Consider the following 57,671-nt stretch of genomic DNA (forward strand, 5'->3'; position numbering starts at 1 on the left):
AAAGCATACGTGCTTGAAGTAAACGACAACCCAAGTATTGATCACAAAGTAGAAGACGGCTATTTAGGCGACGAGCTATACATGATCATTATGGATGAGTTTAAACAACGCTTAGAAGCACGAGGCCGTGGGTAATAACATGAGCAACCTTGTTATTCGAAAGGCGCTTGGCAGTGATTTAACTGCACTGATTGACGTTGAAAACGCTTGCTTTAATAACGACAAACTTAGCCCGCGCAGTTTAAAGCGCTGGCTTAGTGCAAAACACGGTATTTTACTCGTTGCAGAAAGTGGCGAGCAAATATGCGGCTATGGGCTAGTATGGTGCCATAAAGGGACTCGCTTAGCGCGTTTATATTCGCTTGCTGTAAAACCCACAATGCAAGGTAAAGGCATTGCAAAAGCACTGCTTACTAGTCTAGAAAAAGAAACGTGTGAGCGGGCTCGTATTTACCTTCGTTTAGAAGTGGCTGTAAATAACGAAGGTGCGATTGGGCTTTACAAAAGCTTAGGCTACAGAGTGTTTGGTCAATATAGCGATTATTACGACGACCACAGTGACGCACTACGAATGCAAAAAAACATTCGACAAACGAGTGAGTTAAAAGTGGCGCGTTTAACGCCGTGGTATCAGCAAACTACCGAGTTTACGTGCGGACCTGCTGCGCTATTAATGGCAATGGGGGCACTTGAGCCAACTACTGAGCTTAGCCAATCACATGAGTTAGCACTTTGGCGTGAAGGTACCACCATTTTTATGACATCGGGTCATGGTGGTTGCCATCCGTTTGGTTTGGCACTTGCCGCTCATAAGCGTGGTTTTAAAAGCGAGGTAATGGTTAATACCACCGAGCCTTTGTTTTTAGATGGCGTACGCAACGAAAACAAAAAAGTGGTACTTGCCACCGTGCATCAACAATTTGTAGATGGTATTGCACAGGCAAAAATACCGCTTACGCATAAAGATGTAGAGCTTGAGCATATTGAGCAGTGGTTAAGTAAAGGCTTTAGTGTGCTGTTATTAATTAGTACATACAGTTTTGATGGTAAAAAATCACCACATTGGGTGTGTGTTACGCACCTTGATGAGCACTGCGTGTATGTTCACGACCCGTTTTGTGAGCCCGGTAACGATAAACAGCTCGCAATAGATTGCCAATATGTACCTATTGCACGAAGTGATTTTAGTAAAATGTCAGCGTTTGGTAGCCAACGTTTAAGAACGGCGGTGGCTATAGCTAATAAAATATAAGGTTAACAGTGACTTTTTTAGATTTAATTGATGTAGCCCCGTATTCGTGGGCAGCTATTGGTACTGCGGCTTTTTGCGGTGCCATTATTGGTATAGAGCGCCAGTTGCGCGGCAAACCTGTAGGTATTCGTACCTCTGCGTTAATAACTTTGGGTACGTATTTGTTTTTATCCACTGCGTTTAATTTACAAGGGGATGTAATAGATCATTCTCGTGTAGTGGGGCAAATAATTACAGGTATTGGCTTTTTAGGGGCTGGCGTTATGCTCGCTAAAGATGGTGCGGTAGTTGGCGTAACCTCTGCTGCAACCATTTGGGTGCTTGCATCAATAGGCGTTATGATAGCGACCGAAAACCTTGGCGCTGCAATAAAACTTTCGGTGCTAGTGGTCGGTATTTTATACGGTGTAGACGTACTCGAAGCTAAATTTAAAAGCTTAAGCAAAGGCGTACACACTAAAGTAAAAAACTATCAAAAGCGCTATTATCGAAAAGAATTTAACGACACAGAACGCCACTAAAAGTGGCGTTTTTTAATTAGAGCGTAATTGTTTGATATTGGATGGCATCTTCAATAGGAGCTGGGCGCCCAATAAAATAGCCTTGTACGTTATCAACGCCTAGTTTTCTGAGTGTGTTTAATTCATCTTGATTTTCTATACCCTCAGCTACAATTGAGCAATTAATAGCTTTAACAAATCCGCATAGTGCCTTAGCTAATAAAAACTTTCTACGGTCTGTGTTTATATTTTGAGTGAGGCTTATGTCTAACTTAATGATATCTGCCTCTAATTCTAAAATATGCTGAAAAGATGAAAATCCAGCACCTACATCATCGATAGCTAGCTTTACACCCCGGTTCCTTAATGGTCGAAGTGCGGTTCTCATAGCTTGGTAGTCTAAAATAGGTGAATGTTCAGTCACTTCTAAAATTATTCTATTACAATCGATGCTTTGTAATACTTTGTCTATTGAGCCTGATAAAATATGCTGAGGTGAAGTATTTATAGTGATATAAGCTTTTTCATCAAATTGATCTAAGTAACGTAATGTATTTTGTATAGCAAGTATTTCTAATGCTTCTCCTAAACCCAGTTTTTCAGCATCTTTAAACCAAATGTCAGGTGTTTTATAGGGTTCAATAAAAAAGCGTGACAGAGACTCATAACCCGAAAGTTGATTGGTTGATAAATTAAATATGGGCTGAAAATAAATCGTAATATCGTTTGTTTTTATAATATTTTCAATAAGCGACTTTGACTCATTATTTAAAATGTCAGATTGAACCTTTTTTCGATTAACTCAGTAGCTATTTCAGAAATCAGCCTAAGAAATGACAAATCTCTGTCGTTCAAGGTATTGTCTAATACGGTTTTATAACAGCAAAAAGTTCCATAAATTTTTCCGGTGGATAAAATAATGGGTACACCAATATAAGAGCCAATATTTAGCTTTTCTGTGACTGGCATGTTGCGGGTTATTGGATGCTCAAGAGTATTAGGGATTATTTGTTCTAGCTCGTTATCGGATATTTTTTTACAGTAAGTTTCGCAAATTGGATCTGAATTACCTTCTGATACGCAGGTATTTGTAGTTTGGTTATCTACCACTTTAAAAACGCGATCAGTATTGGTGAATTCTGAAATAAACGCGACTTCCATACTCAAATGTTTTCGTACAAGTGAAAGTAACTTTAATAACTTTGATTCAATAGAAGCATCGCTTTGTGGATCAAAAAGGTGCTTACTAAGTTTATCTCTCATGCAGTTACCTTGGTATGGCGTAAATTATATTATTGATAAGAGTATAATTTATGTATAAAAAAATGCCAATTTAGAGTGCCGTCGCTGGTTATCCAAATAACTTTCGTCTAACTACTTTTCTATAACCACTGGGTGTTTGGCTTAATACTTTTTTAAACACGCGTGTTAAATGCCCTTGGTCGTTATATCCCACTTCTAAAGCCACTTCTTGAATTGATAAATTTGATGATGCTAATAACTCCTTCGCACCTTCTACGCGTAATTGTTGCCAATACTCAATAGGGCTTTGATTAGTGGCGGCTCTAAAACGGCGGGTAAAAGTACGGTAGCTCAAGCTAAATTGGGCAGCGACTTCTTGCAAGTTTAGCTCGGTGGCTAAATTTGTTTTTAGCCAAAACTGAATTTGCGCAATTAGCTCGTCGGGGTGACGGTCAACTGCACCTTCTAAGTAGCGTTGATCTTCGTAGGGTTTACGTATTTCGTGCGAAAAGTTTCGCTCTACATGTTGAGCGGCGGCTTTTCCATAGTACTGACTAATAATATGTACGATCACATCTGCAAGGGCATTAAGGCTTGCTACGGTGTACATGCGTTCTGACTGGGTTATAAAAAAGTCGGGTTTTAAACGCACTAACGGGTAGTCGTGGCTAAATTGATTGGCGTAGTGCCAATGGGTTGTAGCAGGGTGCCCATCAAGTAAGCCAGCCTCAGCTACTAAGCAGTTGCCAGTGCCTACACCAATTATATGGCTGCCTGCGCTAAAGCTCTCGCTTAGCCAATCAACTACGCCTTGATTTGTACGTACCACAGGACGTGGGTTTCGCCAAATTCCGGGCACTATAATTAAATCGCTGTAGGGCGCATTAGTTGTTATGCAATCAGGAATTATCGCAAGGCCTGCGCGAGTAGCTATAGATTCTGCACTTTTAGCCACTAAATTTATAGCAAGCGGTCTAAAATTTTGCTTATCAAGATGGCCTTTAGCAAAGGCCTCGCCGGCTCTTAGCATTTCTATAGGCAGCGTTAAACTAGTCACTAATAAATGCGGATATACCGCTATAGCAATGTTTAGTGGTGGATTAGTGTGTTTATCAGTCATATAAATGCTCCGACCAGTACATTTTGGCCTTTTGTGCTGAATATTTGGCTATTAAAGCACAATGTACAGTGCATAATCCATTTAAACTGCCTCTTCTTCTAATAACACGCTTTTTAAAGGTAAATTATGACTGCATTACCCGTTATAGTAGGCATGGGTGGCATTAACGCCGCTGGCCGTACTTCTTTTCATCAAGGTTATCGCCGTATCGTGTTAGATAGTTTAAATGCTCAAGATCGCAGTGAAACATTTTTAGGCCTCGCCACACTGATGAATCTAGTAAGTGTTGTAAACGGCCAATTACAAGATACACAAGGTAATAATGTTGAGCAAAGCGACATAGAAGCACGCTTTGGTGAGCAAATTATTGCTGGTACTCTTATTCGTAAAATTGAAAAAGAACACTTTGATGCCGATGCCACACCGTGGCAGCAAAAAATGACGCTAAACGCATCAAGCGATAACGCAATTGTGTTTGAAACGCGCGCTCGCGACTTACCTACACCTGTTCCAGCTAGCTGGCAAGTTGAAGAACTTGAAGGCAAAAAAGTAAAAGTAACTATTGCAGCCGACTTAGATGTTAAGCATGACTCAACACGTGATAATCCAATTAAATCTGCAGGGCAATTCCCGACTGGGTTTGATCCGTCTGTTATGTATAACAGCCGCTATCAGCCTCGTGGTTTGCAAGCTACTATTTTTGCAGCTACCGATGCTATTAAATCAACAGGGCTTGATTGGCAGCATATTATGAATAGCGTAGAGCCAGATAAAATTGGTACCTATTCAGCATCGGTAATTGGCCAAATGGACGACAAAGGCCTAGGCGGTTTAGTAAAGGCGCGCCAACAAGGCGACCGTGTTAGTACTAAGCAGTTAGCACTGGGTTTAAATACAATGTCGACCGACTTTATTAACGCGTATGTTACGGGCAATGTAGGGACTACGTTTTCGACCTCGGGGGCCTGTGCTACGTTTTTATACAACTTACGTGCAGCGGTTAACGACATACAGGCAGGGCGTACACGCGTTGCGGTTGTCGCAAGTGTTGAGTGTGCTATTACACCAGAGGTGATTGAAGGCTTTGGTAACATGAGCGCACTTGCAAATGTTGAAGGTTTGCGCCGTTTAGATAACTTATCAAGTGATGAAGAACCAGATTATCGTAAAAGTAGCCGACCATTTGGCGATAACTGCGGCTTTACATTAGGTGAAGGCGCACAAGTTGCTATTTTAATGGATGATGCCTTAGCCCTTGAATTAGGTGCTGACATAATGGGCTGCGTACCGGATGTATTTGTAAATGCAGATGGCATAAAAAAATCAATTACGTCACCTGGCCCTGGTAACTATATTACCATGGCTAAATCGGCTGCTTTAGCAACGAGCCTTTTAGGCAAAGAAGCCTTGCAAGAACGTAGCTTTATTTTAGCGCATGGCTCAAGTACACCGTTAAACCGCGTAACAGAGTCGTTGATATATCACAAAGTGGCACAAACGTTCGCTATTGATAATTGGAAAGTGACAGCGCCAAAAGCCTATGTTGGTCATACTATAGCTCCTGCAAGTGGCGACCAATTAGCGATAGCTTTAGGTGTATTTAGCCATAATATTATGCCGGGTATTACCACAATTGATAAAGTGGCTGATGATGTTTACACCGATCATCTTGATATTCGTAATAGCCATTACGAATGCGCCGATATGGATATTGCTTTTATAAATTCAAAAGGCTTTGGCGGTAACAATGCAACAGCTACCGTACTTTCACCAAAAGTAACAATGCAAATGCTCGCTAAGCGCTATGGCGATGAAGTTATGAGTAGTTACGCGCAGAAAAACATGGCAATTAAAGCCGCGCAACAAACGTATCAAGCTCAAGCCGATTTAGGCCAGTACGAACTTATTTACCGCTTTGGCGACGGACTTATTGACGACAACGACATTGTAATAGACGAGCAAAGTATTCAGTTACCTGGCTTTGAAAAAGCAATTACGTTTAGCACAACAAATTCCTATCAAGATATGTTTTAAGCACACATACTTGTTAGCAAGGCGCTTTTTAAGCGCCTTTTTTAATGTCTCAAATATATTTACCTATTAAGTTTTTTCTAGGTAAAGCTCATTAAGTGTACTATTTTTTTGTATTTACACTTGCTTTTATCTTGATCGTTTGTTTCTATTATATAAACACTATCTAGGATGGATAAAATCGATGAAAAAACTCATATTAGCGCTTTCTTTAACTTGTACTTTTACTCAACTCTCTGTTTTTGCTGACGACTTTGTTCCTGCAGAAGTAATTAATAAAAACTACGATCAGCTCACTAATACTTCTTCGCGCGCTTCGAGGTTAGAGGGGATTAATTTGAGCAGTTACGTGGTTGATAAAAGCGGGCAGGTTAGTGATATAGAAATTGTAGCTACGGTTGGGCAAAAAAAGTACCAAAGAGAAGTAATGGATTACGTGTCTAAGCTCAACTACAAAAGTGCAAAATTAAATGGTGAGACTATACCTGTAGCAAAAACCATTACTGTGAGTTCGCAAAATTTGCATATTAATTTTTCAAACGATAAAGCGTCTCGCGGCTTTTTTAATGATTATGAGCAAGCTAGTAAATTACTCGATGAAAAGAAATACGATGAAGCTAAAAGCCGTATCGATGAATTAGAAAATGAACATACAAAAAATACGGTTGAGATTGTTTTGCTTGCATGGCTTAAAAGCCAGCACAGTTATTTTGTGCAAGATTGGAAGAGCTTTGATCAGCATATCTACGAAGCGTTTTTATTTAGAGATAATCTACCGGATCAAATTCAAAAACGTGTGATTAAAAACGCTTTACAGTGGTTTATATCAAAACAAGATTATGTACGTGCTTATGATGCAATAGATGCACTAGGCAATATTGAATCCATAACCTTTACAGAGCAAAACAAGGAACAGTTGTTAACTCAAGTGAACGATATTTATAAAAACTCGGGAGATATTAAACAACAATTTAGTTTAGCTTCAGAACAAGCTGTAATGCCTATGATGTCGAAGTCTGAAGTTAAATTAGAATCAGAATTACCACTGAGCAAAGTGCAACTTAGATGCGAAAACAAAGTCGTTGACTATGACACTAATACAATTGATAAAATTGTTATTTCGAAAAATGATTTGCGTTGTGGATTATTAATAAAAAGCGCTCAAGCACAAACAATTACACTTAAGCAAAGCGGTGAAAGCTTTTTATAAAAATTGTAACTCCCCACATATAAATTATGGGGAGTTATTGCATTAATAAGTCTTGGCTATTCAAACAATGCATTGGAATTTTGCTGCAATACTTATTAAAAAAACTGTTACTTAAACTTTTTTACATACCTAAGCGTTATAAAATTAATAATGGCAAGTAATATGGCTATTTCGTATCGGCTATAGGCTACAGCTATACCAATTAAGCCCATATTCCAAATACTGGCTGCGGTTGCTGTGCCGGAGGTTGATTTGTTATTTTTCAAAATTGCGCCACCGCCAATAAAACCAATACCAGTAATGATGCCTTGCAACATTTTTGATTGAGCTTCTGCGCCATCTAAAACCGACATAGCAATTAATGCATACCCACACGATGCAACAGCAACAAGAGGAAAGGTACGAAGGCCTGCGCCATCATTACTACGCTCTCTGTCGTATGCCATGGGTAGTGCAAGTAGGTATGCAATACCTAAGTGTATTAAGTTATCGATGATTTCATTCCACTGTAAATCAATTTCCATTATTAAGCCTGTGCTGGTTAACTTTGTTAATAATAAGCAAACAGCAAGCCATGGCATAAGTGACTATTAATCAATGAGTTATTGTTAATACCTGTATTTAACAAGAATTATTGAGGAAACTTTTACATGTTTTTATTACTATTTTACGCAATAGTTAATTTGATCTGAGTTTTAAAGCCCCGTATTCTTTTATCCAGACTAAAAGACACCTATGTGAATCTCTTGCCTTTAAATAAAACATTAAGCACACCCACTAAGCTTGAAAAAACAGCCTTACTATTTTGCGTTGGGTTATCTGTTATTGCTTTTTTATTTCCTGAATTACTCACAGAGCACTTACAACCCGCTATTAATAAAATTTTAGGTTATTTAGGGTCGCCATTTTTTATATTGGTAAACTTGTTACTTTTTTCCGTGATAGCTATCGCTATAAGCCCATTAGGGCAACGAAAAATAGGAGGAGCGCAAGCACTTGTTGAGTTTAGTACCTTTGGTTGGCTTTCTATGTTGTTTGCAGCAGGAATGGGCTCAGGACTTATATTTTGGGGAGTAGCAGAGCCTGCACTACACACGGTTAATTCGCCTTTAAAGCAAAGCTTGTATCCTAACAATCAAACAAGTGGTTTGGCACTTACACTAGTTAATTGGGGCGCGCATGCATGGGCACTCTATGCAGTATTTGGTTTGGTATTAGGTGGGCTTACTCGCAATAGTGGTAAAGCGGGCGATATTAGTGCTCCTGTGATCAGTGCAACCAAAGGCGTTATTAATCGGGCTTGGCAGTTACAGCTGAGCTTTAGCATTAAATTAATTGCCATACTTGCAATATTTTTTGGTGTCGTGGGCACAATTGCTAATTCAACTTTATTACTGCGTAAAGGGCTCGAGCTTGAGCTAGGGGTTGAATCGGCTTTATTTTCGGGGTTTATTATAATTTTTTTAATTGCGCTGCTTTATACCATTTCTGCAAAGTTGGGGCTTAAAAAAGGAATTCAAACTCTTAGTAAGTTTAATGTGTTTTTAGCATTTGCACTTATAGCATGGCTATTAATTTTTGTGCCTATAAAGCCAATTATAGACATAGCTGTAGGAGGAACATGGGATTACATTCAGCTCATAACCACAGGTACATGGCAGTTTGAAAGCGTACTTAATGACCCCGCATGGGCAACAGGTTGGACATACAATTACTATTTTTGGTGGTTAGCTTGGGGCCCGTTTGTTGGTGTGTTTTTGGCAAAAATTAGCCAAGGACGGCCGGTTTGGCAATACATTTTAGGTGTCGTATTTGTACCAACCTTTGTGACTATTATATGGTTTAGTGTGTTTTCGGGCTCTGCAATTGCGTGGGATCAAACTCACAATGCAGGCATTTTAGAGGCTATTAAAGCCGATTATACGCAAGGGCTGTTTGTATTTTTCGAGCAATTAGGCTGGCAAGGCGGTCTATTAATTTGGTCAAGTTTATTGCTTCTACTCATTTTTGTAGCCACATCAGCAGACTCTGCTGTTTTGGTTATTCGCCAATTAAGTGGTGCAAGTGAAGCTCAAACATGGAGCTTGTATGCTTGGTCGTTTGCATTAGGTTTATGCGCTTTTGTTTTGCTAGTACAAAATAATGAACCGTTAAACAGAAGTGTTGCGATTATTGGAGCGCTTCCTTTTTTAATTATATTTATATTGCAATTAATTGGTTTTATTAAAGAGTTCATACGTGAATTTAAGCACTAAGGCTTACATTTTTTTACAATGCTATTTTTAAAATTGTATATAATTTAGGTAATTATATTGGTGGGGTTAATAATGCGTACTTTATTGATTATTCTATTTTCAAATGTATTAATTGGTTGCGCTGCTGCGGGTATAGTTTTAGATGGGGCAGCGCGCTCTCAACCTGGCCCAGTAAATGCGGGGCCTGTTGTAAAAGATAAAGAGGGCTTTAGCTTTACTAAACTCGGTGTTGAAGCCGATATGGCTATAGTTGAATTTATTAAAGGTAAGGGCAATAACAATACGGTACAAGTATGCAGGCAAGTGAGTAAAGTATTGAAAGAGTGTGTAGAGTTAGAAAAGCCATCCCTACACACTAATGAGCCTATGCAGTTAAAAACTGATGATGAAATAATAAGTGTTGGTCAATAAAGCTGCTTATAAAAAAGTAGCTATGATCGTAGCCCGCTTGCATTTCAAGTGTAAGCGGGTAGCCTTTTTTATCTGCAATAGCGACTAGGTTTTCAGGCTTAAGTTGCTCTTGTAAAAAACCATCGGCATCACCTTGACTCACTAACATAGGTAAGTAATGAGCTTGCTCTGCGTTTTTCATCAACTCGCAGCTATCATATTGTGCCCAAAGCGCCTTATCATTTCCTAAATAGCCAGAAAATGCTTTTACACCCCAAGGGCATTCAATCGGATTTACAATAGGGCTAAAAGCCGAGGCACTTACAAACGAAGTCGGGTTTTTAAGTGCAACCATTAATGCACCGTGCCCGCCCATAGAGTGACCACTAATTGCTTTTGTGCTTGTTATCGGAAAATGTTGTTCAATAAGTGCTGGTAACTCACTAACAACATAATCGTACATATTAAAATGAGTGTTGTAAGGAGCTTGCGTGGCATTTACGTAAAAGCCTGCGCCTTGTGCAAAGTCGTAGCTGTCTTCATTGGGGACGTTTTCGCCGCGCGGGCTAGTGTCAGGCGCTACAATAGCAATACCCAGCTCAGCTGCTTTTTTAAATGCGCCGGCTTTTTGCATAAAGTTTTCGTCGGTACAGGTTAAACCTGATAACCAATAAAGTACCGGTACTTTATTTGCTTCACTTGCGCCAGGTGGTAAAAATACGGCAAAGCGCATAGTGCAATGTGTACTTTGCGAGCTGTGAGTATATTGTTTATGCCAACCGCCAGACACTTTTACACTTGAGATATTTTCTAACATACTTAATCCTTAAAAGCCGTAAACTTAAAAGTATTACGGCTTATTAATAAGCTATTTTACGAATGCAGTTTATTAGTAATGAATGACTGTACGAATACTTTTGCCTTCGTGCATTAAATCAAACGCTTCATTAATATCTTCAAGGCCCATTGTATGAGTAATAAAGTCGCTAAGAGCAAATTCACCTGCCATGTAACGCTCAACAATTTCAGGAAGTTGTGAACGGCCTTTAACACCACCAAATGCGCTACCACGCCATACACGCCCTGTTACCAGTTGAAATGGACGGGTTGATATTTCTTGGCCTGCACCCGCCACACCAATAATTACCGACTCACCCCAACCTTTATGGCAACACTCAAGTGCTGAGCGCATAACGTCAACATTACCGATACATTCAAACGAGTAGTCAACGCCGCCGTCTGTCATTTCAACAATAACTTCTTGAATTGGCTTGTCGAAATCTTTTGGATTAATTAAATCAGTTGCACCTAGTTTTGTAGCTAAATCGAATTTAGTGGTGTTTATATCAACACCAATAATACGACCCGCACCAGCCATCTTTGCGCCAATAATCGCAGATAAACCAATACCGCCTAAGCCAAATATAGCAACAGTGTCGCCAGGCTTTACTTTAGCTGTGTTGGTAACTGCGCCCATGCCTGTTGTTACACCACAGCCTAGTAAGCAAATCTCCTCTAGTGATGCTTCTTTATTTACTTTAGCGAGTGAAATTTCTGGCAATACAGTGTACTCAGAGAACGTTGATGTACCCATGTAGTGATAAATTGGTTGGCCATCTTTAAAAAAGCGTGTAGTGCCGTCTGGCATTAGGCCTTTACCTTGTGTTTCGCGCACGGCTGAACACAGGTTAGTTTTACCTGAAGTACACATTTTACACACGCCACATTCTGCAGTATATAAAGGAATAACATGATCCCCAACTTCAACACTCGTTACGCCTTCGCCAACTGCATAAACAACACCAGCGCCTTCGTGACCTAAAATAGCAGGAAATATGCCTTCAGGATCTTGGCCTGATAATGTAAATGCATCGGTATGACACACACCTGTAGCGGTAATTTTTACCATTACTTCGCCTTTTTTAGGCATCATCACATCAACTTCTTCAACACTAAGTGGTTGATTAGGACCCCAAGCAATGGCAGCTTTTGATTTAATAAATTCAGACATGTGTTTTATTTCCTTTAACTGGCTATTAAAAAATAATTGTAGACCCAATTTGCTTGGGTGATGTGCTTATTGTATTTGTTTCTCAAATAATGATAATCTCAATTTTATTAAAACACTTTTACAGTATGGTAATAATGGCGCGTTGGGATGGAATAGATGAGTTTATAGCTGTAGGGGAGGAGGGCAGCTTTACTGCGGCTGCAAAAACGCTTGGGCTTTCGGTTGCGCATATTAGCCGCCATGTAACAGCGCTTGAGCAACGTTTAAATACCCAGCTTTTAACCCGTACTACTCGTAAAGTGGTTTTAACCAAAGAAGGCGAAGTGTATTTACATCAAATAAAACACTTACAACACGCTATGGACGAGGCAACTCAAGGTCTTGCCACGCACCAAACTACACCAAAGGGTAAAATAAAGCTCACAGCACCAGTTATGTATGGGGAAACGTTTATTATGCCCATAGTGCATAACTTTATGAAGGATCATTCTGAGGTCGAAGTTGTTGCCACATTAAGTAATGAGCAAGAAAACTTATTAGAGGGCGGATTTGATTTAGCAATAAGGCTTGGGCACTTAAAAGATTCGAGCTTAAAAGCGCGTAGATTAAGTGCGCGGCGTTTTATTATGTGCGCGGCGCCACAGTATTTAACGCGATTTGGTGAGCCGCATACTTTAGGCGAGCTAAACAGCCATGAATGTTTAATTGGTAATAGCAGCTACTGGCGCGTAAACGAAAATGGGCGCGATAAACACATTAAAATAGCGGGGCGATTACAGTGTAATAGTGGTTGGGCGCTGGTGGATGGCGCAAAAAAGGGGCTCGGTATTGTACAGCTCCCAGACTACTACATTGAAAACGAAATTAACTCAGGGCAATTGGTGCCTATTTTAACACCCTATCAACCACAGCAAGAAGGGGTATGGGGCGTATATCCACCAAGGCAGTTTGTGGCCACTAATGTACGGGTATTGCTCGATTATTTAGTCAGCGGGCTTAAAGCTTAACCGCGAATTAATGGTTAAATACATATTGCTGTAAATATAGCCAAGTATCAGATTTTTAAATTATTTCTTACATTTTACGCCATACCCAAAGGCACTTTTTTCGTGCTACTATTGCTCAATACTTTTACTATAAGTGTTAAAAATAATATGTTTCAACCGGTTAGCTTATTTATAGGGCTTAGGTATAGTCGCTCCTCTAAAGGAAATGCGTTTATATCGTTTATTTCGTTTTTTTCTATTGCCGGTATCGCTATTGGTTTAATGGCATTATTTACGGTAAGCAGTGTAATGAACGGGTTTGAAAATAGCCTAAAAACCAATATGCTTGGACTTATTCCGCATGTTGAAGTTAGCGCAGGTAAACACACTGCCACCCAAATGAACACCCTAAAAACCGACCTCGAACAATCTCCTTATGTTGATCATGTAAGCTTATATCGCCACGGTGAAGCTATTTTGCAAACTAATAAAGACTTGCACGGCGTTTTATTACAAGGCCTTTATAACGATAGTGGTTCTTTGTATAGAATTACCGATAAAATAGTGCAAGGCGATTGGAAAACTGTATTAAACAAAAATTACAACATTGCTATAAGCCGTTATTTGAGTCGTAAATTAGGCGTTAGCGTGGGTGATAAGCTTCGCGTTATTATGCCTAATGCTTCAACGTATACACCACTTGGGCGAGTACCCAGCCAGCGTTTATTTAAAGTTGCCGCAATATACGAAACCGGATCTGAGATAGATATGGCACTTGCGTTTACGAGTGGCGCTTCACTACAACGGGTGTTAAAGCTGGATAAAAACACTGCCCCAAATTTAAGTGTTTCATTGCACGAACCTTTCGAACTAGATGAGTTTATTGAAGCAAGCCAGCGTATTTTACAAGATCATAATTATAGTGATTGGCGCAGTACCCAAGGTACTCTATTTGCAGCCGTTGCTATGGAAAAGCGCATTATGTCTATGTTGCTTGCCCTCATTGTATTGGTGGCTGTATTTAATATTGTATCGGCATTAACCATGATGGTAAGCGAAAAACAAGGTGAAGTAGCCATACTACAAACGTTAGGTTTAACACCTTCGCAAGTGCAAAAAGTGTTTATGGTGCAAGGCCTATATAATGGCGTAATTGGTACCGCAATAGGCGCATTTTTAGGTGTAATATTTAGTTTATATATAAATGAGCTACTTGCATTAGTGGGCTTAAACTTACTGGCGGGTATAGAGCTTCCGGTAAAATTTGATATTTTGAGTTTAGTAATAATAGCGTTTGCCAGTATTGCTATGAGCTTTTTAGCTACCTTATATCCTGCGCGTAAAGCCGCAAAAGTAAAACCAGCAGAGGTATTACGTTATGAATGATTTAGTAATTAGTTGTGAAAATTTAAGTAAGGTTTATCAAGATGGCAGCAACCAAGTTGAAGTATTAAAAGGCGTTGATTTAGCGCTTCAGCAAGGTGAAATGCTGGCTATTGTGGGGAGTTCTGGCTCTGGTAAAAGTACGCTTTTACACATACTTGGCACATTAGATACCGCAAGCTCAGGTAGCGCTAAAATTAAAAACCAAGAAGTTGCAAAACTTTCGCGAACAGAGCAAGCCGCATTTAGAAACCAAAATTTGGGCTTCATCTATCAATTTCATCACTTATTAATGGAGTTTAGCGCAGTTGAAAACGTGGCTATGCCATTATTAATTAAAGGCTTGAGTGCAAAAGAAGCCAAAGCTCAAGCGCTCGATATGCTCGAAAAAGTAGGCCTTGCACATCGCAGCTCGCATAAACCGTCTGCGCTTTCTGGTGGAGAGCGCCAACGCGTGGCTATTGCCCGCGCGCTGGTTACTAAACCTGCGCTTGTGCTTGCTGATGAACCAACCGGTAATTTAGATAAACAAAATGCGATTAAAATTTACGATTTAATAAATGAGCTTAACCAAAGCTTAAACACCAGTTTTGTGGTAGTTACACACGATTTAGAACTTGCCGATAAGCTAGGCAAAATAGCTTATTTAGACGATGGAAAACTAGCTATTAAAGAGTCGCAGCATGTTGCTTAGTGCATTTTTAAGTAAACGTTTTAGAGCCTATTCAGGCCACAAAGATGAAAAAAACGGCTTTGTTAGTTTTATCGCTAAAGCGTCGACTATTGGTATTTTATTAGGTGTCGCGGTTTTAATTGTGGCGCTGTCGGTAATTAATGGTTTTGAGCAACAACTAGTACATAGATTACTAAGCGTTGTGCCGCAGGTGGAATATGTAGCACCAAGTAGACCCATCGCGAATTGGTCGCAAAAAGTTGAGGATTTACAAACACAACCGCATGTAACAGGGGCTGCGCCATTTATTGCAGTGAATGGGATGGCGCAATATAAAAGCCAGCTAAAAGCGATAGAAATTCGAGGTGTTGAGCCATCGCTAGAGAGTAATGTATCGGCGGTAAACCAGTTTACCAGTGGTAAATTGGTCAGCCAGTTAGGCCTTGACGATGTAATTTTAGGTAAGCAAATAGTAAAACAGTTAGATGCAAAAGTAGGCGACAACATTACGTTACTTATTCCGCAAATAGGCCAAAAAGGTCAGTCATTATTAGCGCCTAAACGCGTAACACTTAACCTTGCAGGTGTTATAGAAATGGGAGGCCCCATTGATAGTACAGCTGCGTTTATACATCTTAATAAAGCGCAGCAAACATTGGGTTACGATGAAACTCAAGTAACAGGGCTGCGGTTAAGTGTTGATGATGTGTTTTCGGCGCACCAAATAGCGCTAAAAGTGGGCCAAACTATTGACGACTACGTGTATGTTTCCAGTTGGTTCAGAACCCAAGGCAGCCTTTATCAAGATATTCAAATGGTACGTACCATTGTTTATATTGTGGTGTTTTTAATTATAGCGGTAGCCAGTTTTAATATTGTGTCCTCCTTGGTGATGGAAGTACGCGAAAAACAAGGCAATATCGCAATTTTAAAAACCATGGGCGCGAAAGACAGTACTATTTTAGCCACCTTTGTGATGCAGGGCTTAATGCAAGCATTTGTAGGCGTGGCACTAGGAACACTAATTGGCGTGGTATTAGCGCTTAATATAAGTGAGCTTTTTACGTGGATAAGCCAATCATTTGGAGCCAATCCACTTGAGGGCGTTTATTTTATAGAGTTTTTACCAAGTAAATTAGTACTTGAAGACATTGGTATTACAGTGATTGTTACGTTTGTGCTTGCGATACTTGCCACTATTTATCCTGCATGGCAAGCAACGCGCGTAGATCCTGCCAAGGTGCTTGGTAACTAGGTATAAGAAGCTCAGATAAAAATTAATAGGGTGGTATTAGTAAACCTGTTAAACTAGGTGCTTATTTAAAATTAAGCAATAACTGCTTGGTTGCTATACCTCACTTTGGGATTTACTTTGACTAATAACGATATTTTACGCCGCATTCGCTACACTTTTAACTTAACTGATACTGCTATGGTCAATGTTTTTGCATCAGCAGAGCATACGGTCACCAAAGAGCAAGTAATTGCATGGTTAACTAAAGAAGGTGAAGAGGCTTTTACCCCAATAAGTGATACTGAGTTTGCTAGCTTTTTAAATGGGTTTATTAATACCCAACGTGGCAAACGCGAAGGTGAGCAACCAGAGCCTGAGAAAAAGCTGAACAACAATATTATTTTTATGAAGCTACGTATTGCTTTAAATATGAAAGCAGAAGATGTTATAGCAACACTTGCACTTGTTGATTTTGATTTAAGTAAACATGAGTTAAGCGCATTTTCTCGAAAAGTAGATAACAAACATTACCGTGTTTGTAACGATCAAATATTACGTTTGTTTTTAACTGGCGTACAAAAGCAGCACCGTCCAGAAGAGTCTGCTGAGTAACTGATTTTAGCTAATTAGTTTTTAGTTAGTGGGTTTTTTGCGAGCGCAATGCAGTATAAAACCCATTAATTGTTATATTTTTAAACAAACCCACACCTAACCTAATACTTCTAAAATTCCCTTTTGAAAATATAAAAACTCACTTGGCACTGTTCTAATTTTAAATCTGTGAATTTAAATTCATCTTTAATAAATAAAAATCAAACTTCCAATCAAAAATAATTCACGTAGCTCGCGTTAAATATCTCAATTTTCATGCTAAGGTAATAGTTAATTATATTAAATTAAGACCTTAAAGCATGAATCATAAACTTGATCACGTTTACTTTAACATCTGATAAATACTTTTATTATTAACACGGAAGAATAATTATGAATTATATCCATAGCACAATCGCACAATTAAAAAATAGTAGTCCTGCACAATGCGAGTTTTATCAAGCTGTTGAAGAAGTACTTGAATCACTCGAACCTATCTTAGAAAACTCAGAAAAATACAAAAAAAATGCCATTATACAACGCTTAGTTGAGCCCGAACGCCAAATTATGTTTAGAGTTCCCTGGGTTGATGACGAAGGCAATATTCAGGTAAATAAAGGCTACAGAATTGAGTTTAACTCTGCACTTGGCCCCTATAAAGGTGGCTTACGTTTTCACCCAAGTGTGAATGCCAGCATAATTAAATTTTTAGGGTTTGAGCAAATATTTAAAAATGCTTTAACAGGTTTACCGATCGGTGGTGGTAAAGGCGGGGCAAACTTTGATCCCAAAGGGCGCTCAGATGCTGAAATAATGCGTTTTTGCCAATCATTTATGAGCGAGCTCTATCGCCATATTGGCCCTACAACCGACGTACCCGCTGGAGACATTGGAGTAGGGGCAAGAGAAATAGGTTACTTGTTTGGTCAATATAAGCGTTTGACTGGGCGCTATGAAGGTGTTTTAACAGGTAAAAGCTTATTGTGGGGTGGATCGCTTGTACGAAAAGAAGCCACTGGATACGGCGCTGTTTATTTTGCTGACTACATGCTGCAAGCGCGCGGCGATAGCCTACAAGGTAAGCGCTGCTTGGTCTCGGGCGCAGGTAATGTTGCTATTTATGCTATGGAAAAGCTTTATCAAATGGGGGCAACACCAGTAAGTTGCAGCGACTCTCGTGGCACTGTGTATCATGAATCGGGTATAGATCTAAATCTTATTAAATGTTTGAAAGAGCAATCGCGTGATTGCTTGAGCGTATATAAACAAACTCACCCCGATGCTATTTATATTCCTGTAAATGACTACCCTAAAGATGGGCACGCTGTTTGGCGCTTTAATGCTGCCGCTGCTTTTCCGTGCGCCACACAAAATGAATTAACACAGGCAGACGCTAAGGCATTATTATCCGGCGGTTGTTTATTAGTAAGTGAAGGCGCAAACATGCCTTCAACAAAAGAGGCTATTGATTGCTTTATTGCTGCAAAAATTGCGTATGGACCAGGTAAAGCGGCCAATGCCGGCGGCGTTGCGACAAGCCAATTAGAAATGGCACAAAATGCGAGTATGCAAAGTTGGACCTTTGAAGAGGTGGATGAAAAGCTAAAACAAATTATGAAAAATATATTTGTTATCGCTAACGACACCGCTACAGAATTTGGTGAGCCTGGAAACCTTTTATTAGGCGCTAACATTGCAGGCTTTAGGCGCGTTGCAGATGCAATGATTGAACAGGGCGTCGTTTAATATTAAAGCTGAACAATAAGGCTTTAATATAATGTGATTTTAAAACTAGCCATAAAATTGAGTATATTATGGTTAGTTTTAAATATTAACGCCATTAGTGAACTATAACCCTATAAAGCTGGGCTATAACAGCGTAGGATCAAGTTACTTTCGAATGAAAATTAGGTTTGCACTTTAGGTGCATTAAGACAAAAAATTATGCAACTAACTGCAAAACCATCACTTCCTAATGCGTTACTTATTTCTATTAGTACACCACAATTTAAAGGTGACGAAGCAACAGAGTCGCTTGCAGAGCTTGCTCGTTTGGTGACCACGTTAGGATTTAAAGTAGTAGGTACGCAATCGCAAAAGCAAAGCTCAACTCAAAAAGTTAATGTACTGGGCTCAGGTAAATTAGCTGAAATAGCTCATCTTACCGGCAATAAAGGGATGGTTGAAGACGAGCAAGAAGATGATTTACTTGATGAAGACCCTTTAACCGAAATATCGTCAGAAATTCCATCAGGCGAACTTGATTTTGCATGTGCCGATGTAGTGGTATTTAACTGTGATTTAACGCCTTCTCAACTACGTAATGTTGAGAACCAGCTGGGTGTGGAAGTATTTGATCGCACCGGTATTATCATTGAAATATTTAGCCGTCATGCGCGTACTAAAACAGCAAAATTACAAGTTGAAATTGCTCGCCTTAATTATGTAGCGCCACGGCTTCGTGAAACATCAACAGGTGATAAAGAACGCCAAATGGGTAAAGGTGCGGGTGAAACCACACTTGAGCTAAATCGCCGTAAGGTGCGCGATCAGTTAGCAGAATTAAAGCGTGAGCTTGTTAGTGTTCAAGATGTAATGATGGACAGACGTACGCAGCGCTCTGAGCTATTCTCAGTGGCTTTAATTGGTTATACCAATGCGGGCAAGTCATCAATGATGCGCGCAATTACAGGTAGTGATGTAGAAGGCGAAAACAAACTCTTTGCAACGCTAGATACCACTGTTCGCGCGCTGTATCCGATTACGCAGCCACGTATATTGGTTTCAGATACGGTTGGTTTTATTAAAAAATTACCTCATGATTTGGTTGCTTCATTTCATTCAACGCTCGCTGAGGCACATGATGCATCGTTATTGTTGTATGTTGTAGATGCTTCAGATCCTTCTTTTCGCTCACAACTTGAAGTAGTACATAAAGTACTGGCAGAAGTTGGGGTGGAAGGCAGCAAAAAATTATTAGTACTGAATAAGTCAGACCAATTAAGTACTGAGCAGCAGCAGTCGCTAATGGATGAATTTCCTGATGCGATGATGACCTCTACGCATAATCCAGATGATATTAGTAAATTGCACAAATACATTATTGGCATTGCTCAAGAGGACATGATTGAAGAAGAGATTGTTATACCGTACACAGCCAAAGGTATCGTGGGCGAAATCCGATCGAGTATGAGTGTTGTTAAAGAAGAATATGAATACAGCCATATTAAATTAACAGTGCGCTCGAGTGCGATTGATTTAGAACGTTTAAAAAAGAGAATGCTGAATTTATAATAAATTCAGTACAATTCAGTACATAAAAAGCACAGCCAATTGGCTGTGCTTTTTAGTATTAGTCCTAATATACGTAAATTTAACGCTGCTAGCTCTGAACATAGCTCTGAGATAAATTCCCTATCCAGAGCCTCAGTTACTTAGAGACGAAACTAGGAAAAAGCGTTGTCGCTTAGCTCTTCTTGCATTTGCTCTCGCATTTTAAATTTTTGCAGTTTACCTGTTACCGTCATTGGGTAGTTTTCTACAAAACGGATATGTCGTGGCATTTTAAAGTAGGCTAGTTTGTCTTTTAAAAACTCACGAATTGCTTGCTCATCAAGCACAGCGTCTTCTTTTGGTTGGATCCAAGCGCATACTTCCTCGCCATACCTTTCATCTGTTATACCAAATATGGCAGCATCTTGAATGCCCGGGTAGGTGTAAAGTACTTCTTCTATTTCTCGAGGGTAAATGTTTTCGCCGCCGCGAATAATCATATCTTTAATGCGGCCAACAATAGTGACAAACCCTTCTGTATCCATGACACCTAAATCGCCAGAGTGTAGCCAACCACTTTCATCTATTGTGGCTTTTGTTTTAACATCGTCATTCCAATAGCAGCGCATTATGCCTGCACCTTTACTACACACTTCGCCAGGTTGACCAATTTTTTGAATGTTACCCAGCTCGTCAATTATTTTAACCTCGGTATGGGCAAGTGCGCGGCCAACCGTTGTTACTTGCCGCTCTATTGAAGAGTCTGTTTCGGTAATGTTGTTTATGGGGCTGCACTCCGTTTGCCCGTAAGCAATCAGTACTTGATGCATGTTCATTTGTGTTTGTACTTTGCGCATTACTTGCTCTGGGCATGTAGAGCCTGCCATTACACCCGTGCGTAAAGTACTTAAGTCATAATCGTTAAAATTACTTAGCTCAAGCTCACTAATAAACATAGTAGGTACACCGTGCAGCGCTGTACATCCTTCTTGTTGAACTACATCTAGTGTGGTTTTTGCGTCGAACGAATCACCTGGGTAAATGGCTGCTGCACCTTTACTAACACACAATAAGCTACCCAATACCATTGCAAAGCAATGATATAACGGGATAGGGATACATAACTTGTCATCGCTCGTAAAGTGCATAGATTCGGCGACGAATAGCGCATTATTTAAAATGTTTTTATGAGTGAGCGTTGCGCCTTTTGGGTTGCCTGTTGTGCCTGATGTAAATTGTATATTGATGTCTTGCTCAGCATTTAAGTTTGCACCTATTGCTTTTAATTCAAGCTCATGTGCTGATGTTGGCAAGTTAATAACATCATTAAAAGAGTACATACCAGGAGATGCTTCATCGCCAATGCGGATTATATTTTTAAGAGTGGGCAGTGCTTTTAAATTAAGTGTGTCTTTATCGCAAGTTGCAAGTTCTGGAGCCAAACCATTGAGCATTTCTAAATAATCACTGCCTTTAAAGTTTGATGCTGTGATTAGAGTAGAGCATTCAACACTATTTAAGGCATATTGTAATTCGTTAGGGCGATACGCAGGGTTGATACAAACCATTATTGCACCAATTTTTGCCGTTGCAAATTGGGTTAAGCACCACTCAATATTATTAGGAGACCAAATACCAACACGCTCGCCTGGTTTCACGCCAAGTGCCAGCAACCCCATAGCAAGTTGATTAACTTCTTTTTGAAATTCTTTATACGTTAAGCGAATACCTTGGTGATGAACTACAACAGCTAACGCCTCTGGATTTTTGTCGACAATAAAGTCAAAGTACTCCCCGATAGTCGAATTTGTTAAAGGTGTGCTTTGTATACCTTTAAAATAGCTTTGCGATAACGGTAAGTGATTTATTTGTTCTACTTCTTTTACCGCAATAGTGTGTGTGTGCATTGCTCTCTCCATGAAAATGTGTGTGAGTTATGTAAACTACAAAGTTAAAATAAACACATATTGTCGACAAAGAGAAGTGCAGTTAGACTAATGTATTATACCAACCTGCATAAATCTTTGAGCAATTTAACGAATTAAATTGCACTATAACGTCGTTAAAAATTTTTATTTAGAACAACTAGATACAAAAATTTTTGCCTAGTTCTAGCGTAATTTTCTTAACGTTAAATATACCCCGTATATAAGCAGATTGGTATTAGTGGTTTTATAAAATCTAATCATGTTTTTTAGATACAAAAAAACGCGTCTTACACTGTAAGTACGCGTTTTTAAACGAGCAATAAATTTACATTTCGTCGCTGCGGTATGTTTTTTTCATTATGTAAACGTAAGCGTTTACAAATGCATTTTCTTGGTACTTTTTAAGACCTGTTTCTTCAAAATCAATAGGAATAGGATTACGCTTTACCTGTTCTTTAATTTCAGTTGTGGTAAATAAACGTACGTCTAAATTGTCGATTAATTGAATCGCAGTTTCCATTTTGAATCCTTTTGCGCTGCCAGCAAATTTACCTTTAGGCTGACGCTCACGGATTGCAACAGAATCAATTTGGTAATCTTGCATTAGTTTTGCAAAATCGAATTGAAATTTACGCATTACTTCAGTGTCGTTACCGTTACCTAAGGTAAAGCGTGTTTGGCGCACATCGCGAATATCAAATACGTCATTATCTTTACTTAAAATACAAAGTAGTACATCACTACCGGTAATTTCTACACCACATGTTCTCATGTCTATTCTCTAAAATAACTTAATTACGCAGTATTATACGCAACACACATTAAAATGCGAGTGTAGGTATAGTTGTAGGGGCGTAATTAGTGCGTTGATGCTTTTATATTTTAATGAAATGATTTTTTTTGCTATAAAAGTCACATTTTGTGCTCAAAACGGGTGGATTTCACCCCTTAAAACTTGTAATTAAATGCGCAGCACGCGACAATATATCTTTGTAGTTGAATAGACTCTGCATCTACATTTATTAGTCAATGCTTATTCGTAAAAGCGTTGTCGAGTCATTCTCATTTAATTTATTAAAAATACACGTGATACATTGTAGGTGTCACCACTGTAGCAAGGATTTATAATGCCAGTTATTACTCTTCCAGACGGAAGTCAACGTAGTTTTGAAAACCCTGTAAGCACGCTTGATGTTGCAAACGATATTGGCCCTGGTTTAGCTAAAGCGACCATTGCGGGTCGTGTTAATGGCGACCGTGTTGATGCATGTGATTTAATTAGTGAAGACTCTCGCCTTGAGATCATTACCGCTAAAGACGATGACGGCCTTGAAATCATTCGTCACTCTTGTGCTCACTTAATTGGTCATGCAGTTAAGCAACTTTTCCCAGACGCAAAAATGGCAATTGGTCCTACCATTGATAACGGTTTTTACTACGATATCGATATGGAACATTCATTATCACAAGATGATCTTGAAGCAATTGAAAAGCGTATGTTGCAACTTGCAAAAACCAACTACGACGTAGTGAAAAAAACAGTAAGCTGGCAAGAAGCACGCGATACATTTGAAGCGCGTGGCGAAACATACAAAATAGAAATTCTGGACGAAAACATCGCTAAAGATGACCGCCCAGGGTTATATCATCACGAAGAATATGTAGACATGTGTCGTGGACCTCACGTTCCCAACATGAAATTTTGCCAAAACTTCAAAATAATGAAAGTTGCGGGTGCATATTGGCGTGGTGATTCAGAAAACAAAATGCTACAACGCATTTACGGCACAGCGTGGGGCGATAAAAAGCAACTTAAAGCGTATTTAAAACGCCTTGAAGAAGCTGAAAAACGCGATCACCGCCGTATTGGTAAAGCGCTTGATTTATGGCATTGGCAAGAAGAAGCGCCAGGCATGGTATTTTGGCACAACGATGGTTGGAGCATTTACCGCGAGCTTGAAGAATTTGTACGTGAAAAGTTACGCGAATATGAGTACGAAGAAGTAAAAGGTCCAATGATGATGGACCGTTCACTTTGGGAAAAATCAGGTCACTGGGAAAAATATTCAGAAGCAATGTTTACCACTGAGTCTGAAAAGCGTGAATACGCGATTAAACCAATGAACTGCCCAGGACACGTGCAGATCTTTAACCAGGGTTTAAAATCGTACCGTGATTTACCACTTCGTATGGCTGAATTTGGTTGTTGTCATCGTAATGAACCATCAGGTGCACTACACGGTTTAATGCGTGTACGTGGCTTTACACAAGATGATGCTCACATTTTCTGTACCGAAGAGCAGATAATGGACGAAGTTTCAGCGTGTATTAAGATGGTTTATGATACATATGAAACATTCGGATTTGAGAAGATTGTAGTTAAGCTATCTACTCGCCCAGAACAACGCATTGGTGAAGACCATATGTGGGATAAAGCAGAGCTTGCTTTAGCCGAAGCACTTAAGCTAAACGATATTGAATTTGATTATCTTCCGGGTGAAGGCGCGTTTTATGGTCCGAAGATTGAATTTACTTTATACGATTGTTTAGACAGAGCGTGGCAGTGTGGTACAGTGCAATTAGACTTTGCATTACCGGGTCGTTTAGGCGCTACTTATGTAGCAGAAAATAACGAACGCCGTACACCTGTAATGATACATCGTGCTATTTTAGGTTCTATTGAACGCTTTATTGGCATTTTAACTGAAGAGTACGCTGGTTTATTCCCGACGTGGCTTGCGCCAAAGCAAGTGGTAATTATGAATATTACCGATAAACAGGCTCCTTATGTTAAAGAAGTTGTACAAAAATTAAATAAACTTGGAATTAGAGCCGCTGCTGACTTGAGAAATGAGAAGATTGGCTTTAAAATCCGTGAGCATACACTGAAGCGTATTCCATACTTGCTTGTTGTTGGCGATAAAGAAGTTGAACAACAAGAAGTAGCAGTGCGTACTCGCACAGGTGAAGACCTAGGCAAATTTAATGTCGATGATTTTGTAGCTAAAATTAGCGAAGAAATTAAAAATCGACAGTAAAAATCGAGCGTGTAAGGCATTAACAAACAGCCAATTACACGCTTATATTATTGATATTCTTGGAGGAACGTACTATTAGAGGCGGCAAGAAAGGGCAACAAACAGCTCAAAAAAATCGTATTAACGAAGAAATTACAGCGCAAGAAGTTCGTTTAATTGACATTGAAGGCGAACAAGCTGGAATTCAGTCATTACAAGACGCGCAAACTATGGCCGATGCAGCGGGTGTTGATCTTGTTGAGATCAGTCCAAACGCTGAGCCGCCTGTTTGTAGAATCATGGATTACGGTAAGTTCATCTTTGAAAAAAGCAAAGAACTAAAAGAGCAGAAGAAGAAGCAAAAGCAAATCCAGATAAAAGAAATCAAATTCCGTCCTGGTACGGATGAAGGTGATTATCAGGTTAAGCTTCGCAACTTACGTAAGTTCTTAGAAGCTGGCGATAAAGCTAAGATTACTATCCGCTTCCGTGGTCGTGAAATGGCTCACCAAGAAATTGGTATAGAATTATTAAACCGTATCAAAGCCGATTTAGAAGAACTTGCAGTAGTTGAGTCTTTCCCAAATCGTGTTGAAGGTCGCCAAATGGTTATGATGATGGCGCCTGTTGCTAAAAAATAATTTTTAAGCGATAATACGCACCGAAATTAGCTCAGGTCTGCAAGTAATATGCGAATATTCACCTGAGTTAACCGGTATTAAAGTAAGATTGCGGCATTTATGCTGGGTCTTCACCGGAACATGGCAGTAAGTTAGGCCTAAAAGTGGAGCTATAGAAATATATCTCACGCCTGCTTACTAATTTAAAAGCAATACAATTTGGAGTTATTGCAATGGCTTATAAGCTAAAAAGTCACAGTGGCGCTGCTAAGCGTTTCAAAAAGACTGCTTCTGGCGGTTTCAAGCGTAAACAAGCGCATCTTCGTCATATTCTGACTAAGAAAACTTCTAAGCGTAAGTTACACCTACGTCCTAAGATGATGGTTCATAAAAATGACCATGGTCTAGTTTCACGTATGTTACCGTTCGCTTAATAGGGGTTTTTAGAAATGGCAAGAGTTAAACGCGGCGTTGTCGCACGTGCACGTCACAAAAAAGTTTTAAAACAAGCAAAAGGTTACTACGGAGCACGTTCACGTGTTTACCGCGTAGCTTTCCAGGCTGTTACTAAAGCGGGTCAATACGCTTACCGTGACCGTCGTGCGAAGAAACGTACTTTCCGTCAATTATGGATTGCACGTATCAATGCTGCTTCACGTCAAAATGGTCTGTCTTACAGCCGTTTTATCAATGGTCTTAAAAAGACATCTGTAGAAATCGATCGTAAGATCCTTGCAGATATCGCTGTTTATGACCAAGTTGCATTCGCAGCGCTTGTAGAAAAAGCAAAAGAAGGCCTAGCCGCTTAAGCTTTTTCATATAAGTATTAAAAAGGAGCCTATGGCTCCTTTTTTTGTGCCTGTAATTTAATAACTTACACTTTTTTATAGCTGAGCTAAATCGGCTTTTTCAAATTAATACCCATCTGCTTATATTAGCTCTATTTATCGATAAAAAGATACGTTAGAGCAGGGCGAAATTCACTATTTAGTTGTTCTTGGCAATTGCTCCATCATTACTCACTCTCCTGGATCCATGCAGACGTATATCAGACATTTTTGGCGCTGTTAGCGTCAGATGTAATCCTTTAAATTGATTAAGTATTTTTACGAGTTGGTATAAATAGTAATGTAATGAATTACTGTACATTAATAACGTTATATAGCCTTAAAAGACAGGTGTGAATGAGTGACATGTAATTGGCTGCATTTTTTTGTTGAATCACCGCAGTTTCCTCATTATAAAAAATTTAGTTGATATAATTTATATAATTAAGGCGTTTGTTAGAGAATTTTATGTTTGTAAGTTTACTAGTTTTATCTGCAAGTGTGGCGTATGACGCACACTTACCTCCATTAATTGAGTGGCAGGGGGAAAGCGTAGAGCTTTTACAAAAACAAGGGCCGTTAACTACTGATTTTGAGTTGTCAGAAGGTGAAGCGTCGCCCGATTATGCAAATACAATGGCATTTGTAGATAGATTAGTTGCTGCAAACCCTACTCAGTTTCAATCTCAAACCATTGGCTATAGTAATAGCAAGCGTGCAATAAAAATGTTGATTGCCAGTGAACAAGGTTTTTTTGAAGCAAGGCAAATGGCTAATAGCACTAAGCCAACTATTTTTATCCAGGCAGGAATACATTCTGGTGAAATAGACGGTAAAGATGCCATGTTTATGTTGCTTAGAGATATAGCGACGGGTAAGCGCCGTGACATTTTAAAAAAGGTAAATATATTATTTATTCCTATTTTAAATGTAGATGGACACGAACGTAGTAGTGCATTCAATCGCATCAATCAACGGGGCCCTACAAAAATGGGCTTTAGAACAAATGCTAATAACCTTAATTTAAATCGTGATTTTACTAAATTAGATACCCCAGAAGTTAGAAGTGTTTTAAAGGTTATTAACGACTACAACCCAAATTTATACATTGATGTACACGTAACCGATGGCGCAGATTACCAATACGATGTGACTTATGGCTACAATCCGGTATTTTCAAGCGAGTCGCCTGCGGTATCTGATGCACTAAACCAGTTTTTTAAGCCTCTGATTGACGATACGCTAGCTAAGCAAGGACACATGCCAGGGCCACTTGTTTTTGTTATGGACAAGCGCGACTTTAAAAAAGGATTAGCGGGGTGGGTTGCTACGCCGCGCTTTTCAAATGGTTGGGGTGATTTAAAGTCATTACCGGCTATTTTAGTTGAAAATCATTCATTGAAGCCTTACAAGCAACGTGTATTAGGAACTTACGTATTTTTAGATGGTGCTATTACTGCGCTATCAAAGCACAGTCATGAATTAGCTAATGCAGTAAAAAAAGAACAGGAATTTGTTCCTAAACAGTTAATAGTAAAGCGTGGCTATTCCAAGCAAGCTGATACGATTGCGCAGTTTAAAGGTATTGAGTATTCATCAAGCATGAATGCGCTCTCAGGCCAAAATGAAGTGAAGTATTTGGGTAAAGCACATACATATACCGACTTACCTATTTATTGGCAAAAAGATGTACAACATACAGTTGAAGTACCTAAAGCTTTTTTTATTCCGCCTGTATATCGCAATATTATTAAGAAACTAAAGTTACATGGTGTCTCTATTAATAAACTTGAAGGGGCAAACACACAGCCTTTAAAAGTAGCAAAGGTGGCAGACTACACGTTTGATAAAGCGCCATTTGAAGGCCGTTTTAGAGTGTCAGCAAGTTTTGATTATGTCCCTGCTATAAATGTAGATTTAGATGGTTGGTATCAAGTCAATACTCAACAAAAAGCAGGTGAGCTTGCTGTGCATTTATTGCACCCTGAAGCACCAGATTCGTTTTTTGCATGGGGGGAATTTAATACTATTTTTCAGCGTACTGAGTACATGGAAAACTATGCACTAATTCCGTTTGCACGCCAAATGCTAAAGGACAATCCAAAGCTAGCGCTTAAGTTTGATGAAAAGCTTAAAGATAAATCGTTCGCAAGCGACGCTGATGCGAGATTAAACTGGTTATATGAGCAAAGTTCATTTTATGATCAAGCGTACTTAAAGTACCCAATATTGATGTCATTTGAAGAAGAAGTTGTTATCCCGGATCAAAAAAGTAAAGAAATCTAATATGCAAATTATAACCATACCCGTCACTGCATTTGCACAAAATAGTCGTATTATTTGGTGTAGTGAAACTAAATAAGCCGTAGTCATAGACCCAGGTGGCGACCCTGATAAAATAGTAGCAGCCCTTAATGAGCATAAACTAGAATTAAGTGCTATTTGGTTAACGCACGGGCATTTAGATCATGTGGGTGGGGCTGATATTTTACGTAATCAATTTAACGTACAAATTATTGGCCCACAAAAAGATGAGTACTTCTGGTTTGAAAACTTACCTATGCAAGCACAAATGTTCGGGTTTAAACCCATTGAGCCTTTTTATCCGGATATTTGGCTAAACCATAACGACACCGTGAGCGTAGGTAAACTTAGCTTTTTAGTGAAGCATTGCCCAGGGCATACACCTGGTCATATTGTGTTTTATCAACAAGACTATGAATGCGTTATTGTAGGTGATGTTATTTTTAAAGGCTCAGTAGGGCGAACTGATTTCCCTAAGGGGAACAGCGAACAACTTATAGAGTCGATTAAGACGCATATTCTAACCTTACCTGATAATACTAAAATATTGGCAGGGCATGGGAGCGACACTACGGTTGGATTTGAAAAACAAACAAATCCTTTTGTGAGTGGTAAGTTTGGTTAAGTTACTTATTTGAAGTTTGGCAAACTGCATAAAAATTAAAAATAAGCAGACTGAGTTTTAAAATGGTTGTATAATTTAACCAGTTTATTTGATAAATAAGAAATAAAATGTCTCTAAATCACGTAGATCGCCAAATATTGGCACTTTTACAACAAGATGCTAGTTTATCAACCGCAGAAATTGCTGATAAAGTAGGCTTGTCTCAATCTCCATGCTGGCGTCGAATTGCCAAGCTAGAGCAAGATGGTTATATAAAAAGCAAAGTCGCTCTTTTAGATGAGAAAAAACTTGGCTTTGATATGCTTGTATATGCACATGTGCGTTTATCAAATCACGGTAAAAAGAACCTTGCTGAATTTGAAAAACTTATAATGAGTTACGATCAAGTAACAGAGTGTTACACCATGGCTGGAACAATGGACTTTATGCTACGCATAATTTCACAAGGCATAGAAGGTTATGAGCACTTTGTACGCGATAATTTACTAAGCTTAGAATACGTACAAGAAGTACATTCTAATGTAACAATGACATGTGTAAAACGTAGTACTTCCCTCCCTTTATAAAAGCACTTCTTTTAAAAGCTAAACCTCTTTTAGTTTAGCTTAACCATATAATGACAATTGTTAACTGAGCGCTAATTTGGTAGAATTTAGCGCTTTTTTGATACCCATTACACCATTTGAGGAACTCAATGTTTAACTTACTCAGTAGGGCGCCTAGCTCTGCTAAAAACGATATTCTATCTGGATTAACTGTGGCGCTAGCCTTAGTTCCAGAAGCTGTTGCGTTTGCCTTTGTTGCAAATGTAGAACCTTTAGTTGGTCTATATGCCGCGTTTATCGTTGGTTTAATCACGGCTATATTTGGTGGCCGCCCTGGTATGATTTCAGGTGCAACCGGTGCATTAGCTGTTGTTATGGTAAGTTTAGTGCTTGATCATGGTGTTGAGTATTTATTTGCGACCGTATTGCTCATGGGCATACTGCAGATACTCGCGGGTGTATTTAAACTCGGTAAGTTTATCCGCATGGTTCCTCATCCGGTAATGCTTGGTTTTGTAAACGGCTTAGCTATTGTTATTTTTCTTGCTCAGTTAGGACAATTTAAAGTGCCTGATGGTATGGGCGGACAAGAATGGATGACGGGTAACCCGTTATATATTATGCTTGGTTTAGTGGCTTTAACCATGGCTATTATTCAGTTTTTACCTAAACTAACAACGGCTGTACCCTCTACATTAGTCGCTATTATTACAGTGACCGCTTTAGTCATTGGTTTGGACTTAGAAGCGCATACTGTAGTTGATTTCTTAAAAGGAATGACAGGCGACGAAGCTGCAACAATTGCAGGCGGTTTACCTCAGTTTCATATTCCTATGGTGCCGTTTACTTTCGAAACGCTACAAATTATTTTTCCTTATGCACTTATTTTAGCGGCTATTGGTTTAATTGAATCATTATTAACGCTTAGCTTAATTGACGAGATTACAGAAACTCGCGGTCATAGTAATAAAGAGTGTATAGGCCAAGGCGCTGCAAATATTACTTGTGGTATGTTTGGTGCTATGGGTGGTTGTGCAATGATTGGTCAATCAATGATCAACATTAACTCAGGTGGTCGTTCTCGCTTATCGGGTATAAGTGCTGCATTGATGTTGCTTGCGTTCATCATATTCGCTTCAAGCTTAATTGAGATGATCCCACTAGCTGCACTTGTTGGTGTTATGTTTATGGTTGTATTAGGTACGTTTGAATGGGCCAGCTTTAAAATGATGAAGCGGGTGCCTCTATCAGACGCGTTCGTAATAGTACTTGTATCGGGTGTGACGGTTATTACCGATTTAGCGATTGCAGTATGTGTAGGTGTTATTGTATCTGCATTAGTATTTGCTTGGCAGCATGCTAAGCACATATACACAACTAACTATATTGATGAAGAAGGCGCTAAAGTATATGAGTTACATGGCCCGCTTTTCTTTGGTTCAGTTAAAAACTTTGCAGAGTTATTTGATGTTAAAAATGACCCTAAAAATGTAATTGTTGAATTTAAGCATAGCCGCGTATCTGATCACAGTGCAATAGAAGCAATTGACACACTTGCTGATAAGTACACAAAAGCAGGTAAACAACTTCATTTACGTCACTTAAGTAAAGACTGTACGCAGTTGTTGCATAAAGCACGCGATTTGGTTGAAGTGAATGTGATTGAAGATCCAACATACAAAGTAGCATCAGACGAACTAGCTTAATTTACACAAAGCTATTTATATTTAAAAAGCGAAAGGTGAATAACCTTTCGCTTTTTTAGTGTATCTACTATTTGTTTGCGGTAAGACTATTAAAAAGCAAGGTAGGCTGTAGTGCTATGCAAACTCATAAATCTATATAATAAGACAATCTAATTTTATTAAAATTAGCTACATAGGTAAAAATAATAAAGAATAACAAGCGCCTATTTTATGGAATTAGTCTTTAACTATACGGAGTAAACATCTATTTTGAACTGGCAATCTTTAGTCGATAACAGACAACGCTTTTTTTGGCTTTTGCAAATTGCAGGCTGGATTGGTTATGCGTTAGTAAATTATATTGGCTCTAAAGTATTTGAAATGCGTGATATATACGTATTTGTTATTTTATTAAATGCTTACGCTGGTTGCTTAATGACAGTACCGCTTAGGTATATTTACCGTAAAATTTGGAATGCCTCGCCTTGGGTATTAATGATTGTGGTATTTGGTGCCTCTTATGTAACAGGTACTTTATGGGCTGTCGTTCAAAAATTTAATTTGTGGGAAATATACCGCCATGGTTATAGACCAGAGGAGTGGTTTTATTACCTGCAGCAAGGCTTAGATTCTGTATATATTATTTTATGTTGGAGTGGTTTGTACTTTGGCGTTAAATATTATCAGTTATTACAAAGTGAGCGACAAAAAGCACTAAAAGCCACAACTATGGCACACGAAGCGCAATTAAAAATGCTTAGGTATCAGCTTAACCCCCATTTTTTATTCAATACACTTAACGCTATTTCTACTTTAATTTTGGTTAAAGAAAACAAAGATGCTAACTTAATGGTAGCAAGGTTAAGTGACTTTCTACGTTATACATTAAATACCGATCCAATAAAAAAAGTACCGTTAGAGCAAGAGTTACATGCACTCATGCTTTACTTAGAAATAGAACGTGTACGTTTTGATGAGCGATTAAAGGTAAATGTAGATATAAGCGAGCAGGCTAAAGAGGCTTTAGTACCGAGCTTAATTTTGCAACCTATTATAGAAAACGCGATTAAATATGCTATTGCCCACCTAACAGAAGGTGGAGTAATTGATATAAAAGCACAGGTATTTGCGAATGAGTTATTACTAGAAGTGGGCGACAACGGCCCAGGTACTGACATACTCGATGGTCAATTAGTTAACGCTCAAGGCGTAGGTGTCGCTAATACCAAAGATAGATTAAAAACGTTGTATGAAAATAATTATTCGTTTGTATTATCACATAATACGCCAAGTGGATTAAAAGTTAATCTGCGAGTACCTTTTGAGAAGGCTGTGAAAAATGACTAAAATAAAAACACTCATTGTTGATGACGAACCGTTAGCACGAAAAGGTTTAGCGGTAAGGCTCGAAGAATACTCTGATATTGAAGTAATTAAATTGTGTAGTTCAGGCGCTGATGCAATTGAAATGTGTCAAAGCGAGAAAATTGATTTGGTTTTTTTAGATATTCAAATGCCAGGTATGAATGGCTTTGAAGTAGCAAGAGCCCTTAGCGAAAGCTCAAAAGCATTACCAGCGATTGTATTTGTAACGGCCTTTGACCAGTTTGCTGTAAAAGCGTTTGAAATTCATGCTCTCGATTACATTTTAAAACCCGTTGATGATAACAGACTAAAACAGGCGGTAGAAAAAGTGCATACCTACTTAAAAACGCAGCAAGACAACGCCCATAAGAAAAAACTAGCGAGTTTTGTAGCCGGTATTACTGGTAACAATTGCGAAGAAATACTTAAAAAATTAGCCACTGGCGATATGCTAACAGACAGACGTTACCCAGAATCGCTTGCTGTAAAAGAGCAGGGTGAAATTATTCGTGTACCAGTAGCGACTATCCAATGGGTTGATGCAGCAGGTGACTATATGTGTTTGCACTGTGAAGACGGACAAACGCATATTCTACGTAAAACAATGAAAGAGCTTGAGCAAGAGCTCGACCCTCAGTTATTTGTGCGTGTACATCGCAGCGCAATAGTAAATACAAAACAAATTAGTAAATTGGTTACACAAGTAAGTGGTGAGTATTTATTAGTACTTGAAAATGGCCAAGAATTAAAAGTGAGCCGTAGCTACCGAGATAAGGTTAAAGCGGCATTAGCAAGTTAAAGCCAACGCTTTTATTACAGACACAAAAAATGCGAGCTAAGCTCGCATTTTTTATATTCGGCGTTTAATTATGCAACAGTTACAATTTTCATTGTGTTAGTTGCGCCCACAGTTTCCATTGAGTCACCGTGAGTAATAATTACTGTATCGCCAGACTGTAAAGACCCTTGAGAAACTAAAGTATCAAGCGCGGCTTTTACCATACCGTCTTTTTCAGTTTTTGTAGAATCAAAAAATACTGGGTAAACACCACGATAAAGTGCTGTTTGACCTAATGTACTCGCATGACGTGAAAGCGAGTAGATTGGTAAGCCTGAGCTGATACGCGACATTAATTTAGCCGTACTACCAGATTCAGTAAGTGTGATAATTGCTTTAACAGAATCTAAGTGATTAGCTGCATACATAGCAGAAAGCGCAATTGATTCAGCATTGTTAGAAAAGCGACTATCTAAACGGTGTTTAGAAACGTGCGTTTCTTTTTGCGATTCAGCACCTAAACAAACGCGTGCCATAGTCGCAACTGTTTCTTCAGGATAATCACCTGCAGCTGTTTCAGCTGAAAGCATTACAGCATCTGTTCCATCAAGAACAGCATTTGCAACATCCATAACTTCTGCACGTGTAGGCATAGGGTTATCAATCATCGATTCCATCATTTGCGTTGCTGTTACTACAGTACGGTTTAATGAACGAGCACGACGAATAATTAGTTTTTGCTTGCCCATAAGAGCAGCATCACCAATTTCAACACCTAAATCACCACGAGCAACCATTACAGCGTCAGACGCCAAAATGATGTCATCAACAGCTTCTTGGGTTTCAACGGCTTCAGCACGTTCAATTTTAGCAAGTAACTGTGCTTTTGAACCAGCAGCTTCAGCAAGTGAGCGTACGTAGCGCATATCGTCGCCACTACGTGGGAATGATACGGCAATGTAATCTACGTCAATTTCAGCGGCAGTTATTAAATCTTCTTTGTCTTTTTCAGTAAATGCTGGAGCAGTTAAGCCACCACCTAAACGGTTAATACCTTTATTGTTAGATAAAACACCGCCAACAGTAACTGTACAATGCACTAAATGCCCAGCTACTTCATCAACACTTAATTGAATAAGGCCGTCATTTAGAAGTAGTAAATCGTTAGGGCTTACATCGTTAGGTAATTCTTTATAATCAATACCTACGGAGTTTATGTCGCCTTCGCCTTTTTCCATTTTTGCATCAAGGGTAAATTTTGCACCCACAGCAAGCGTTACTTTACCTTCTTTAAAAGTAGAAACGCGGATTTTAGGGCCTTGAAGGTCAGCAAGGATAGCAATATGCTTGCCTAATCTTTTTGCAATATCGCGTACAGCTTGTGCACGGTCTTTATGATCTTGGGCAACACCATGTGAGAAGTTTAAACGTACTACATTAGCCCCAGCGATAATAATTTTTTCTAAGTTGTTATCTCTATCGGTAGCAGGTCCAAGGGTAGCGACTATTTTCGTGCGTCTTAGCATCAATTTCTCCTGTTTGCTTGGTGAAAGCATGTTGACGTTATTTTGTTGACTTAAAATATCTATATTAGAATAAAATATTTTAGTTATGTGCAAACTTCAAAGGTTTGCCACTATTTTATACAAAACTATTGTGTCATCATTATGACACCGGTGTCAGAATGCGTCAATGATCTTAATTTCAATTAGCTTTGCTTTTAGTCACCCCGAGACCATTGATGTTTGATATAATTACGTAGCTTATTTATCTGTAATAAAAAAGCATGTTGTATTGACTCATAATTAGTATTTTATGACTGTATGAGTATAATGCACGCGGTATTATTTAATTTATACACTGAATTTTCTAACCAAATAGTTGTTACCGAGGAGGACACTAGATGCAAGTTGCATTAGTAGGGTTAGGCGTTATGGGAAAAAATCTTGCCCTAAACTTGATTGAAAAAGGGATAACGCTAGTCGCTTATGACAAAAACCCACATGCGGGTGAAGAGTTACTAAGTTGTGCTAAATCTCAAGGCATGGCTGATAGGCTTCACATTGTCTCTGATTTAAGAGACATGGTAAGGCGTTTAGAGGCACCTCGTTCTATTTTATTACTTGTTCCTGCTGGTGAGTTAGTTGATACAGTTTGTAATGAACTTGTAGAGGCCGGCGTTAACTGTGACGATATGATTGTCGATTGCGGTAATAGTAATTATAAAGACGGTATAACGCGTAAACTTAAATACCAAAATAAATTTGAATTTGCCACTATGGGAATTTCTGGCGGTGCAGAAGGCGCTCGCCATGGTCCTGCAATGATGGCAAGTGGTTCTGAGGGTGGTTGGGAACGTATTGAGCCATGGTTTGAAAAAGTAGCTGCTAGCTATAATGGCGACTCGTGTTTTGCACGTGTTGGTCAATCAGCAAGTGGTCATTTTGTAAAAATGGTTCACAACGGTATTGAATACGCACTTATGCAACTTATTGCAGAAGTGTACCAATTACTTCGTTTAGGCACTAATCGTTCTCCAAAAGAAGTGGCTGAGATATTTAATGACTGGTCAGAAGGTCAATTAAATAGCTACTTACTGTCTATTTCTAGCCACATATTGTCACTTGAAAATCATAATAATGTACCGCTTGCGGACTTAATTGATAATAAAGTTGGCGCTAAAGGTACTGGTCTTTGGACTGCGCAAAATGCACTAGAACTTGGTATTGCAGTTCCTTCACTTGTTGCTGCTGTACAAGCTCGTCATTTAACTAATGCATGTAATACAACGGCTGCACAAGAGATGACGTATGCATCTAAACCAACTAACAATGTTGAAATTGATTTAGAAGAGCTAAAAGAAGCGTTCTTACTTGCAAGCTTACTAGCGTATCGCCAAGGTTTAGCGTTAATTAAAGGTGCATCACGTACTCATCAGTGGAAAGTTGATTTATCTAAAACGCTTCAAACGTGGCGTGCTGGTTGTATTATTCGTGCTGACTACCTTGATAGCGTTGCACAAGGTGTTGAATTTATTGATACCCTTGAGAAAGAGTCTAACTCTTTGCGCAAAATTACCGGCCAAGCAATAATGACTGGTTTAGCATTCCCTGTATTGGGTGCTACACAAACGTATTTAGCAACATTAACCACACCGAGTAATGGGCATTTAGTTCAAGCCCAGCGTGATTACTTTGGTGAGCACGGCGTTAAAACCCATAGCGGTGAAACATGCCATTTAACTGACTTAGTAGATATCGACGCTAAAGTTAGGTAATAAACAGTTGTTTAAAACGATAAAGGCACGCTATTTAGCGTGCCTTTTGTATTTTAGGCGCTGTGAGATTTAACGGCTTAATTCACCACGTAAATTGTCTTGCATTAAATGACGAATCGTCTCTACTTCTAGCTTTTGGCTAAATAAATAATGTAATTTAGTTAAACACGCTTCAAGGGTCATATCGTATCCACTAATAACACCAATATTTAACAGTGCATTACCCGTTGCATAGCCGCCCATATTTACATGGCCTTTTAAGCACTGGGTTAAATTAACAATAACGACGCCACGTTTACTTGCTTCTTCAAGTATTGATAAAAAGTTAGGATCTTGCGGTGCATTACCTACACCAAAACTAAGCAACACCAAGGCTTTAATATTGCCATTAACTAAGCTTTTAACCACTTCTTGACTAATACCAGGGTATAAATAAAGCACACCAATGGGTTGAGGTGTAATAGGGGTAACTTGCAGCTCATTTTCAACATAAGGACTAAGTTGGCCTTTAATAAGTTGAATACTAATACCCGATAACGCGAGAGGATCAAGATTAGGCGACGCAAATGCATTAAATCCATCGGCGTGGGCTTTAGTTGCTCTGTTACCTCTAAACAGTTGGTTATTAAAAAATAGACTTACTTCTGCAATTGGATAATTTGCCGCTAAATACATTGCATTCAGAAGGTTTACTTGACCATCTGAGCGTAATTGAGAAAGCGGAATTTGTGAGCCAGTTACAATCACAGGTTTAGTTAGGTTTTCGAACATAAACGATAGTGCTGAGGCTGTATACGCCATTGTATCGGTGCCATGAAGCACAACAAAACCATCATAATCTTGGTATTTATCTTTAATGTCATCAGCAATAAGTTGCCAATGCTCAGGAGACATATCTGAAGAATCTATAAGAGGGCAGTATTCGTGAATATCAAACAAAGGCATTTCATCACGGTTAAACTCTGCGTTGTTCACTACGGTTTCTGTTAAAAAACCTTCAGCAGGAATATAACCTCGACTCGATTTTTTCATACCTATAGTACCGCCAGTATAAGCGATATAAATGCGTTTACGTTTCATAAAAAAAGCCCAGTAAAAAAACTGGGCTTAGTATAACGTTAAGTAACTTTAAATACAGCTGATTAGGTAAAGCTATGCACTTTTATTGTGCAACGTTACACACTAAACAGCGTGCATATACACCTTGTGGATCGTTGTAATCTTTAAGGTTTTCAACTTCAGTACTTAATTGGTTAATAACGCTTTGCAAGTTAGCTTGCGTTGCTAACACAGATGTTTTTTGTGTTTGTAAACCAAGCATCGATTTAATAGACGCGTTACCAAAAATGTTTTGAATCATTTTTTCTTGCGAGCTTAAATCTTGTTTAATGGTTTTAACTTCATAATGATTAAGTTTTGCAAGTGCTGCTGCTGCTTTTATAGCATCTTGTTTATCACCAAGTTTGTCTACTAAACCTAGTTCAAGTGCTTGAGATGCAATCCATACGCGGCCTTGGGCAATTTTATCAACTTGCTCAGGCGTCATATTACGGGCATCAGCGACAACATTCAAAAAGCGACCGTATGCTTCTTCAACGCTCATCTGAATTACTTGACCCATTTTTTCGTTTAGGGGACGAGTGATAGAAAAACCAGCCATTTCGGTTGTTGCAACGCCATCTGAATAAACACCAATTTTAGATAAGGTTTTTTCAAATGTCATAAACGTACCAAACACCCCAATCGAGCCTGTAATAGTACTTGGTGCTGCCCAAATTTCGTTTGCAGCAGAAGCAATCCAATAACCACCCGATGCAGCCACAGAGCTCATAGAGGCAATAACAGGCTTTCCAGCAGCTTTAAGCGCTAATACTTCTGCACGAATAACTTCAGAGGCAAACATACTACCGCCACCTGAATCAATGCGCAGTACAACCGCTTTAACTTTGTCATCAAGGCGTGCTTTACGAAGTAGGGCTGCTGTAGAGTCGCCACCAATTTCGCCAGCTTTACGCTCACCATCAACAATTGTACCTTTAGCAACTACAACGGCGACTTTTTCGGTAATAGGGTTATCAAATTCAATCGGTGGTTTAACCAAGCTTAAGTATTCACGAAATGAAACTTGCTTAAATGTTTTGCCATCTTCTTGTGCGCCAACTAAATCAATTAATTGTTTGCGAACTTGTTGATTTGTTTTTAAAGAATCAACCCACTGGTGGTCAAGTGCATATTTACCTGCATCGCCATCTGCAGCTTTCATTTTTTCAAGGTATACGTCCATTGTCTCGTCGAAATTTGACTCATCAAATGGGCGAACCGCAGCAACATCTTGTTTGTATTCGCTCCAAAGAGCGCCTAACCAAACACGGTTAGCTTCTTTGGCTGCTTCAGACATGTCGTTACGAATGAAAGGTTCTACTGCTGACTTAAATGTACCAACACGGAAAATATGCTGCGTTACTTCAAGCTTTTCAAGTGCATCTTTAAAGTAAAGCGGATACATGCCGTAACCTTCAATACCTACGCTACCGTATGGGTGCATAGCTATTTCATCAGCATGTGATGCAATATAGTATTGTGCTTGGGTATAGTAATAACCCGATGCAATCACTTTTTTGCCAGCTTGTTTAAATGCATCAATAGCATTGGTAATTTGCTTAAGTTTGTTTAAATGCGCTTTAGGCATTTCTTGTAAATCAAGCAGCATCACCGTAATGCGATCGTCTTTAGTCGCTTCGTTTATTACTTCAACAATATCGTCGAGTAATATTTCGCTTGGCGCTTCAGAACCAGAAGTAGCATCACTAATTGCAGCTTCGACCGGATCTATGTATGTTTTTTCTTCAACAATAGGGCCATTTAGGTTAAGCCTAAGCACAGAGCCATTTTCAACTATTATTTTATCGTCGTCACTTGAGAGTGACACTAAGAAAACAATTACCAGTAATAAAAACAGAATGTTGAGTATTAAACGACGAGAAAAGTTAATTCCAGCCCAAATACCTTTAAATACCTTTGCTATCAAAATAGCTCCTTAATTTGGTACAGTTAATACATTAGTTCCATCTTAGCCTAGAATAAAAATAAATTTAACTGCTAAATCGTAACGAAGTGTTTATGAGGTGCTATTAATACATGTTTTTATGGCTTTTTTTAATTAAATGAAGGCACATATTGCTTATTACTTGCCATTAAAGCAGAATTAGCTAATGTATACAGGTTAGACCAGTTAACGGGGCACAAGATGTTAGAACAACAATTACAATTAAAACACACACAATTACGTAACCGCTTAGTGATGGGCTCAATGCATACAGGCCTTGAAGAGGGATGGCATAACCGCAAACGCTTACGTGCATTTTACGAAGCACGTGCAAAAGGCGGCACTGCAATGTTAATTACGGGCGGATACAGCCCTAATTTACGTGGCAAATTAACACCTATTTCATCTTCATTTAATAGTTATTACGATGTATTTAAGCACCGCGCTTACACAGATGCTGTGCATAAACACGGCGGAAAAATTTGTTTGCAATTATTACACGCTGGACGTTATGCGTACCATCCATTCAATCAAGCACCAAGTGCAATAAAAGCACCTATTAATCCTTATAAACCTAAAGCGATGTCGCTTGGCTCGATTAAAAAAACAATTAAAGACTTTGCGCACTCTGCCTATATGGCTGAAAAAGCCGGCTACGATGGCGTTGAAGTTATGGGTTCTGAAGGGTATTTGATTAATGAGTTTATGGCGCCGCACACCAATAAACGTGAAGATGAATTTGGTGGCAGCCTAGAAAATAGAATGCGACTTGCGCTTGAAATAGTTAAAGCTGTAAGAGCAAAAGTATCTGAGCAATTCTTAATCATTTTTAGATTGTCGGTCATTGATTTAATCCCAAACGGTTCAACACCAGAGGAAGTTGTCATACAAGCTACCGAGCTTGAAAAAGCGGGCGTTGATATTTTTAACACAGGTATTGGTTGGCACGAAGCGCGTGTACCGACTATTGCGAGTATGGTGCCGCCAGGTGCATTTAAAGAAGCATCAAAACGTTTAAAAGACGTGGTGAGCGTGCCAGTTATTGCTGTTAACCGAATTAATACTCCAGAAATTGCTAACGATATTTTAAATGCAGGCGAGGCTGATTTAATTTCGATGGCAAGGCCGCTACTTGCCGATCCAGAGTTTTTTAATAAATACGCAAAGAATCAATCTAAGCAAATTAATATTTGTATAGGGTGTAACCAAGGTTGTCTAGATCACGTATTTAAAAATAAACGTGCTACGTGTTTAGTTAATCCACAAGCTGCATTTGAGCTAGATTATCCGTTAGAACAAGCAACCAAAGCTAAAAATGTATTAGTAGTCGGCGCAGGCCCTGCTGGTTTATCGGCAAGTTGTTACTTGGCTCAAAAAGGGCATAACGTCACGTTAATTGATCAAAAATCGCAAATGGGTGGCCAATTTAATTTAGCCATGCAAATACCAGGTAAAGAAGACTTTAACCATACTCTTACTTACTTCACTAATGAACTAGAGCGATTAAAAGTAACTGTAGAGCTTGGTAAAGCTTATGACGATTCAATGCTTAAAAGCTATGATGACATCGTATTCGCAACTGGCGTTAGGCCGCGTGAAGCCTCTATTAAGTGTAGCGATGATAAGCGTGTATTTGCTTATGACGAAGTTATACGCGGCGAAGTAGAGCTGGGTAAATCAATTGCTATTTTAGGTGCCGGTGGTATAGGTTTTGATATGGTTGCGTTTTTAAGCGAACATAAATCGCAAACTATTAGCGAGTTTAAAACGCAATGGGGGATTGAGTGTGAAGCCCAACCTCATAAAGACGAACGTCAATTGTATATGTTAAAACGCAGTGCGGGTCGTTTTGGTAGCGAGCTTGGTAAAACAACGGGTTGGATACATCGCCAAGTTGCTAAGCAGCATGGCGTTAAGCAAATTGCTGATTGCCAATACCAAAGCTTTGATAAAAGCGGACTAACTATTAATGTTGCTGGTGAAACTCAAGTACTGCCAGTAGACACTGTTATTGCCTGTATTGGCCAGGTTTCTAACAACGAAGTGCTAGAAAATTACACAGATAACGCAAAGGTACATGTTATAGGCGGAGCTAAACTAGCTGCAGCTATTGATGCTAAACGCGCTATTTTTGAAGCACTTCAGGTCGCTAGAAGTATTTAACCTTTGTAAATAAATTGAAATAGTTTATCAATTCATGCGGTCTTTGCTGTTTATAGTCTATAACTTAATAAACAGTGAACACACAGGATACGCATGAATAAACTAACCAATCTTTATGATGCAATATTGGGTAAACTATCATTTTTAGATGGTTTACCTGCATTGCTATTTCGCTTGATTTTAGCCCCTGTTATGATCATTGCAGGTTATAACAAACTTGCTATAAGCGGTGAGACAGAAGGTTTCTTTGATAATTTTTTAGCATCTCCAGATGTAGTTCAATGGTTTGGTAATAATGAATGGGGTTTAGGATTACCGTTTCCTGACTTACTAGCCTTTTTAGCTGGTTGGAGTGAATTTTTAGGAGGTTGGTTTTTATTACTTGGCCTTTTAACTCGCTTGGTCAGTATCCCACTTATGTTCACAATGGTTGTCGCTGCAACCTCAGTGCATTGGCATAATGGTTGGTTTGCAATAGCACCAACTAACCCAGAAACAAGTGCTGCGCAAGTGCTCGATTGGTTATCAATTCCGGGCGCTAAAGAAAGCCTTGAAAACTCACTAGAAGTACAAGACCGAATAGGTAAAATTCGTGGCTTAGTTGAAGAACACGGGTTTCCTGATTATCTATACGAAAAGGGCAAGCCGTCTATTTTAAATAACGGTATAGAATTTTCGGCAATTTATTTTGCTATGCTTCTTAGTTTGTTTTTTATGGGCGGTGGGCGTTTTGTTAGTATAGATTACTGGTTAAGGCGAAATATTGTAAAAGAATAACGTATTTAATCTGCTTTACTAACGGCCGCATAGTTGACCCTTTGCGGCCGTTTTGCATTTTAATTTCTCGGTATTTATTTTTTAAGGGTTTAAATGTTACTCTAGCGTTTTGAATTTTGAGGAATCGTTATGAACGCTATCGAGCTTTTACTTACCCGCCAATCAGACTCTAAACTAACAGAGCCGGGCCCTACGCCTGAGCAGCTCGACATAATTAAGCAAGCAGCATTACGTGTTCCTGATCATGGCTGTATAGCACCGTGGCAGTTCATTGTTGCTCAAGGTGATGCACGCAATAAACTGGGTGAAATTTACCATCAAAGTGCAGTGGCAGAGCAACAAGAAGAAAAAGTAATTAACCGTGCTAAAGAGCTTCCCCTTCGTGCGCCTATGATTGTAATAGCAATTGCTAAATATCAAGAACACCCAAAAGTTCCTAGAATAGAACAAGTACAAAGCGCAGGCTGTAGTGTATTAGCGATGCAACAAGCTGCATTTGCCCAAGGGTTAGGCGGTGTTTGGCGCACAGGCTACTTTGCTCAAAGTAGCGCGGTTAAAAAAGCGCTTAACTTACATGAGCAAGATGAAATAGTAGGGTATTTATATATAGGTACACCCGAAGTCGATTGTAAAAAGTCGCCTCGCCATAAGCCGGAACACTATTTTAGTAATTTGTGAAATAGTATGAACTTTGCGCAACTTACGTAGTCATAATTCATTAAGGTTACAAAGAGTATTATTTAAAAGTTAATGACTTGGCTGTAAGAAGCGCTTGGAAGCACTAAATTTACTAAATCTTCTTCAGTTTGTTTTTTAATCGGTTGTTTTTTGATACATTATGGAAAGTCTTAATAAAAATAACGATAAAGAAGACGAAAACTATGGGAAATTTATTTTTACGTGAAAAAGAGAATTGGCTAGCATGGTCAATTTGGGGAATCATTGGTGCTTTTGTAACACTGTATGTTGCAATGAGCACAAATGCATCACACTTTATAGCCGGTTCAGCGATGGGTATGCTTGTGTTGTTAACATGGTGGATGCACCAGTCCAAACGTTTCGACTTTGGGCGTGCATTTAAAGTATGTTGCTACGTTTTATCGCTTAGTGTGCTACCAGCTTTTATGTTTGTTGTAGTACCAAGTGATGATTTAAATCGATTCGATTTAATTTTTCAAGGCGTTACCTTTACTGCACTGAGTATATTGGCTTGTTTAATCTGCTCTTGGATTGCACGTAGACCTAAACAATATTATTAATGTGTTTAACTTTAGTCCATTAACTACACTTTTATTAAAGTGAAGAGCTTAACAAAAGAACAAAGTGGGTCTATTTTATCCAATATGTTAATATTTTATATTAATTTCTATTTAGCTCTTTACAAGTTATGTATTTAGCCATATTATTCGCGCCGTGCGGAGAGATGGCAGAGTGGTCGAATGCACCGGTCTTGAAAACCGGCATGGGTTTATAGCCCATCTAGGGTTCAAATCCCTATCTCTCCACCATTATTTAAAAAAACCGCCTTATGGGCGGTTTTTTGCTTTGTGGAGTTTCTAAATGACTAAAGCAACAAACCTACCAACCTCGCAGAAATTAATAAAACATCTTTTATTATGGACGGTATTTGGTTACTGCTATCAAAGTGCTATTAGCTTATTAGTAAAAATGGCTATAGACGCTCAACCAGAGTATCCATTAATTACCGGTTTAATTTATGGTGTTGGTTTTAATGTTTTAGCTGCCCATCTTATTACCAAATACGATAAGCATTGGCCAGTTATTGGCTCTGTTTTTATTGGTTGTATAGGGCTGCTTGTAGTGCCATTTTTACTGTTTGGCGAATCAGGATTACTAACAATGCCTCTACTTGTTGGAATTTTATTCAGTTTGCCGCTTTGTAGTTATATTGTTGGCCTAATTAAGCTAAAACTCAGCAAAAACTAGCCCCAAACGCGGTTTATTTTGTGATAGCATAGTCGCGTCTTTTAACTAACAAAACGTGAAAAACACATTATGTCAGATAATTTTACTACAGATGCTGAAAAAGCAAGTTACGGTATTGGCTTACAAATGGGTGAGCAACTTAAGTCTAATCCTTTTGAAGGCTTAAACCTAAATTCAGTATTTGAAGGCATGAAAGATGCGTACGCTGGTAGCGCATTTCAAGTTGAGATCCCTGAGATCCAAGCTGCATTTGAAAAAATCAACGAAGAGATTCAAGCTCGTCGTGAAGAAGAGTCTAAAGTACTTTCTGCAGAAGGTATTTCATTCTTAGAAGAAAACGCAAAACGTCCTGAAATCACAGTAACTGAGTCTGGTCTTCAATACGAAGTACTAGCAACTGGCGAAGGCGAAAAGCCAACAGCTGAGTCTACAGTACGTGTTGATTACCACGGTACACTTATTAACGGTACTGTGTTTGATAGCTCATACGAGCGCGGTCAACCAGCTGAATTTCCAGTTGGTGGCGTGATCAAAGGCTGGACTGAAGCATTACAAATGATGCCTGTAGGTACTAAATGGCGTATCTACGTTCCTCATGAGCTTGCTTATGGTGAACGTGGCGCAGGTGCTGCAATCGCACCTTTCTCAACGCTTGTATTTGACGTTGAGCTACACGAAATCATTTCTTAAATTAAATTAAATAAATTTTAATTTAAAAGTGTAAAAAGCCGTATTCAATTTGAATACGGCTTTTTTGTGTTTGTAATTTAAGAGTTTTATACCAATTCTCTTAATTAAGTTATCTGTTTTTCGCTAAGAAAATTGTGTCGATAACAAGGTGAAAATTTCGTTGTTTAGTTGTTATCACTAATTGCTCTTGCATTGCTCTACCTCCTGCATCCATGCAGTCGTATATCAGAAATTCTTAACGCAGTTAGCGTCAGGTTTGATCCTTCAAATCGATTAAGTATTATTGCGTATTGATATTATATATTTTAAAAATAAAAAAACCGCATTAATAAAATGCGGTTTGTAAATATATAAACTAAAAACTATCTTTAATTATTAAAAATAACCACGAACACCAAAGCGGAAGTTTCTGCCTGGTAGTGGGGCTTTATCTTTAATAAATGAGCTATGCACAAAGCCTAACTCATCAGTAATGTTATCCACGTTTATATACAGCTGTGCATCTACACCGCCTAAACCTAATTGGTAATTAGCTTGTGCATCAAATAACGTATAGCCGTCCGTTTTTGTTTCAAATGCAGTTACATCGTTTTGATCAAAGTAATGAGTACCCGTCAGTGTTAATTGTAAGTCACCTAAATCGTACTGTAACTCAGAGCCTAATTTATTGGCAGGAATACGCGGTAAGTTGCCTTCGTCGTCTTTTAGTTTTGCACGAGTTGAGTCACCAAATACTTTAACCATAGCGCTTGGGGCTACTTGGTAATGTGCGTCAAATTCAATTCCATAAAGCTCTGCGTCTTTACTTGTAAACTGATAAACCGCAACAGCATCGTCATGTGCACCAATAGCTGATTCTAAACCATCTTCTTCATCGTAAACTAAACCCGTATTTTCTTGGAAATAAAAGTTTTTAATATCGTTATAGAAAAAGTTAACGGTGTAACCAAAGTCTCCGCTAAAACGTCTAAAGCTCAAATCTAGGTTTGTTGAGGTTTCTTGCTTAATATTTTCAGGCTCAAAATGCGCTTCATTATCTTCAATGCTGTAACCAAGACCTAGCTCATAAGTGCCAGTTGCAATGTGTAAACCGTTTGATAAAAGCTCTGCCGAAAGTGGTGCTCGTTCTGAATGAGAAATACTTGTTGCAATACTATGACCCGGCCTGTATTGCCAAATGGCACCGGCAGAGGCGCTTAAATTGGTAAAGCTTTCATTATACCCAATGGTCTCTTCGTCGCTATGATCTATTTCTACTTCATCGTGGCTATGTTCGTGTGCCGTGATTTGGCTTTCAATTTTGTAATCTTCTACACGTGCACCAAGCTCTATTGTCACGTCGCCAAATTCACGCTCTTCTAGTAAATATAATGCGTTAGTTGTAGTTACACTCGCGGGTGTAAATGCTTCTTCACCAATTGCATCGTAGTCAGAATCGCTGTAGTGATAGCCCATCATTCCGTGCCAATCAGCAAACTTATGCTCTACATTTAAACGTGCTTCAGTCGTTTTATTTTTAAAAGTAGTACCAATTTCGCCATCTTCAATTTCGCTGTGCAAGTAATCAGTATAGCCAACACGTAGATTGATGGTTTCAATCCAGTTATTATGCAGTGCGTAACTTACAAGCCCTTGCCAGCGATCTTGCTCTAAATGTGCATAAACTGGTTCTTCAGCAGCTTCATCTTCATGTTCTGCATGCTCTTCTTCAGTTTCACCTTCGTGATCGTGATGATGCTCATGCCCAGGAATACCGTAATCAGTATCAATGCTACCGTAAGAAAAACCAATCGTTAAGTGATCGCCAACATAGCTGGTACCAAAGTTAAGTGTTTCGCTATCAATAAAAGTATTTTCTACCGATCTTTCAGTTTCAACATCGCCATCATCGTCGGCAATAGTAAAGGTAGGTGTTTGGTAATCATCGCCGCTGCGCTTAGTACCATCAAAATGAAAGTTAAAGCCTTCATTACCTGTTTCAAGTTTTGCAGCTACGGTGTTTGAATTTGACACCGTATCGTTGCTGTATTCAGCAGCGCCTGTAAGCTCGTCGATGTTGCTAGTAGGAATACGGTTATCAACCACGTTTACAACGCCACCAATTGCACCAGAGCCATAAAGTAGGGTACTTGGACCGCGCAACACTTCAATTTGTTCTGCCGCTAGGCTGTCGCTTGATGTCGCGTGGTCTGGGCCAATACGCGACGCATCGCTGGCATCTAATCCATTTTGTGTGATTTTAACGCGAGGGCCATCTAAACCACGAATAATTGGGCTTGATGATACAGGGCCAAAGTAACTTGCATTTACGCCTGGTAAACCTTTAAGAGTTTCTCCAAGTGTTGGTTTAGATTTATTTCTTAATTCATCACCTGAGAGCACGCTTACTGGCGATATCATTTCTAGGCTGTTCTTATGAAGTGCAGAGGCATAAACAACCACTGTTTCAACCGATGTTGGTTTAAGTGACACAGACAGATTATTTGAAGATTCGGTAACAGTAATACGAGAGTCTATGTAGTTGTCTTTACTAATATGTAATTGGCTGTTTGCATCTATATCGATAGCAAACTCGCCTAAATCATTACTTTTAACGCTTTGGTTTTTGCCATGGACATGGATAGAGGCATTTTTAATTGGTTGATTTTTATCATCCATTACTTTACCAGTAACGGTTGCAGCCAAAGCTGATTGAGAACATAAAACAGAAAAAATAGCAGAGGAGATTAATGTTAACTTTGTCATGGATATATTGGTTCGTGGTTATTATGTTGTGATATAATATAACACCACAAAATTAACGAATCAACAATGTTATAGTATAACTTTGTATTTTGCGATGAATAATCTAAAAATGACGATTAAGCCAATATTATAAAAATTCAAATAATAGGTTTGTGAATAGAAAACTTATCTATTTGACCGAAGAACTCATAGCGCTAGCCGGTAAATCTATGTATTTAATAGCGGCTATCTATCATTATCGCATCTAGTTTATGCTGCGCTCTTGTCTGATTTGTTATATCTACAGATTCAATCATTTCGCATTCGTCGCGGATCATCTCTGAAATAAGGCTAGGGTAGTGGCGGCAGTCTTCTGGGCGGTCGAGGTAAATACTGCAGGTATACATATTTTTAGCGAGAGGATCTTTTTTAGGCGCAATTTCTAAAAATGGGCACACTTGAAGTCTTAAGCCTGTTTTTGGGTCAAACCAAATTTCGTTGTTTTTAACATATTCATAAATTTCGGGGTTAAAGAGCTCCCATAAATCTATTTCCTCTTTCGTTGCGCTTAAATCGCCGCCGCCATATTTAATACAGCATTTACCACACTGGTTGCATTCTTTCATAATTGGCTAATTTAGTTGACTGTTAACGAATTTAAGTTAGTTATTAGTGTAGCACCAAATTTATTATTAACGCTCTACTGAATTTACCTATCCTTTAATTTTTGGGTGTGTAAACAATAGTTAGATACAATAACTTAAGTTAAAACCCTTTGTTACATTTTATATAGTACAGGCTTTATTTAATGGTTTACTCTAAAGGTAGCGAAAAATGTTACAAACCCCGCTTGAGCAACTGTGTGATTGTTAAATGTTGCTGAGCGCGGATACCTAAGTAGGGCGTTATTATGAAAGAGGCTGTCACTAAGTTAAAAACAGAATTTAATGCAAAGTTATTGTATTGGAACAATCTTAAAAGTAGCAAAGCTAAAGCGGCAATCATCCTATTATTTTCAGTTGTCATTGCACTTAAAGTGTTTACGACCATCTTTACGTTGGATTGGGTTGCAAGTTTATTCAGCGTGTAAGTTTACCAAGAGTAATTTCGATAAAGTTTAATCACAGAGTGTTTAACGCCTACGCGATGTTCATTATTAATGTATTATTACGCTATACACCAAATTAAATAAATCAGTTGTTTAAATACGTTTTATAATGACTGTAATGATATATTTTAGCTAAATTGAGTGAGTAAATGAGTTTAGCTGCATTAAAGGATAACCAGTGATGATGAATACAAAAATATACAAAGCGGTACATGATCTAGCAGAAGATTTAATGGCGGCGGCTAACAAAAATAACCGTGAAAAGTTTGAGTCGTTATTTGCTCAATTAAAAGCTATTTGTATTGAAAACGAAAACACCTCAAAAGATCACCCTGTACAATGGGAAACCTTAGCTGATTTTACCGAAGAGTTAGAAGAGGCAATTACTACTTACGAAAAAGCATTAGAAAAGTCGATTGCGATTAATAACAAAGATCATATGTCGTCGGTTTCTTTTTCAATGGCTACATTACAGCTTGAGCTTGGCCAAAAAGATGAAGCTATTAAAAACCTTCAAAATGCTAAAGTCAGCGCCAATAAAATTGAAGACAAAGAGCTTAAAGCTGAAATACACGACCTACTAGAGTCGCTTATTGAAGAAGAAGGTTAAATACATAAAAGCATAACTTATCCATATTAAATGTGATTTTTGTGGATTTAGCTTGAGCTTAATAAAGCGCTGATGGTTTATACCCTCAGCGCTTTTTTATGTTCGCTATAAATACTAAACCAAAAGAAAAGGCTTACTATTGAGCTAGCTTATTCATAAAATCGATAATGTACTTTGCAATTTCTACTGGTTTTTCTTCAACACTAAAGTGCCCTGAATCGAGTAAGTGCAGTTCAGCGTTCGGTATATCTTTTAAGTATGCTTTAGCGCCTGCGGCTATAAACGCAGGATCGTTTTTACCCCATACAATTAACGTTGGTGGTTGGTACTTGCGTAAATAAGCTTGCCACTTTGGATAGTCGAGAAGGTTGTTGTAGTAATCTCGTAGCAATTGAACTTGAATTACTCTATCGGATTTGGTTTGTAAAAAGTGAAGATCGTGCGTCCAGCTATCTGGGCTCATCACTTCTGGGTTACTTTGTACGTCTCGTAAATACTGCTTGCCTCGGTAGGGTTAGCCCCTCTAAATACGCATTACCATTTTGTACAATAAGTGCATCAAGTTTATTAGGATTATTTAACAACATTCTAAAGCCTACAGGTGCTCCAAAGTCTTGTATATATAGGCTGTAGCGCTTTACTTTAAGCGTTGTTAGTAACCCTTCAACGTATTGAGCTAGTAATTCAAAAGTATATTTTTGAGTTTCTGGGTTTGGGCGTTCGCTGTATCCTGAGCCTAAATAATCGGGTGCAATTACATGATAACGACCTGATAAAAGCGGGATCAATTCTCGGTAGCTGTGTGAAGACGACGGATAGCCATGTAAAAGCACAATGGTTTGCTTATGCTGGATGCCAGCTTCTCGGTAAAATACCTTTTTACCGTTTACATTTGCATATTTGTAAGTGGTTTTTGAAGGCCATACAGCATCAGCGGCATATACTTGAACGGTAAACGTAGATATTGAAACTAATAAAAACACAATAAATGAGACGATGTGAGCAGGTTTTACTTTAAGATTTTTTTGTATATCTGGGTGCATAAGTAAACTCGTTATTTTTGGTAATGACGCTTTATTAATTTACCAGACCCGTTATTTACACAATTGTATTCAGATAATAACGTTGTAGTTTCACAGCAAAGAAGTGTACAGCAGGAGTAAGTGCAGCTTTGGACCTTACAAGATACTTATGAGCCAACAGTGGGCTAGGGCGTTAGCTCTTTATTGGCCGCTTTTTTGTATTTGAAATAGCTTATTAAATAAACGGCTATTGGAATCGTTGGGCTTAAAAATATGTGAGGATGAAAATAGATACCACGTTCGTCATATAGAAACACATATAACACGACCGCAAACGTTGAAGGTAAGGGGAAGATGATTGCGCCGTGCCCAACAGCAGCAAATAGTGTCCACGAGAAAACACTAGGCCAAAGCACTGCTCTGATGTAAGCACCTTTATTAGTCGCTTTAGCCTTTTTAGCGTAATTACGTGAAACAAAATAAGATATTACCGTTGGAAACAAAGTTAAAATGATACTTAGCAGTATAAGCATAGTGATTCAATTCCTTTTGATATTATTTGCATAACACAGTTTTTCACAATGTGTTAATTGGTTTGAGTTAATACCGTTTTTAAAGCAGCAATTTGCTTAATTTCATCAGCTGTTAATGCTTGATATAACCTAGGATAGGGCCAACCATAGTCCCATCTGAAAGTCGATGGTATATAAGGGCTGCCACCAAATCGAACTCCAGCAAGCATAAGGTTCGCTATACTCGTTTCGCCGGCTTCAATAACACATTGTTGCAAGGCTTTATCTGCTTCTAAACGTTGCCAATAAGTGCCACCTTGCCAGTAGGCGTAGTCGTGCGCTTTACAACATGCAAGCCACAACTTTTTATCTTTTGTCGTGCCGTCCGGAAAAGCACTACAGCCATCTGATGTGAACGGTTTTATATTTTCAGCATTTGCTGTATTACTTAATATGACCAGTAAGACAATGGGACTGAAACGCATTATTTTCATGCGAAAGAGTGTATTAGTAAAATTATACATGATTTTAAGTGTTACTGTTTTAGTTACAAATAATAACACTTTAAAAAGTATAAAAAAGGTTTTTACTGTTTATAGACTGGTTATGTTTATATGATAATTTTGATTTAGAGCTTTTTGTTTAGATACTCTATGCGTTCTATTTTCTTCGCTAGTTGCGAGGTGTTAATACTAAAAGTGCTGGTTAAAAAACTTACTACAATATTAGATTAAGGTTTACACATGGTGTGTTGCATTTGTACTTTAGGAGAGGAGCTGTGCTAGAACAAATAGAAAATTGGATTGACGCTACAAATTTAAAATACAGTAGTCAAAAAGTGAGTTGTGATAAATTCAGTAATGAATTTTATGGGTTTTATCCTACCGAGTTTTTAAAAAACGCGTATTACGTTGTTGTAGACCAAATACCAAAGCCAGACTTTGCGGGTCTGCGAGAAATGGGCCTAGGTGATTTTGTCGATATGGACGCGGCGGGTATAACGTATAAAAATACTTATTATATACTTCCCCACGTCGCTACTAATTTAAGGGTCCATTTTCATGAACTTGTTCATGTTGCGCAGTGGCTTGAGCTTGGCGCTAACGCATTTATGCTTCGTTACATTAGTGAAATTCAACGAGAGGGATATCACCATGCTCCGCTCGAAAAGATGGCATACGCGCTTGATGATCAATTTGCTAGTCGTGGTAAAAAAATAGATGTGCCAAAATATGTAACTCATACTCTGTAATTAGCGCAGAATTTTAAAGGAATTTATATGAACAAAACGTTAGGATGCTTTTTTACTTTAATGTGTATTGATGCACAAGCTGTAACGTTTGAAGAAGGTATAGTATCAGCCTTACTCGAGCGAACAAAACACAATATTACCTACGATGGGGCTTATCACTCAATTGCTTACCCAGGTGGTGATGTGCCTAAAAATATTGGGGTATGTACCGACGTTATAATCAGAAGTTACAGAAAGTTAGGTATCGACTTACAGAAACTCGTGCATGAAGACATGCAAAAAAACTTTGTACTGTATCCATCTAAACGTATTTGGGGTTTAGCTAAGCCTGATAGAAATATAGACCACCGACGTGTACCAAATTTACAAGCTTACTTTGAGCGCCATGCAAACGTATTAAGTAAATCCAGTAAGGTGAGTGATTATAAAACCGGCGATATAGTAACGTGGATGTTATCAGGTAATTTACCTCATATAGGTATGGTGATTAATGAGTTATCTCAAGATACGGGTAACCCACTTATTGTGCATAATATAGGGCGTGGTCCGCAAAAAAGCGATATGCTTTTTGATTACAAAATTACCGGGCATTACCGGTTTGTTCCACACTATTGATAAGTTTAATAAACGATAGATGTAAGTATTAATTTTATTTCAGATCAATACTTACATTGCCATTAGGCTTGCAGCAGCACAGGAGTATTTCGCCTTCGCGCACAAACGCAAGTGGCTCTTCGTTATATTCAACACTACCTGACACTAACGTTGCCCTACAAGCGCCGCAGTAACCTTCACGGCATTGGAATGCGACGTCTATTTTCATGGATTCTAAGCACTGTAAAAGAGAAGGGCAGCCAGCGGTAAATTCTATACACTGGCTGTTTTCTGCAAGCGTTATGCTTGCAGTAGACTTGTCACTCATTATAAATCAAAATCACCAAATTCTGATGCATCAACTTGAGAGTCTATTTGACCAACAAGGTATGAGCTAATTTCTGCTTCTTGCGGTGCTACTTGCACGTTATCAGACACTAACCACGAGTTTATCCATGGGATAGGGTTACTGTTATTTTCAAACTGTGCTGGCAAGCCAATGGCAGTCATACGTGCATTAGTAATGTATTCAACGTACTGACATAAAATATGCTTATTTAAGCCAATCATTGAACCATCTTTAAATAAATACTCAGCCCACTCTTTTTCTTGCTCTGCAGCATCAACAAACATTTTAATCGCTTCGTCGCGGCACTGAGCTGCAACAATCGCCATTTCAGGGTCGTCTTTACCGTCTTGCATAATGTTTAAAATATGCTGAGTACCCGAAAGGTGAAGTGCTTCATCGCGCGCAATAAGCTTGATGATTTTAGCGTTACCTTCCATTAGTTCACGCTCAGCAAACGCAAACGAACATGCAAAGCTTACGTAAAAGCGAATCGCTTCAAGAATATTTACCGACATCATAGCCAGGTAAAGTTTCTTTTTAAGCTCAAACAAATTCACGATAACAGTTTTACCGTTAATCTCGTGTTTGCCTTCACCGTATAAGTTGTAAAGCGATACAGAGTTAATTAAGTCATCGTAGTATTTAGTTACGGCATCAGCACGTTCGCTAATTTTATCGTTGCTAACAATGTCATCAAAAATAAGTTCAGGTGCTTGTGTTACGTTACGGATAATATGCGTGTATGAGCGGCTGTGAATTGTTTCACTGAACGCCCACGTTTCTATCCATGTTTCAAGCTCTGGTAGCGATACAATAGGGAGTAGGGCAACGTTTGGCGAACGGCCTTGTACGCTATCAAGCAAAGTTTGGTATTTTAAGTTACTTAAAAATATATGCTTTTCGTGATCGGGTAACGCTTGAAAGTCTAAACGGTCTTTACTTACATCTACTTCCTCAGGACGCCAAAAGAAAGACAGTTGCTTCTCGATTAATTTTTCAAAAATTGGGTATTTTTGTTGGTCGTAACGAGATACGTTTACAGTTTGGCCAAAAAACATTGGCTCTTGCATTTGGTTATTATGGTTTCGGCTAAAAGTAGTATAAGACATGTTTATCACTCAAAAAACTATCAGAAAAAGCGGGCTAAATGCCCGCTTAAAATAAAAATCAGCAGTTATATTTTACACGCGCCGCCTTCACAATCATCATCTTCCACTTCTGGAGTATCTTCTTGCATATCTGAGGCACCATCACGAGTATTGTGGTAGTACAAGGTTTTAACACCTAGTTTGTACGCGCTTAGTAAGTCTTTTAATAAGACTTGCATAGGTACTTTACCGCCTTCGAACTTGTTTGGATCATAATTTGTATTTGCAGAAATTGTTTGGTCTACAAATTTTTGCATTATACCAACAAGCTGCAAGTAACCATCGTTTGATGGAATGTCCCACAGTAGCTCGTATTGATCTTTTAAACGCTCATACTCAGGAACAACTTGCTTTAAAATACCGTCTTTACTTGCTTTAACGCTAATATGTCCACGTGGTGGTTCAATACCATTTGTTGCATTAGAGATTTGCGACGATGTTTCTGATGGCATTAACGCACTTAGTGTTGAGTTACGCATACCGTGCTCTTTAATATTTGCACGTAGTGTATCCCAATCAAGATGAAGTGGCTCATCACAAATTTTATCTAAATCACGTTTGTACGTATCTGTTGGCATAATGCCTTGTGAATACGTTGTTTCGTTAAACTTAGGACAGGCGCCACGCTCTTTAGCAAGCTCGTTTGATGCTTTCATCAAGTAGTATTGAATCGCTTCAAAGGTTTTATGTGTTAATGCATTTGCGCTGCCATCTGAATAACGTTTACCGTTTTTAGCTAGGTAGTATGCGTAGTTAATCACGCCTATACCTAACGTTCGACGACCCATAGTTGCATTTTTAGCAGCCGGTACTGGGTAGTCTTGGAAATCAAGTAAGTTATCAAGTGCGCGTACTGCAAGTTCAGCTAGCTCTTCGAGCTCATCAAGTGATTCTATTGCACCTAAGTTAAACGCAGACAGTGTACAAAGGGCAATTTCGCCTTCTTCGTCATTTACGTTATTAAGTGGCTTAGTTGGCAATGCAATTTCTAAACATAAGTTAGATTGGCGAATAGGCGCAACTTTAGCAATGAACGGGCTGTGTGTATTACAGTGATCCACATTTTGTAAATAAATACGACCTGTACTTGCACGCTCTTGCGCAAACATAGAGAAAAGCTCAATCGCTTTAATGCGTTTTTTACGAATCGATTCGTCTTGTTCGTATTTTACGTAAAGCGCGTCAAACTCAGCTTGATCTTCAAAAAATGCATCGTAAAGGCCTGGCACATCTGATGGGCTAAATAACGTAATGTAGTCGTCTTTAATTAAACGAGAGTACATTAGTTTATTAAACTGTACGCCGTAATCTAGGTGACGAACACGGTTGTCGTCTACACCACGGTTATTTTTAAGTACAAGTAGGTTTTCTACTTCTAAATGCCAAAGCGGGTAGAATAATGTTGCAGCGCCGCCACGTACACCACCTTGCGAACAACTTTTAACAGCTGTTTGAAAGTGCTTATAAAAAGGAATACAACCTGTGTGGTACGCTTCGCCGTTACGAATATGGCTACCTAGCGCACGAATACGACCAGCGTTAATACCAATACCTGCACGCTGTGAAACATATTTAACAATAGCTGACGACGTTGCATTGATTGAATCAAGGCTGTCGCCACATTCAATTAATACACACGAGCTAAACTGGCGAGTAGGTGTACGTACACCCGACATAATTGGCGTTGGTAGAGATATTTTAAATAACGATACTGCGTCGTAAAAGCGCTTAATGTAAGAAACGCGTGTTTCACGTGGGTAGTCAGAGAATAAGCTCGCTGCTACTAAAATATATAAAAACTGTGCACTTTCGTAGATTTCACCCGATACACGGTTTTGAACGAGATACTTACCTTCAAGCTGTTTTACAGCCGCGTAGCTAAAGTTAAGATCGCGAGAATGATCAAGATATGCATCAAGCTCGTCTAATTCTTGTTCTGTGTAATCTACTAATAAGTGAGCATCGTAGCGTTTATCGCCAACCATTTTTGTTACGTGGTCAAATAAACGTGGTGGCTCAAATTGACCGTACGCTTTTTTACGTAAATGGAATACAGCTAAACGTGCAGCTAAGTATTGATAATCAGGCGATTCTTTTGAAATCTGATCCGCTGCTGCTTTAATGATGGTTTCGTGAATGTCTTTAGTACGAATACCGTCGTAAAACTGAATGTGCGATTTTAATTCAACTTGCGAAACCGAAACGTTGCTTAAACCTTCGGCGGCCCATTCAATAACGCGATGGATCTTATCCAGATCAAGAGGCTCTTTGCGCCCATCACGTTTGCTTACAGATAACTGTTGGTTCATAGATTTGCCTGTATTCCTTGGGAATTATGTATTTTGACCAATGTTTATGCCTCGCCGAAGCAAGGTAGATACTCGTTTTGTATAAATTTAATTAAATTGGAGAATTTAATTGAATAACATTTGGCCACAATATCTGGTGCTGTTCAATTTAATGATCACAAGATAGTGTGGTCTGAGTTGTTTTGCAAGAGGTAGAATTGTGTCTATTATCTGATAATGAGGAGATATAGCCTTTGTGTTAGTAGACACTCACCTTCGAACAATCATTTAAGATGAAATATGCAAAAATCAACTAATG

54 protein-coding genes, 1 tRNA gene and 1 pseudogene (1 of these 56 only partly in view) are annotated in these 57,671 nt (G+C 38.8%); 36 read left to right on the forward strand and 20 right to left on the reverse strand.

Translation table 11 applies throughout. The features are described 5' to 3' along the window. The 3 genes in view from L659_RS0107495 to L659_RS0107505 are tightly spaced (at most 8 nt apart) and all read left to right on the forward strand, a layout consistent with a single transcriptional unit that may run on beyond the window. Positions 1-135: the final stretch of a RimK family protein gene (locus tag L659_RS0107495; RefSeq protein WP_024590117.1), read on the forward strand. It extends 1,260 nt beyond the left edge of the window; only the last 135 of its 1,395 coding nucleotides appear in the window; its start codon lies off the left edge, out of view; it ends in the stop codon at positions 133-135. 4 nt (positions 136-139) lie between these two features. Beyond that, entirely contained in the window at positions 140-1,252 is a 1,113-nt protein-coding gene (locus L659_RS0107500) for a GNAT family N-acetyltransferase/peptidase C39 family protein (protein ID WP_024590118.1), read from the forward strand. An 8-nt stretch (positions 1,253-1,260) separates the two neighbouring features. After that, positions 1,261-1,773 carry an MgtC/SapB family protein gene (locus tag L659_RS0107505; protein WP_007582656.1) on the forward strand — a complete coding sequence of 171 codons (513 nt, stop codon included), beginning with the start codon at positions 1,261-1,263 and terminating at the stop codon, positions 1,771-1,773. 16 nt (positions 1,774-1,789) lie between these two features. Here the strand turns inward: L659_RS0107505 and L659_RS1000000123905 are convergent, their stop codons facing one another. The 3 genes from L659_RS1000000123905 to L659_RS0107515 all read right to left on the reverse strand — a co-directional run bounded on the left by L659_RS1000000123905 (position 1,790) and on the right by L659_RS0107515 (position 4,114). Beyond that, complete coding sequence (locus tag L659_RS1000000123905; RefSeq protein WP_308807813.1) at positions 1,790-2,527, reverse strand: EAL domain-containing protein; 738 nt, start codon at positions 2,525-2,527, stop codon at positions 1,790-1,792. Further along, complete coding sequence (locus L659_RS1000000123910; RefSeq protein WP_231388432.1) at positions 2,521-3,015, reverse strand: GAF domain-containing protein; 495 nt, start codon at positions 3,013-3,015, stop codon at positions 2,521-2,523. The genes L659_RS1000000123905 and L659_RS1000000123910 overlap by 7 nt, the downstream gene beginning before the upstream one ends. A gap of 88 nt (positions 3,016-3,103) precedes the next feature. Further along, on the reverse strand, positions 3,104-4,114 hold the full coding sequence (locus L659_RS0107515; RefSeq protein ID WP_024590119.1) for a GlxA family transcriptional regulator: 1,011 nt from the start codon (positions 4,112-4,114) through the stop codon (positions 3,104-3,106). A gap of 126 nt (positions 4,115-4,240) precedes the next feature. Between L659_RS0107515 and L659_RS0107520 the strand changes: the two genes are divergently transcribed. Beyond that, positions 4,241-6,148, forward strand: a complete 1,908-nt coding sequence (locus tag L659_RS0107520; protein ID WP_024590120.1) for a beta-ketoacyl synthase — start codon at positions 4,241-4,243, stop codon at positions 6,146-6,148. A 181-nt stretch (positions 6,149-6,329) separates the two neighbouring features. Next, positions 6,330-7,355, forward strand: coding sequence for an energy transducer TonB (locus L659_RS0107525; protein ID WP_024590121.1), 1,026 nt, complete (start codon positions 6,330-6,332; stop codon positions 7,353-7,355). Positions 7,356-7,462: 107 nt separating this feature from the next. On the opposite strand, the gene L659_RS0107530 is transcribed toward L659_RS0107525, so the two are convergent. Next, the gene (locus L659_RS0107530; RefSeq protein WP_024590122.1) at positions 7,463-7,879 is read right to left on the reverse strand and encodes an MgtC/SapB family protein; all 417 of its coding nucleotides are present in this window, start codon (positions 7,877-7,879) and stop codon (positions 7,463-7,465) included. Between the two features lie 213 nt (positions 7,880-8,092). On the opposite strand from L659_RS0107530, the gene L659_RS0107535 reads away from it, so the two are divergent. Continuing rightward, positions 8,093-9,610, forward strand: coding sequence for a BCCT family transporter (locus L659_RS0107535; RefSeq protein ID WP_024590123.1), 1,518 nt, complete (start codon positions 8,093-8,095; stop codon positions 9,608-9,610). Positions 9,611-9,682: 72 nt separating this feature from the next. Then, positions 9,683-10,021, forward strand: a complete 339-nt coding sequence (locus L659_RS0107540; protein WP_024590124.1) for a hypothetical protein — start codon at positions 9,683-9,685, stop codon at positions 10,019-10,021. On the opposite strand, the gene fghA is transcribed toward L659_RS0107540, so the two are convergent. Together fghA and L659_RS0107550 are read right to left on the reverse strand one after the other, a co-directional pair. Then, the gene (fghA, locus tag L659_RS0107545) at positions 9,975-10,817 is read right to left on the reverse strand and encodes an S-formylglutathione hydrolase (protein WP_024590125.1); all 843 of its coding nucleotides are present in this window, start codon (positions 10,815-10,817) and stop codon (positions 9,975-9,977) included. The two genes, L659_RS0107540 and fghA, sit on opposite strands and share 47 nt — an antisense overlap. 72 nt (positions 10,818-10,889) lie before the next feature. Continuing rightward, the gene (locus tag L659_RS0107550; protein WP_007375333.1) at positions 10,890-12,011 is read right to left on the reverse strand and encodes an S-(hydroxymethyl)glutathione dehydrogenase/class III alcohol dehydrogenase; all 1,122 of its coding nucleotides are present in this window, start codon (positions 12,009-12,011) and stop codon (positions 10,890-10,892) included. Positions 12,012-12,145: 134 nt separating this feature from the next. Between L659_RS0107550 and L659_RS0107555 the strand changes: the two genes are divergently transcribed. The 7 genes from L659_RS0107555 to hflX all read left to right on the forward strand — a co-directional run bounded on the left by L659_RS0107555 (position 12,146) and on the right by hflX (position 20,172). Beyond that, positions 12,146-13,018 carry a LysR family transcriptional regulator gene (locus L659_RS0107555; RefSeq protein WP_024590126.1) on the forward strand — a complete coding sequence of 291 codons (873 nt, stop codon included), beginning with the start codon at positions 12,146-12,148 and terminating at the stop codon, positions 13,016-13,018. A 147-nt stretch (positions 13,019-13,165) separates the two neighbouring features. Next, positions 13,166-14,383, forward strand: a complete 1,218-nt coding sequence (locus L659_RS0107560) for a lipoprotein-releasing ABC transporter permease subunit (RefSeq protein ID WP_024590127.1) — start codon at positions 13,166-13,168, stop codon at positions 14,381-14,383. Further along, positions 14,376-15,074 carry a lipoprotein-releasing ABC transporter ATP-binding protein LolD gene (gene lolD / locus L659_RS0107565; RefSeq protein ID WP_007375330.1) on the forward strand — a complete coding sequence of 233 codons (699 nt, stop codon included), beginning with the start codon at positions 14,376-14,378 and terminating at the stop codon, positions 15,072-15,074. The genes L659_RS0107560 and lolD overlap by 8 nt, the downstream gene beginning before the upstream one ends. Then, a complete protein-coding gene (locus tag L659_RS0107570; protein WP_024590128.1) occupies positions 15,064-16,308 on the forward strand; it encodes a lipoprotein-releasing ABC transporter permease subunit in 1,245 nt (414 codons plus the stop codon). The genes lolD and L659_RS0107570 overlap by 11 nt, the downstream gene beginning before the upstream one ends. Before the next feature lie 117 nt (positions 16,309-16,425). Next, a complete protein-coding gene (locus L659_RS0107575) occupies positions 16,426-16,899 on the forward strand; it encodes a DUF1456 family protein (protein WP_002960721.1) in 474 nt (157 codons plus the stop codon). A 372-nt stretch (positions 16,900-17,271) separates the two neighbouring features. Next, positions 17,272-18,624, forward strand: coding sequence for an NADP-specific glutamate dehydrogenase (gdhA, locus tag L659_RS0107580; RefSeq protein WP_024590129.1), 1,353 nt, complete (start codon positions 17,272-17,274; stop codon positions 18,622-18,624). A gap of 198 nt (positions 18,625-18,822) precedes the next feature. Next, positions 18,823-20,172: a GTPase HflX gene (gene hflX / locus L659_RS0107585; protein WP_024590130.1), complete on the forward strand. Its 1,350-nt coding sequence runs from the start codon at positions 18,823-18,825 to the stop codon at positions 20,170-20,172. Between the two features lie 152 nt (positions 20,173-20,324). Here hflX and L659_RS0107590 read toward each other — a convergent pair whose 3' ends face one another. Together L659_RS0107590 and L659_RS0107595 are read right to left on the reverse strand one after the other, a co-directional pair. Next, a complete protein-coding gene (locus L659_RS0107590) occupies positions 20,325-22,058 on the reverse strand; it encodes an AMP-binding protein (protein WP_024590131.1) in 1,734 nt (577 codons plus the stop codon). A 346-nt stretch (positions 22,059-22,404) separates the two neighbouring features. Continuing rightward, complete coding sequence (locus L659_RS0107595; RefSeq protein WP_007582681.1) at positions 22,405-22,851, reverse strand: DUF3010 family protein; 447 nt, start codon at positions 22,849-22,851, stop codon at positions 22,405-22,407. Between the two features lie 355 nt (positions 22,852-23,206). Between L659_RS0107595 and thrS the strand changes: the two genes are divergently transcribed. The 10 genes and pseudogenes from thrS to L659_RS0107645 all read left to right on the forward strand — a co-directional run bounded on the left by thrS (position 23,207) and on the right by L659_RS0107645 (position 33,866). Then, entirely contained in the window at positions 23,207-25,117 is a 1,911-nt protein-coding gene (gene thrS / locus L659_RS0107600; RefSeq protein ID WP_007582683.1) for a threonine--tRNA ligase, read from the forward strand. A 59-nt stretch (positions 25,118-25,176) separates the two neighbouring features. Beyond that, positions 25,177-25,737, forward strand: coding sequence for a translation initiation factor IF-3 (gene infC / locus L659_RS0107605; protein ID WP_002960714.1), 561 nt, complete (start codon positions 25,177-25,179; stop codon positions 25,735-25,737). A 212-nt stretch (positions 25,738-25,949) separates the two neighbouring features. Next, positions 25,950-26,150 (forward strand): 50S ribosomal protein L35, encoded by a 201-nt coding sequence (rpmI, locus tag L659_RS0107610; protein ID WP_002960713.1) that lies wholly within the window; start codon positions 25,950-25,952, stop codon positions 26,148-26,150. Between the two features lie 15 nt (positions 26,151-26,165). Continuing rightward, on the forward strand, positions 26,166-26,525 hold the full coding sequence (gene rplT / locus L659_RS0107615; RefSeq protein ID WP_002960711.1) for a 50S ribosomal protein L20: 360 nt from the start codon (positions 26,166-26,168) through the stop codon (positions 26,523-26,525). Positions 26,526-27,011: 486 nt separating this feature from the next. Next, positions 27,012-28,829: a M14 family metallopeptidase gene (locus L659_RS0107620; RefSeq protein WP_024590133.1), complete on the forward strand. Its 1,818-nt coding sequence runs from the start codon at positions 27,012-27,014 to the stop codon at positions 28,827-28,829. Position 28,830: 1 nt separating this feature from the next. Then, positions 28,831-29,472, forward strand: a pseudogene (locus L659_RS01000000122935) (MBL fold metallo-hydrolase). A gap of 107 nt (positions 29,473-29,579) precedes the next feature. Continuing rightward, positions 29,580-30,038 (forward strand): Lrp/AsnC family transcriptional regulator, encoded by a 459-nt coding sequence (locus L659_RS0107630; RefSeq protein WP_007375323.1) that lies wholly within the window; start codon positions 29,580-29,582, stop codon positions 30,036-30,038. 128 nt (positions 30,039-30,166) lie between these two features. Continuing rightward, positions 30,167-31,723: a SulP family inorganic anion transporter gene (locus L659_RS0107635; protein WP_024590134.1), complete on the forward strand. Its 1,557-nt coding sequence runs from the start codon at positions 30,167-30,169 to the stop codon at positions 31,721-31,723. Between the two features lie 249 nt (positions 31,724-31,972). After that, the gene (locus L659_RS0107640) at positions 31,973-33,049 is read left to right on the forward strand and encodes a sensor histidine kinase (RefSeq protein ID WP_007582687.1); all 1,077 of its coding nucleotides are present in this window, start codon (positions 31,973-31,975) and stop codon (positions 33,047-33,049) included. Continuing rightward, entirely contained in the window at positions 33,042-33,866 is an 825-nt protein-coding gene (locus L659_RS0107645; RefSeq protein WP_007582688.1) for a LytR/AlgR family response regulator transcription factor, read from the forward strand. Before L659_RS0107640 ends, L659_RS0107645 begins: the two co-directional genes overlap by 8 nt. A gap of 68 nt (positions 33,867-33,934) precedes the next feature. Here L659_RS0107645 and pyk read toward each other — a convergent pair whose 3' ends face one another. Next, positions 33,935-35,371, reverse strand: a complete 1,437-nt coding sequence (pyk, locus tag L659_RS0107650; protein WP_007582689.1) for a pyruvate kinase — start codon at positions 35,369-35,371, stop codon at positions 33,935-33,937. Between the two features lie 377 nt (positions 35,372-35,748). On the opposite strand from pyk, the gene gndA reads away from it, so the two are divergent. Beyond that, entirely contained in the window at positions 35,749-37,122 is a 1,374-nt protein-coding gene (gndA, locus tag L659_RS0107655) for an NADP-dependent phosphogluconate dehydrogenase (RefSeq protein ID WP_024590135.1), read from the forward strand. A gap of 69 nt (positions 37,123-37,191) precedes the next feature. Here the strand turns inward: gndA and ansA are convergent, their stop codons facing one another. Both ansA and sppA read right to left on the reverse strand, forming a co-directional pair. Continuing rightward, entirely contained in the window at positions 37,192-38,202 is a 1,011-nt protein-coding gene (ansA, locus tag L659_RS0107660) for an asparaginase (protein ID WP_007582693.1), read from the reverse strand. A gap of 82 nt (positions 38,203-38,284) precedes the next feature. After that, entirely contained in the window at positions 38,285-40,150 is a 1,866-nt protein-coding gene (sppA, locus tag L659_RS0107665) for a signal peptide peptidase SppA (RefSeq protein ID WP_024590136.1), read from the reverse strand. A gap of 219 nt (positions 40,151-40,369) precedes the next feature. Here sppA and L659_RS0107670 point away from each other — a divergent pair, with 219 nt between their 5' ends. The 7 genes from L659_RS0107670 (at position 40,370) to L659_RS0107700 (ending at position 45,745) form a co-directional block, all read left to right on the forward strand. Then, on the forward strand, positions 40,370-42,331 hold the full coding sequence (locus L659_RS0107670; RefSeq protein WP_024590137.1) for an oxidoreductase: 1,962 nt from the start codon (positions 40,370-40,372) through the stop codon (positions 42,329-42,331). A gap of 93 nt (positions 42,332-42,424) precedes the next feature. Continuing rightward, entirely contained in the window at positions 42,425-43,108 is a 684-nt protein-coding gene (locus L659_RS0107675; protein ID WP_007582701.1) for an HvfX family Cu-binding RiPP maturation protein, read from the forward strand. A 129-nt stretch (positions 43,109-43,237) separates the two neighbouring features. Beyond that, complete coding sequence (locus tag L659_RS0107680) at positions 43,238-43,786, forward strand: NAD(P)H nitroreductase (RefSeq protein ID WP_024590138.1); 549 nt, start codon at positions 43,238-43,240, stop codon at positions 43,784-43,786. A 203-nt stretch (positions 43,787-43,989) separates the two neighbouring features. Continuing rightward, the gene (locus L659_RS0107685) at positions 43,990-44,367 is read left to right on the forward strand and encodes a hypothetical protein (protein WP_007582705.1); all 378 of its coding nucleotides are present in this window, start codon (positions 43,990-43,992) and stop codon (positions 44,365-44,367) included. A 158-nt stretch (positions 44,368-44,525) separates the two neighbouring features. Continuing rightward, positions 44,526-44,616, forward strand: a tRNA-Ser gene (locus tag L659_RS0107690). A gap of 52 nt (positions 44,617-44,668) precedes the next feature. Continuing rightward, positions 44,669-45,055 (forward strand): hypothetical protein, encoded by a 387-nt coding sequence (locus tag L659_RS0107695; protein ID WP_024590139.1) that lies wholly within the window; start codon positions 44,669-44,671, stop codon positions 45,053-45,055. Positions 45,056-45,124: 69 nt separating this feature from the next. Continuing rightward, the gene (locus L659_RS0107700; protein ID WP_007586200.1) at positions 45,125-45,745 is read left to right on the forward strand and encodes an FKBP-type peptidyl-prolyl cis-trans isomerase; all 621 of its coding nucleotides are present in this window, start codon (positions 45,125-45,127) and stop codon (positions 45,743-45,745) included. Between the two features lie 375 nt (positions 45,746-46,120). Here L659_RS0107700 and L659_RS0107705 read toward each other — a convergent pair whose 3' ends face one another. Continuing rightward, complete coding sequence (locus L659_RS0107705; RefSeq protein ID WP_024590140.1) at positions 46,121-48,490, reverse strand: TonB-dependent receptor; 2,370 nt, start codon at positions 48,488-48,490, stop codon at positions 46,121-46,123. Between the two features lie 215 nt (positions 48,491-48,705). Next, complete coding sequence (locus tag L659_RS0107710; RefSeq protein WP_024590141.1) at positions 48,706-49,095, reverse strand: YkgJ family cysteine cluster protein; 390 nt, start codon at positions 49,093-49,095, stop codon at positions 48,706-48,708. Between the two features lie 284 nt (positions 49,096-49,379). Here L659_RS0107710 and L659_RS0107715 point away from each other — a divergent pair, with 284 nt between their 5' ends. Continuing rightward, positions 49,380-49,559 carry a hypothetical protein gene (locus tag L659_RS0107715; protein ID WP_024590142.1) on the forward strand — a complete coding sequence of 60 codons (180 nt, stop codon included), beginning with the start codon at positions 49,380-49,382 and terminating at the stop codon, positions 49,557-49,559. Between the two features lie 199 nt (positions 49,560-49,758). After that, positions 49,759-50,187, forward strand: coding sequence for a hypothetical protein (locus L659_RS0107720; protein ID WP_024590143.1), 429 nt, complete (start codon positions 49,759-49,761; stop codon positions 50,185-50,187). A gap of 136 nt (positions 50,188-50,323) precedes the next feature. Here the strand turns inward: L659_RS0107720 and L659_RS1000000123915 are convergent, their stop codons facing one another. The 4 genes from L659_RS1000000123915 to L659_RS01000000122945 all read right to left on the reverse strand — a co-directional run bounded on the left by L659_RS1000000123915 (position 50,324) and on the right by L659_RS01000000122945 (position 52,206). Then, positions 50,324-50,650, reverse strand: coding sequence for an alpha/beta fold hydrolase (locus tag L659_RS1000000123915; protein ID WP_231388433.1), 327 nt, complete (start codon positions 50,648-50,650; stop codon positions 50,324-50,326). A gap of 10 nt (positions 50,651-50,660) precedes the next feature. Continuing rightward, the gene (locus L659_RS1000000123920) at positions 50,661-51,230 is read right to left on the reverse strand and encodes an alpha/beta fold hydrolase (protein WP_231388434.1); all 570 of its coding nucleotides are present in this window, start codon (positions 51,228-51,230) and stop codon (positions 50,661-50,663) included. Positions 51,231-51,394: 164 nt separating this feature from the next. Then, the gene (locus tag L659_RS0107730; RefSeq protein ID WP_024590144.1) at positions 51,395-51,742 is read right to left on the reverse strand and encodes a hypothetical protein; all 348 of its coding nucleotides are present in this window, start codon (positions 51,740-51,742) and stop codon (positions 51,395-51,397) included. Positions 51,743-51,795: 53 nt separating this feature from the next. Next, complete coding sequence (locus tag L659_RS01000000122945; RefSeq protein ID WP_024590145.1) at positions 51,796-52,206, reverse strand: hypothetical protein; 411 nt, start codon at positions 52,204-52,206, stop codon at positions 51,796-51,798. Positions 52,207-52,499: 293 nt separating this feature from the next. Between L659_RS01000000122945 and L659_RS0107740 the strand changes: the two genes are divergently transcribed. Both L659_RS0107740 and L659_RS0107745 read left to right on the forward strand, forming a co-directional pair. Beyond that, the gene (locus tag L659_RS0107740) at positions 52,500-52,973 is read left to right on the forward strand and encodes a hypothetical protein (RefSeq protein ID WP_024590146.1); all 474 of its coding nucleotides are present in this window, start codon (positions 52,500-52,502) and stop codon (positions 52,971-52,973) included. Positions 52,974-53,033: 60 nt separating this feature from the next. Next, positions 53,034-53,588, forward strand: coding sequence for a DUF1287 domain-containing protein (locus tag L659_RS0107745; RefSeq protein ID WP_407072743.1), 555 nt, complete (start codon positions 53,034-53,036; stop codon positions 53,586-53,588). 34 nt (positions 53,589-53,622) lie between these two features. Here the strand turns inward: L659_RS0107745 and yfaE are convergent, their stop codons facing one another. From yfaE to nrdA, 3 genes are all read right to left on the reverse strand, one after another. Continuing rightward, positions 53,623-53,895 carry a class I ribonucleotide reductase maintenance protein YfaE gene (gene yfaE, locus L659_RS0107750; RefSeq protein WP_024590148.1) on the reverse strand — a complete coding sequence of 91 codons (273 nt, stop codon included), beginning with the start codon at positions 53,893-53,895 and terminating at the stop codon, positions 53,623-53,625. After that, positions 53,895-55,025, reverse strand: coding sequence for a class Ia ribonucleoside-diphosphate reductase subunit beta (gene nrdB, locus L659_RS0107755; protein ID WP_007583038.1), 1,131 nt, complete (start codon positions 55,023-55,025; stop codon positions 53,895-53,897). The genes yfaE and nrdB overlap by 1 nt, the downstream gene beginning before the upstream one ends. Before the next feature lie 65 nt (positions 55,026-55,090). Next, entirely contained in the window at positions 55,091-57,373 is a 2,283-nt protein-coding gene (gene nrdA, locus L659_RS0107760) for a class 1a ribonucleoside-diphosphate reductase subunit alpha (protein ID WP_010552863.1), read from the reverse strand. Positions 57,374-57,671 lie beyond the last annotated feature (298 nt).

The sequence above is a fragment of the Pseudoalteromonas sp. S8-8 genome (assembly GCF_000497875.1).
In the GTDB taxonomy this organism is placed as follows: Bacteria; Pseudomonadota; Gammaproteobacteria; order Enterobacterales; family Alteromonadaceae; genus Pseudoalteromonas; species Pseudoalteromonas arctica.

Excerpts from the sequence above, each read along its gene's own strand:
- L659_RS0107570 (WP_024590128.1), top strand. The coding sequence starts at position 15,064 with ATGTTGCTTAGTGCATTTTTAAGTAAACGTTTTAGAGCCTATTCAGGC.
- L659_RS0107730 (WP_024590144.1), bottom strand. The coding sequence starts at position 51,742 with ATGCTTATACTGCTAAGTATCATTTTAACTTTGTTTCCAACGGTAATA.
- L659_RS0107705 (WP_024590140.1), bottom strand. The coding sequence starts at position 48,490 with ATGACAAAGTTAACATTAATCTCCTCTGCTATTTTTTCTGTTTTATGT.
- nrdB (WP_007583038.1), bottom strand. The coding sequence starts at position 55,025 with ATGTCTTATACTACTTTTAGCCGAAACCATAATAACCAAATGCAAGAG.
- hflX (WP_024590130.1), top strand. The coding sequence starts at position 18,823 with ATGCAACTAACTGCAAAACCATCACTTCCTAATGCGTTACTTATTTCT.
- pyk (WP_007582689.1), bottom strand. The coding sequence starts at position 35,371 with ATGCTAAGACGCACGAAAATAGTCGCTACCCTTGGACCTGCTACCGAT.
- rplT (WP_002960711.1), top strand. The coding sequence starts at position 26,166 with ATGGCAAGAGTTAAACGCGGCGTTGTCGCACGTGCACGTCACAAAAAA.
- L659_RS0107555 (WP_024590126.1), top strand. The coding sequence starts at position 12,146 with ATGGCGCGTTGGGATGGAATAGATGAGTTTATAGCTGTAGGGGAGGAG.
- L659_RS0107595 (WP_007582681.1), bottom strand. The coding sequence starts at position 22,851 with ATGAGAACATGTGGTGTAGAAATTACCGGTAGTGATGTACTACTTTGT.
- L659_RS0107695 (WP_024590139.1), top strand. The coding sequence starts at position 44,669 with ATGACTAAAGCAACAAACCTACCAACCTCGCAGAAATTAATAAAACAT.
- L659_RS0107635 (WP_024590134.1), top strand. The coding sequence starts at position 30,167 with ATGTTTAACTTACTCAGTAGGGCGCCTAGCTCTGCTAAAAACGATATT.
- L659_RS0107590 (WP_024590131.1), bottom strand. The coding sequence starts at position 22,058 with ATGCACACACACACTATTGCGGTAAAAGAAGTAGAACAAATAAATCAC.
- L659_RS1000000123910 (WP_231388432.1), bottom strand. The coding sequence starts at position 3,015 with ATGAGAGATAAACTTAGTAAGCACCTTTTTGATCCACAAAGCGATGCT.
- gdhA (WP_024590129.1), top strand. The coding sequence starts at position 17,272 with ATGAATTATATCCATAGCACAATCGCACAATTAAAAAATAGTAGTCCT.
- L659_RS0107685 (WP_007582705.1), top strand. The coding sequence starts at position 43,990 with ATGGGAAATTTATTTTTACGTGAAAAAGAGAATTGGCTAGCATGGTCA.
- L659_RS1000000123915 (WP_231388433.1), bottom strand. The coding sequence starts at position 50,650 with ATGAGCCCAGATAGCTGGACGCACGATCTTCACTTTTTACAAACCAAA.
- L659_RS0107525 (WP_024590121.1), top strand. The coding sequence starts at position 6,330 with ATGAAAAAACTCATATTAGCGCTTTCTTTAACTTGTACTTTTACTCAA.
- fghA (WP_024590125.1), bottom strand. The coding sequence starts at position 10,817 with ATGTTAGAAAATATCTCAAGTGTAAAAGTGTCTGGCGGTTGGCATAAA.
- L659_RS0107540 (WP_024590124.1), top strand. The coding sequence starts at position 9,683 with ATGCGTACTTTATTGATTATTCTATTTTCAAATGTATTAATTGGTTGC.
- L659_RS0107520 (WP_024590120.1), top strand. The coding sequence starts at position 4,241 with ATGACTGCATTACCCGTTATAGTAGGCATGGGTGGCATTAACGCCGCT.
- rpmI (WP_002960713.1), top strand. The coding sequence starts at position 25,950 with ATGGCTTATAAGCTAAAAAGTCACAGTGGCGCTGCTAAGCGTTTCAAA.
- L659_RS0107550 (WP_007375333.1), bottom strand. The coding sequence starts at position 12,011 with ATGTCTGAATTTATTAAATCAAAAGCTGCCATTGCTTGGGGTCCTAAT.
- L659_RS0107675 (WP_007582701.1), top strand. The coding sequence starts at position 42,425 with ATGAATAAACTAACCAATCTTTATGATGCAATATTGGGTAAACTATCA.
- thrS (WP_007582683.1), top strand. The coding sequence starts at position 23,207 with ATGCCAGTTATTACTCTTCCAGACGGAAGTCAACGTAGTTTTGAAAAC.
- L659_RS0107620 (WP_024590133.1), top strand. The coding sequence starts at position 27,012 with ATGTTTGTAAGTTTACTAGTTTTATCTGCAAGTGTGGCGTATGACGCA.
- L659_RS0107720 (WP_024590143.1), top strand. The coding sequence starts at position 49,759 with ATGATGAATACAAAAATATACAAAGCGGTACATGATCTAGCAGAAGAT.
- L659_RS0107710 (WP_024590141.1), bottom strand. The coding sequence starts at position 49,095 with ATGAAAGAATGCAACCAGTGTGGTAAATGCTGTATTAAATATGGCGGC.
- L659_RS0107500 (WP_024590118.1), top strand. The coding sequence starts at position 140 with ATGAGCAACCTTGTTATTCGAAAGGCGCTTGGCAGTGATTTAACTGCA.
- L659_RS0107700 (WP_007586200.1), top strand. The coding sequence starts at position 45,125 with ATGTCAGATAATTTTACTACAGATGCTGAAAAAGCAAGTTACGGTATT.
- L659_RS0107560 (WP_024590127.1), top strand. The coding sequence starts at position 13,166 with ATGTTTCAACCGGTTAGCTTATTTATAGGGCTTAGGTATAGTCGCTCC.
- yfaE (WP_024590148.1), bottom strand. The coding sequence starts at position 53,895 with ATGAGTGACAAGTCTACTGCAAGCATAACGCTTGCAGAAAACAGCCAG.
- ansA (WP_007582693.1), bottom strand. The coding sequence starts at position 38,202 with ATGAAACGTAAACGCATTTATATCGCTTATACTGGCGGTACTATAGGT.
- L659_RS0107680 (WP_024590138.1), top strand. The coding sequence starts at position 43,238 with ATGAACGCTATCGAGCTTTTACTTACCCGCCAATCAGACTCTAAACTA.
- lolD (WP_007375330.1), top strand. The coding sequence starts at position 14,376 with ATGAATGATTTAGTAATTAGTTGTGAAAATTTAAGTAAGGTTTATCAA.
- L659_RS0107670 (WP_024590137.1), top strand. The coding sequence starts at position 40,370 with ATGTTAGAACAACAATTACAATTAAAACACACACAATTACGTAACCGC.
- L659_RS0107745 (WP_407072743.1), top strand. The coding sequence starts at position 53,034 with ATGTGTATTGATGCACAAGCTGTAACGTTTGAAGAAGGTATAGTATCA.
- L659_RS0107645 (WP_007582688.1), top strand. The coding sequence starts at position 33,042 with ATGACTAAAATAAAAACACTCATTGTTGATGACGAACCGTTAGCACGA.
- L659_RS1000000123920 (WP_231388434.1), bottom strand. The coding sequence starts at position 51,230 with ATGCACCCAGATATACAAAAAAATCTTAAAGTAAAACCTGCTCACATC.
- nrdA (WP_010552863.1), bottom strand. The coding sequence starts at position 57,373 with ATGAACCAACAGTTATCTGTAAGCAAACGTGATGGGCGCAAAGAGCCT.
- L659_RS0107715 (WP_024590142.1), top strand. The coding sequence starts at position 49,380 with ATGAAAGAGGCTGTCACTAAGTTAAAAACAGAATTTAATGCAAAGTTA.
- L659_RS0107515 (WP_024590119.1), bottom strand. The coding sequence starts at position 4,114 with ATGACTGATAAACACACTAATCCACCACTAAACATTGCTATAGCGGTA.
- L659_RS0107630 (WP_007375323.1), top strand. The coding sequence starts at position 29,580 with ATGTCTCTAAATCACGTAGATCGCCAAATATTGGCACTTTTACAACAA.
- L659_RS0107530 (WP_024590122.1), bottom strand. The coding sequence starts at position 7,879 with ATGGAAATTGATTTACAGTGGAATGAAATCATCGATAACTTAATACAC.
- gndA (WP_024590135.1), top strand. The coding sequence starts at position 35,749 with ATGCAAGTTGCATTAGTAGGGTTAGGCGTTATGGGAAAAAATCTTGCC.
- L659_RS01000000122945 (WP_024590145.1), bottom strand. The coding sequence starts at position 52,206 with ATGCGTTTCAGTCCCATTGTCTTACTGGTCATATTAAGTAATACAGCA.